The 57,671-nt window shown below is 53.0% G+C and carries 51 protein-coding genes (2 of these 51 running past the window's edge); 24 read left to right on the top strand and 27 right to left on the bottom strand.

The features are described from left to right. The 11 genes from RWS31_RS08990 to RWS31_RS08940 all read left to right on the top strand — a co-directional run. Positions 1–1,205: the 3' portion of a VanW family protein gene (locus tag RWS31_RS08990; RefSeq protein ID WP_314597672.1), read on the top strand. 19 nt of this gene lie to the left of the window's left edge; only the last 1,205 of its 1,224 coding nucleotides appear in the window; its start codon lies off the left edge, out of view; it ends in the stop codon at positions 1,203–1,205. Positions 1,206–1,280: 75 nt separating this feature from the next. After that, the gene (locus tag RWS31_RS08985) at positions 1,281–1,853 is read left to right on the top strand and encodes a UbiX family flavin prenyltransferase (protein WP_314597669.1); all 573 of its coding nucleotides are present in this window, start codon (positions 1,281–1,283) and stop codon (positions 1,851–1,853) included. A 26-nt stretch (positions 1,854–1,879) separates the two neighbouring features. Further along, complete coding sequence (locus RWS31_RS08980) at positions 1,880–3,493, top strand: MBL fold metallo-hydrolase (protein ID WP_314597666.1); 1,614 nt, start codon at positions 1,880–1,882, stop codon at positions 3,491–3,493. Between the two features lie 211 nt (positions 3,494–3,704). Continuing rightward, entirely contained in the window at positions 3,705–4,664 is a 960-nt protein-coding gene (locus RWS31_RS08975) for an aspartate carbamoyltransferase catalytic subunit (RefSeq protein ID WP_314597665.1), read from the top strand. Further along, complete coding sequence (locus RWS31_RS08970; protein WP_314597664.1) at positions 4,648–5,958, top strand: dihydroorotase; 1,311 nt, start codon at positions 4,648–4,650, stop codon at positions 5,956–5,958. Before RWS31_RS08975 ends, RWS31_RS08970 begins: the two co-directional genes overlap by 17 nt. Beyond that, positions 5,955–7,028, top strand: a complete 1,074-nt coding sequence (gene carA / locus RWS31_RS08965) for a glutamine-hydrolyzing carbamoyl-phosphate synthase small subunit (RefSeq protein ID WP_314597663.1) — start codon at positions 5,955–5,957, stop codon at positions 7,026–7,028. Before RWS31_RS08970 ends, carA begins: the two co-directional genes overlap by 4 nt. 2 nt (positions 7,029–7,030) lie before the next feature. Next, a complete protein-coding gene (gene carB, locus RWS31_RS08960; RefSeq protein ID WP_314597661.1) occupies positions 7,031–10,261 on the top strand; it encodes a carbamoyl-phosphate synthase large subunit in 3,231 nt (1,076 codons plus the stop codon). A 59-nt stretch (positions 10,262–10,320) separates the two neighbouring features. Beyond that, a complete protein-coding gene (pyrF, locus tag RWS31_RS08955) occupies positions 10,321–11,040 on the top strand; it encodes an orotidine-5'-phosphate decarboxylase (protein ID WP_314597659.1) in 720 nt (239 codons plus the stop codon). Then, the gene (pyrE, locus tag RWS31_RS08950; RefSeq protein WP_314597657.1) at positions 11,037–11,612 is read left to right on the top strand and encodes an orotate phosphoribosyltransferase; all 576 of its coding nucleotides are present in this window, start codon (positions 11,037–11,039) and stop codon (positions 11,610–11,612) included. The genes pyrF and pyrE overlap by 4 nt, the downstream gene beginning before the upstream one ends. 72 nt (positions 11,613–11,684) lie before the next feature. After that, complete coding sequence (locus RWS31_RS08945) at positions 11,685–12,365, top strand: hypothetical protein (RefSeq protein ID WP_314597654.1); 681 nt, start codon at positions 11,685–11,687, stop codon at positions 12,363–12,365. A gap of 24 nt (positions 12,366–12,389) precedes the next feature. After that, positions 12,390–13,637, top strand: coding sequence for a methionine gamma-lyase family protein (locus RWS31_RS08940; RefSeq protein ID WP_314597652.1), 1,248 nt, complete (start codon positions 12,390–12,392; stop codon positions 13,635–13,637). A 77-nt stretch (positions 13,638–13,714) separates the two neighbouring features. On the opposite strand, the gene lexA is transcribed toward RWS31_RS08940, so the two are convergent. Further along, positions 13,715–14,329 (bottom strand): transcriptional repressor LexA, encoded by a 615-nt coding sequence (gene lexA / locus RWS31_RS08935; RefSeq protein ID WP_009645923.1) that lies wholly within the window; start codon positions 14,327–14,329, stop codon positions 13,715–13,717. Between the two features lie 333 nt (positions 14,330–14,662). Here lexA and RWS31_RS08930 point away from each other — a divergent pair, with 333 nt between their 5' ends. The 12 genes from RWS31_RS08930 (at position 14,663) to RWS31_RS08875 (ending at position 27,138) form a co-directional block, all read left to right on the top strand. Beyond that, positions 14,663–15,319, top strand: a complete 657-nt coding sequence (locus RWS31_RS08930; protein ID WP_314597650.1) for a hypothetical protein — start codon at positions 14,663–14,665, stop codon at positions 15,317–15,319. Then, positions 15,319–16,227 (top strand): YitT family protein, encoded by a 909-nt coding sequence (locus RWS31_RS08925; RefSeq protein WP_264918841.1) that lies wholly within the window; start codon positions 15,319–15,321, stop codon positions 16,225–16,227. The genes RWS31_RS08930 and RWS31_RS08925 overlap by 1 nt, the downstream gene beginning before the upstream one ends. Before the next feature lie 127 nt (positions 16,228–16,354). After that, the gene (gene secA / locus RWS31_RS08920) at positions 16,355–18,883 is read left to right on the top strand and encodes a preprotein translocase subunit SecA (RefSeq protein ID WP_314597648.1); all 2,529 of its coding nucleotides are present in this window, start codon (positions 16,355–16,357) and stop codon (positions 18,881–18,883) included. A gap of 86 nt (positions 18,884–18,969) precedes the next feature. Continuing rightward, positions 18,970–20,077 (top strand): peptide chain release factor 2 gene (gene prfB, locus RWS31_RS08915; protein WP_314597646.1). Its coding sequence is split into 2 segments (ribosomal slippage): positions 18,970–19,038 and positions 19,040–20,077, totalling 1,107 coding nucleotides; the frame shifts between segments, so codons are not numbered across the junction. A gap of 16 nt (positions 20,078–20,093) precedes the next feature. After that, positions 20,094–20,789: a DUF2993 domain-containing protein gene (locus RWS31_RS08910; protein ID WP_314597644.1), complete on the top strand. Its 696-nt coding sequence runs from the start codon at positions 20,094–20,096 to the stop codon at positions 20,787–20,789. A 5-nt stretch (positions 20,790–20,794) separates the two neighbouring features. Further along, positions 20,795–22,849, top strand: coding sequence for a DUF5693 family protein (locus RWS31_RS08905; RefSeq protein WP_314597643.1), 2,055 nt, complete (start codon positions 20,795–20,797; stop codon positions 22,847–22,849). Then, positions 22,846–23,964, top strand: coding sequence for a polysaccharide pyruvyl transferase CsaB (csaB, locus tag RWS31_RS08900; RefSeq protein ID WP_314597641.1), 1,119 nt, complete (start codon positions 22,846–22,848; stop codon positions 23,962–23,964). Before RWS31_RS08905 ends, csaB begins: the two co-directional genes overlap by 4 nt. Before the next feature lie 176 nt (positions 23,965–24,140). Then, on the top strand, positions 24,141–24,521 hold the full coding sequence (locus RWS31_RS08895; protein ID WP_006192339.1) for a universal stress protein: 381 nt from the start codon (positions 24,141–24,143) through the stop codon (positions 24,519–24,521). Positions 24,522–24,723: 202 nt separating this feature from the next. Beyond that, on the top strand, positions 24,724–24,873 hold the full coding sequence (locus tag RWS31_RS08890) for a hypothetical protein (RefSeq protein WP_314597638.1): 150 nt from the start codon (positions 24,724–24,726) through the stop codon (positions 24,871–24,873). A 667-nt stretch (positions 24,874–25,540) separates the two neighbouring features. Next, entirely contained in the window at positions 25,541–26,029 is a 489-nt protein-coding gene (locus RWS31_RS11055) for a hypothetical protein (protein ID WP_399553747.1), read from the top strand. Beyond that, entirely contained in the window at positions 25,920–26,162 is a 243-nt protein-coding gene (locus tag RWS31_RS08880) for a tyrosine-type recombinase/integrase (protein ID WP_314597635.1), read from the top strand. The genes RWS31_RS11055 and RWS31_RS08880 overlap by 110 nt, the downstream gene beginning before the upstream one ends. A 184-nt stretch (positions 26,163–26,346) precedes the next feature. Then, positions 26,347–27,138, top strand: coding sequence for a tRNA 2-thiocytidine biosynthesis TtcA family protein (locus tag RWS31_RS08875; protein WP_314597632.1), 792 nt, complete (start codon positions 26,347–26,349; stop codon positions 27,136–27,138). A gap of 23 nt (positions 27,139–27,161) precedes the next feature. Here RWS31_RS08875 and RWS31_RS08870 read toward each other — a convergent pair whose 3' ends face one another. The 18 genes from RWS31_RS08870 to cobO form a co-directional block, all read right to left on the bottom strand. Further along, positions 27,162–27,887, bottom strand: coding sequence for a 7-carboxy-7-deazaguanine synthase QueE (locus RWS31_RS08870; RefSeq protein WP_314597630.1), 726 nt, complete (start codon positions 27,885–27,887; stop codon positions 27,162–27,164). Positions 27,888–27,891: 4 nt separating this feature from the next. Beyond that, positions 27,892–28,269 carry a 6-carboxytetrahydropterin synthase QueD gene (queD, locus tag RWS31_RS08865; protein WP_314597629.1) on the bottom strand — a complete coding sequence of 126 codons (378 nt, stop codon included), beginning with the start codon at positions 28,267–28,269 and terminating at the stop codon, positions 27,892–27,894. Positions 28,270–28,325: 56 nt separating this feature from the next. Then, positions 28,326–29,597 (bottom strand): glycosyltransferase family 2 protein, encoded by a 1,272-nt coding sequence (locus RWS31_RS08860; protein WP_006192370.1) that lies wholly within the window; start codon positions 29,595–29,597, stop codon positions 28,326–28,328. A gap of 37 nt (positions 29,598–29,634) precedes the next feature. Continuing rightward, positions 29,635–30,336: a CDP-diacylglycerol--serine O-phosphatidyltransferase gene (gene pssA, locus RWS31_RS08855; RefSeq protein WP_006192369.1), complete on the bottom strand. Its 702-nt coding sequence runs from the start codon at positions 30,334–30,336 to the stop codon at positions 29,635–29,637. Next, a complete protein-coding gene (locus RWS31_RS08850) occupies positions 30,321–30,974 on the bottom strand; it encodes a phosphatidylserine decarboxylase family protein (RefSeq protein WP_314597709.1) in 654 nt (217 codons plus the stop codon). Before RWS31_RS08850 ends, pssA begins: the two co-directional genes overlap by 16 nt. 95 nt (positions 30,975–31,069) lie before the next feature. Continuing rightward, on the bottom strand, positions 31,070–31,825 hold the full coding sequence (locus RWS31_RS08845) for a WecB/TagA/CpsF family glycosyltransferase (RefSeq protein WP_314597625.1): 756 nt from the start codon (positions 31,823–31,825) through the stop codon (positions 31,070–31,072). Further along, entirely contained in the window at positions 31,806–32,771 is a 966-nt protein-coding gene (ribF, locus tag RWS31_RS08840; protein ID WP_314597623.1) for a riboflavin biosynthesis protein RibF, read from the bottom strand. Before ribF ends, RWS31_RS08845 begins: the two co-directional genes overlap by 20 nt. A 29-nt stretch (positions 32,772–32,800) precedes the next feature. Then, positions 32,801–33,682, bottom strand: coding sequence for a tRNA pseudouridine(55) synthase TruB (truB, locus tag RWS31_RS08835; RefSeq protein WP_314597621.1), 882 nt, complete (start codon positions 33,680–33,682; stop codon positions 32,801–32,803). Then, positions 33,682–34,638, bottom strand: a complete 957-nt coding sequence (locus RWS31_RS08830) for a bifunctional oligoribonuclease/PAP phosphatase NrnA (RefSeq protein WP_314597619.1) — start codon at positions 34,636–34,638, stop codon at positions 33,682–33,684. The genes truB and RWS31_RS08830 overlap by 1 nt, the downstream gene beginning before the upstream one ends. A gap of 5 nt (positions 34,639–34,643) precedes the next feature. Further along, a complete protein-coding gene (gene rbfA / locus RWS31_RS08825; protein WP_265071565.1) occupies positions 34,644–35,003 on the bottom strand; it encodes a 30S ribosome-binding factor RbfA in 360 nt (119 codons plus the stop codon). Positions 35,004–35,018: 15 nt separating this feature from the next. Next, positions 35,019–37,475 carry a translation initiation factor IF-2 gene (infB, locus tag RWS31_RS08820; protein WP_314597616.1) on the bottom strand — a complete coding sequence of 819 codons (2,457 nt, stop codon included), beginning with the start codon at positions 37,473–37,475 and terminating at the stop codon, positions 35,019–35,021. Positions 37,476–37,494: 19 nt separating this feature from the next. Next, on the bottom strand, positions 37,495–37,785 hold the full coding sequence (gene rnpM / locus RWS31_RS08815; RefSeq protein WP_265071563.1) for an RNase P modulator RnpM: 291 nt from the start codon (positions 37,783–37,785) through the stop codon (positions 37,495–37,497). 1 nt (position 37,786) lies between these two features. Further along, positions 37,787–38,929, bottom strand: a complete 1,143-nt coding sequence (gene nusA / locus RWS31_RS08810) for a transcription termination factor NusA (RefSeq protein WP_265071562.1) — start codon at positions 38,927–38,929, stop codon at positions 37,787–37,789. Positions 38,930–38,947: 18 nt separating this feature from the next. Next, the gene (gene rimP, locus RWS31_RS08805; protein ID WP_314597613.1) at positions 38,948–39,400 is read right to left on the bottom strand and encodes a ribosome maturation factor RimP; all 453 of its coding nucleotides are present in this window, start codon (positions 39,398–39,400) and stop codon (positions 38,948–38,950) included. 185 nt (positions 39,401–39,585) lie between these two features. Continuing rightward, positions 39,586–40,509: a UDP-N-acetylmuramate dehydrogenase gene (gene murB, locus RWS31_RS08800; RefSeq protein WP_314597612.1), complete on the bottom strand. Its 924-nt coding sequence runs from the start codon at positions 40,507–40,509 to the stop codon at positions 39,586–39,588. 68 nt (positions 40,510–40,577) lie between these two features. Beyond that, positions 40,578–41,060 carry a tRNA (cytidine(34)-2'-O)-methyltransferase gene (locus RWS31_RS08795; RefSeq protein WP_294175264.1) on the bottom strand — a complete coding sequence of 161 codons (483 nt, stop codon included), beginning with the start codon at positions 41,058–41,060 and terminating at the stop codon, positions 40,578–40,580. Positions 41,061–41,075: 15 nt separating this feature from the next. After that, the gene (ilvD, locus tag RWS31_RS08790) at positions 41,076–42,728 is read right to left on the bottom strand and encodes a dihydroxy-acid dehydratase (RefSeq protein WP_313972067.1); all 1,653 of its coding nucleotides are present in this window, start codon (positions 42,726–42,728) and stop codon (positions 41,076–41,078) included. A 95-nt stretch (positions 42,729–42,823) separates the two neighbouring features. Further along, entirely contained in the window at positions 42,824–43,363 is a 540-nt protein-coding gene (gene cobO / locus RWS31_RS08785; protein WP_314597610.1) for a cob(I)yrinic acid a,c-diamide adenosyltransferase, read from the bottom strand. Between the two features lie 118 nt (positions 43,364–43,481). Between cobO and RWS31_RS08780 the strand changes: the two genes are divergently transcribed. Continuing rightward, positions 43,482–45,110, top strand: a complete 1,629-nt coding sequence (locus tag RWS31_RS08780) for an SGNH/GDSL hydrolase family protein (RefSeq protein WP_314597608.1) — start codon at positions 43,482–43,484, stop codon at positions 45,108–45,110. Positions 45,111–45,227: 117 nt separating this feature from the next. Here RWS31_RS08780 and RWS31_RS08775 read toward each other — a convergent pair whose 3' ends face one another. From RWS31_RS08775 to pcrA, 8 genes are all read right to left on the bottom strand, one after another. Further along, the gene (locus tag RWS31_RS08775) at positions 45,228–47,876 is read right to left on the bottom strand and encodes a DNA translocase FtsK (protein ID WP_314597607.1); all 2,649 of its coding nucleotides are present in this window, start codon (positions 47,874–47,876) and stop codon (positions 45,228–45,230) included. A 170-nt stretch (positions 47,877–48,046) separates the two neighbouring features. Continuing rightward, a complete protein-coding gene (locus RWS31_RS08770; RefSeq protein ID WP_314597605.1) occupies positions 48,047–49,327 on the bottom strand; it encodes an amidohydrolase in 1,281 nt (426 codons plus the stop codon). Positions 49,328–49,342: 15 nt separating this feature from the next. Further along, positions 49,343–50,584 carry an adenosylhomocysteinase gene (locus tag RWS31_RS08765; RefSeq protein WP_314597603.1) on the bottom strand — a complete coding sequence of 414 codons (1,242 nt, stop codon included), beginning with the start codon at positions 50,582–50,584 and terminating at the stop codon, positions 49,343–49,345. 44 nt (positions 50,585–50,628) lie between these two features. After that, entirely contained in the window at positions 50,629–51,381 is a 753-nt protein-coding gene (gene surE, locus RWS31_RS08760) for a 5'/3'-nucleotidase SurE (protein WP_294175270.1), read from the bottom strand. A gap of 25 nt (positions 51,382–51,406) precedes the next feature. Next, a complete protein-coding gene (locus tag RWS31_RS08755; protein ID WP_314597601.1) occupies positions 51,407–52,393 on the bottom strand; it encodes an efflux RND transporter periplasmic adaptor subunit in 987 nt (328 codons plus the stop codon). A 98-nt stretch (positions 52,394–52,491) separates the two neighbouring features. Next, the gene (gene alaS, locus RWS31_RS08750) at positions 52,492–55,116 is read right to left on the bottom strand and encodes an alanine--tRNA ligase (protein WP_314597599.1); all 2,625 of its coding nucleotides are present in this window, start codon (positions 55,114–55,116) and stop codon (positions 52,492–52,494) included. Positions 55,117–55,249: 133 nt separating this feature from the next. Then, positions 55,250–57,259, bottom strand: a complete 2,010-nt coding sequence (gene ligA / locus RWS31_RS08745) for an NAD-dependent DNA ligase LigA (RefSeq protein ID WP_314597597.1) — start codon at positions 57,257–57,259, stop codon at positions 55,250–55,252. A 7-nt stretch (positions 57,260–57,266) separates the two neighbouring features. Further along, positions 57,267–57,671: the 3' portion of a DNA helicase PcrA gene (gene pcrA, locus RWS31_RS08740; protein ID WP_314597596.1), read on the bottom strand. Its footprint extends 1,863 nt past the window's final position; only the last 405 of its 2,268 coding nucleotides appear in the window; the start codon falls outside the window, past its right edge; it ends in the stop codon at positions 57,267–57,269.

Below are 57,671 nucleotides of genomic sequence, written 5' to 3'. Positions count from 1 at the left end.
ATTTCATCCTTGCAGTATCCCTGCTTGTTATATTCGCGTTGCTGGCGAGTGGCATTTTCGCGTATCATACTTCCTGCCGCGGACGCATCCTCTACGGAGTGCAGAGTGAGGGGCGCTCCTTGTTTGGCTTGACGCAGAAGGAGGCGGAGCAGTATTTTACGCAGTTGGGGAAGAAGAAACTTGCCAGTCAGACTGTTTCTTTAAGAAGCAACGGCGCTGTGTGGAAAATACAACCGCAGGAAGTGAACTTGCAGCCTGCTGCTGCTGCTGCTGCAGAGGCGGCCTATAATTCCGGGCGTGAGGGGACGTTTGTATTACAGGTGTTGACGCAGATCAAGAATGCTATTTACGGATGCAATATCCCTTTTACGGCAAGTTATGACGAATCACTCCTGCAGGCGAAATTGGAAAGGATAGCAGAAAAACTCCTCGTTCAACCAGTCAATGCGGCATGTGAAATCAGTGGCAACGGATCGATTCATCATATTCCAGGAAAATCGGGTCAGAAACTCGACATAGCCGCCTCATTGAGGACATTGGATAAGCCGTTGAAAGAAATGCAGGCGGCAAACATTGAGTTGCCTTTGGAAGAAAATCCTCCGTTTGTCCGTACGGAGGATGTCGCCAACGTCAATGCTGTACTTGGAACTTATACGACGTATTATCGTCACGGTGCGCGTGGAGACAATATTGCTATAGCGACGCAGCAGCTTAATGGCGTCTTGATTCGCAGCGGAGCAAACTTCTCTTTTAACAACATCGTGGGAACGCGTACTGTAAATGCTGGCTATAAAAATGCTGCGGTTCTGGTAAACGGAAAGTCTGTTCCAGGTGTTGGCGGTGGCGTCTGCCAGGTCAGTTCTACACTTTACAATGCGATTCTCTTGGCAGGTCTCAATCCGACAGAGAGGTTTTCGCATTTCATTCCGTCTTCGTATTGTCCTCCGGGACTTGACGCGACGGTGGCGGATGACTTGATTGATTTTCAATTCATGAATCCTCTGCCACATAATGTTTATATTTTAGCAAGTGCAGATGGCAGGAAAATTACGGTGCAAGTGCTTGGTACGCAGGCAGATCTTCAAGGGAAACACATCTCTATTGAAACGGTCGGCTCAAGCAGACGACCTTCGGTATATCGCATTTACAGCGCCAACGGGCAGGTCGTCGAGAGGGAATATCTACATACGGATTCTTATTCGTAGATTGCTGCAAGGGAATACCGATGACAGTGAGATCGCAGAATACTTCTGTCATTATTGCGATGAGGAAATATGCCTATGGAAAAGAAAAAAATCATTGTCGGAGCCACTGGGGCGAGCGGCTTGCCGCTCTTGATCGAATGCCTAAAATTCATTCGCAAGGAGGAGGGCTTTTCTTCCGTCTTACTGATGACTCGTGAGGCAGAGCTTACGCTTCAGCATGAAACGAAAATGAAAGTGTCCGATGTTGCCAAACTTGCAGATGAAACTTTTGAAATTGACGAAATCGGGGCAGGGCCTGCCAGCGGTTCTTACCCTACGGCAGGTATGCTCATCGTGCCTTGTTCAATGAAAACGCTCGCTGGCATACATGGCGGATACGCCGACAATCTCCTTCTGCGAGCTGCGGATGTGATGCTTAAGGAAAAGAGGCCGCTTGTCCTCGCGGTTCGCGAGTCGCCATTGAGTCCGATTCATTTGCGCAATATGCATGAGTTGTCGCTTTTGCCGACGGTTCATATCGTGCCGCCCATGATGGTGTTTTACAATCAACCCAAAACCATAGAAGAAATGGTGCAGCAAACAGCAGCAAGACTGCTTGCGCCGTTTGGGCTTATGGCAAAGGCATATCGTCCATGGCAAGGACTTTGAGAGATGATGCAGAGGAGTGAAGTGAAGTGAAATTGACATTTCTAGGGGCTGCTCATACAGTTACCGGCTCTTGCTATTTGCTGGAGAGCGAGGAGCGGAAAGTTTTGGTGGACTGCGGCATGTTTCAAGGCGGTCGCCGCATACGCGAGTTGAATTACAAGGAGTTTTGCTTCAATCCTGCTGAACTCGACTGCGTGATTTTGACACATGCACATATCGACCATTGCGGTCTTGTACCGAAACTCTATAAAGAGGGTTTCAAGGGGGCTGTATATGCGACGAAAGCGACCTGCGAGTTGGCACATATCATGCTGCCAGATTCCGCCCATATACAGGAGCACGATTCGGAGGTTCTGAATCGCAAGATTCAGCGCAGCGGCGATACGCTGATTCAGCCGCTCTATGCGATGGAAGATGCAGAAGCGTCGCTGAAGCATTTTGTGCCGAAGTCTTACAACGAATTGTTTCGCGTGGAGAACAACATCGAAGTGCGCTTTCGTGATGCCGGTCATATCATTGGCTCTGCCATCACGGAAATGTACGTGGAAGAGAACGGGAAGAAGACGAAGCTCGTGTTTTCCGGCGATTTAGGTCAGCCCGATCAGCCCATCATCAAAGACCCTACGATCATCGAAGGGGCGGATTATCTGCTGCTTGAGTCGACATACGGTGATCGCCTGCATCAATTCTACGATAAGGAAGCAGCCCTCCTAGAAGCCGTGCAGGACACGATGGAGCGCGGCGGCAATCTCATCATCCCGGCTTTTGCTGTCGGACGCACGCAAACCTTGCTCTATTATTTTTATAAGCTTTGGAAGGAAGGGCGCATGGAGGATGTTCCCATCATTTTGGACAGCCCCATGGCGATTGCTGCTACGCGCGTGTTCATGGAAAACATGCAGGAGTTTGATGAGACGACGGTAGAGCTGTTGGCGAAGCACGGCGGCGGCTTGCCGCAAATGCCGCATCTGCGCATCTGCGAGACTGCGGAAGAATCGCGGGCGTTGAATTCGCAGGCGAGCTCCGCCGTCATCATTTCGGCGAGCGGCATGGCAGATGCCGGGCGCATTCTCCATCATCTCAAACACAACCTTTGGCGACCGGAGTCGACGATTCTCTTTGTCGGCTACCAAGCGGAAGGCAGTTTGGGCAGACGCCTCATCGACGGCGTGAAACGCGTCAAGGTCATGGGCGAGGAAATCGCAGTCAAAGCCAATATTCAAATGCTGGAAGGGTTCTCCGCTCATGCAGATATGAATCAGATCCTTGATTGGCTCGCGCCCATACAGGAGCCGAATCCTGCGCGCGTATTTGTCGTCCATGGTGAGCCGTCGGCCTCGGAATCGCTTGCTGAACAAATCGAAAAACGCTTCAAGCTCAAGACATATATTCCGTTCTTTGGTGATTCCATCGTCATGACAGGACGTAAACATGAGATTCATGAGTCTCATCTGCCGGAAGTTTCCGTCGAAAAGGAAATGGAAGACTTCCTGCGCACGGTTGATTCCACTTATCGCCAGCAGAGACGTCGCCTGCTGCAGTATGTTGTGCGTAATCCGCAGCAGATGGAGGTTGTCGTCCGCACGGTGCAGAAGGGCTGGAACTATATGAAGAAGCTTTTTGCGACGTTCAATCTCTGATGGGTTTTCGTTGACAGCGCAGAGGACATGTGATAAGATTCAAGACGAATAAAGTGTATAGAGATGTCCTTTGAAATTGGTCCTGTGAGGCTGATAAAGGAAGCCATAAGGGTGCGGCGGCATGAACCGCATCGTTGCCATGCAAAAAAAGCTTTCTTATGCCTTGCATAAGAAAGCTTTTTGTCTTACAAGCACTTAGGGAGTGATTCGCTTGAGCAAGAATCCTGTTTCATTACGTGGTAAGAACATTTTAGGACTGGAAGATTTCTCATCGGAGGAAATCCAACTTGTTCTTGATTCTGCCAAGGGCATGAAGAATGTGATCCACAGAGATATCAAGAAACTTCCCACATTGCGAGGAAAATCAATCGTCACATTGTTCTATGAACCGAGCACGAGGACGCGCTCCTCTTTCGAGTTAGCGGGCAAGTACCTCGGCGCTGATGTCGTCAATATCACAGCGGGGACGAGCAGCATCGTCAAGGGGGAGAGTTTGCGCGATACACTGCTGACGGTTGAAGCCATGGGAGTTGACGCCATCGTCATGCGCCACAAGGCTGAAGGTGCGGCGGCCTATGCGACACAGGTTGTGTCGCCCGTGATCATCAATGCGGGCGATGGAGCGCATGCACATCCGTCACAAGGCTTGTTGGATTTGTTCACCATCTTGCAGTACAAGAATACCTTGCAAGGGCTGAAGGTCGCCATCATCGGCGACATTTCGCACAGTCGCGTGGCGCGCTCCGATCTATGGGGCATGCGCAGAATGGGGATGGAGGTTCATCTAGCTGGACCGAAGACACTGCTGCCGCGCTTTCTCAAAGAAGAACAGGGAATCTTCGTGCATGAGTGTATCGAAGATGCCATACGCGATGCTGATGTCATCAATGTGCTGCGCATTCAGCTTGAAAGGCAGAAAGCAGGTCTTTTCCCTTCCATGCGTGAGTACGCACGCATCTTCGGCTTGAATGAGGAAAGGCTAAAGCTTGCTAAAGAGGATGTGCTTGTACTTCATCCAGGTCCGATGAACAAGGGACTGGAAATATCACCGCGTGTAGCTTACAGCAGCCATTCTGCTATACAGGAGCAGGTGCAGAACGGTGTGGCAGTTCGCATGGCGCTCTTGGCTCTGGCATTGATGGGAGGGAAGCAGAATGAAGCAGATCTTTAAGGGCGGTCGCGTCGTAGATCCGAAGAATGGCCTAGATGAAACCCTGGATATTCTTGTCGAGGACGGCATTGTTCAAAAGGTGGATAAGAATGTGGTGGATGAAGAGGCCGAAATCGTCGATGTCAGCGGCAAGGTTCTCGTTCCTGGCCTCATTGATATGCACACGCATCTGCGTGAGCCGGGGCAGGAAGCGAAAGAGGATTTCCTGTCCGGCTCGAAGGCGGCTGCTGCAGGTGGCTTCACGACGGTCGCCACCATGCCGAATACAAGCCCTGTCGTAGACACCGCCGCTCTGGTGCGCAGTCTGCAGGCGCGAGCAAAAGAGGTCGGCCTCGTTCACATCGAAATCATCGGTGCGCTGACAAAGAGGCAGAAGGGCGAAGAGCTTGCAGAAGTAGGAGATATGAGCCTCGCTGGAGCTGTGGCGTTTTCCGATGACGGACACTATGTGAAGTCTGCCAAGGTCATGATGAATGGCATGGATTATCTAAAAAAGTTTGATAAGATCATCATAGATCATGATGAAGAACTCTCGCTCATCGAAGAAGGAGTCATGAACGAAGGACATCGAAGCGCGATGCTCGGCATGAAGGGGCGTCCGACCGTGGCGGAAGATATCGCTGTGGCGCGCGATGTCCTGCTTGCAGAATATGTCGATTCGCCCGTCCATGTTGCGCACATCAGTTCGGCACGTTCTGCCGAGCTTGTGCGCGAAGGGAAGCGGCGCGGCGTCAAGGTCACAGCAGAAGTTACGCCGCATCACCTCATCCTGACAGATACCTGTGTCAATCCGCTGGATTCTTCCACCAAGGTCAATCCGCCGCTGCGTGGACAGAAGGATGTCGATGCCATGCTTGAGGCGCTTCAGGACGGTACGATCGACATCATCGTTTCCGATCACTCGCCGCATGCCGAGGAGGAAAAAGATCGGGAATACATGTATGCCCCGAGTGGTTTTCCAGGTCTTGAAACGACGTTGGGGCTTTTGCTGACAGAGCTTTACCACAAGGGGAAAATGGATTTGTCCACGCTCATTGCCAAGATGACTTCAGCGCCTGCTGCATTGTTTCGCCTGAATGCAGGCAGTTTGGAAGCGGGAATGCCGGCGGACATCACGGTCATCGATCTCGAAAAAGAGTGGGTGGTGGATGCTGATAAGTTCTATACGCGCGGCACGCACTCGCCTTATGTCGGGCGCCGTCTGAAAGGCAGAGCGGTGATGACGGTGGTCGATGGCCGCATTGTGATGCGCGATGGAAATGTCCTCGCCTCAAAAAAGGAGAATGTCGGATGAAAGGGAACTTGATTTTAGAGGACGGCAGCGCCTTTTCCGGTGAATTGCTGGATGAAGCGAAAGCATTTGGCGAAGTCGTATTCAATACGGGCATGACGGGCTATCAAGAGGTTCTGACCGACCCGTCGTATTGCAGCCAGATCGTGACCTTGACGTATCCGCTGATCGGCAATTATGGCGTGGCGAAAAGCTTCATGGAATCGTGCAAATCCTTTGTTAACGGGTTCATTATAGCGGAGCTTTGTGATGTTGGCAGCAACTGGCAGTCGGAAGGAGCGCTGGCGGACTTCCTGCGCGAGCAGGGTGTGCCCTGCCTGCATGGCGTCGATACGCGCGCTGTGACGCGCCACATTCGCTCTGCTGGTGCGATGAAGGGCGTCATCGTGCCGGAAAACACAACGCAAAAAGAAATCGACAGGATGCTTTCCCGAGAAATTCAAAAGGACGTTGTGGCAACGGTGACGACGAAAGAAACGTATGTCATGGCCGCGGACAATGCGGATGCGCCGAGGGTCGTCGTCATGGATTTCGGCATAAAGCAGAACATCCTGCGCTCCCTGCATGAATTTGGCTTCCATCTCACCGTTGTGCCGGCACAAACGTCGGCCGAAGAAATACTTGCCATGAATCCAGATGGCGTATTTCTGTCCAACGGTCCCGGCGATCCCAAGGATGTACCGGACATCATCGCAGAAGTCAAAAAACTCATCGGCAAGAAACCCATCTTCGGCATTTGCCTCGGGCATCAGCTCTTTGCACTCGCCATGGGAGCCGATACATATAAATTGAAATTCGGTCATCGCGGCTCGAATCAACCCGTCAAAAACTTGGCGATGAACCGCGTGCACATCTCATCGCAGAATCATGGCTTTGCCGTCGATGAATCGTCTCTGCAGGGACTGCCGCTGGAGGTCACACATCGCGCCGTAAATGATGGGACGGTGGAGGGACTGCGCCATACAGAGCTTCCCGTATTCACGGTGCAGTATCATCCCGAGGCGTCGCCAGGACCGACGGACAACCGCTATTTGTTTGAGCAGTTTCGCGCACTTCTCAAGGAGGAAAAGTAACCATGCCAAAAAAAGATTATTTGAAAAAGGTCATGGTCATAGGGTCCGGTCCGATCATCATAGGACAGGCGGCAGAGTTTGACTATGCCGGCTCACAGGCATGCCGCTCCTTGAAAGAAGAAGGCCTTGAAGTCGTTCTCGTCAACAGTAACCCGGCAACGATCATGACGGATACGCATATTGCCGACCGCGTTTATATCGAGCCTTTGACAGTGGAGTTCTTGGAAGAAATCATCGCCAAAGAATTGCCCGACGGACTTCTTGCTACCCTTGGCGGACAAGCCGGTCTGAACCTTGCCGTCAAACTCTCCGAAAAAGGCGTGCTGGAAAAATATCATGTCGAACTCTTGGGAACAAGCCTTGAGGCGATTAAAAAGGCGGAAGACCGCGAGCTTTTCAAGGAAACGATGCAGAAACTCAAAGAGCCGATTCCAGAGAGCACGATCGTCGAGGATGTGGAATCTGCCGTCGGGTTTGCCAACGAGATCGGCTATCCGCTGATCGTGCGCCCCGCCTACACGATGGGCGGCACGGGCGGCGGCATCGCCGAAAACGAAGAAGAACTTGTCGAAACGGTCATAAAGGGACTTAAGTACAGCATGATCGGCCAGGTGCTCATCGAGCGAAGCGTTGCCGGTTGGAAAGAAATTGAGTATGAAGTCATGCGTGATGGCAATAACAACTGCATCACGGTCTGCAACATGGAGAACTTCGATCCCGTCGGTGTTCATACGGGAGACAGCATCGTCGTCGCGCCGACGCAGACACTTTCCGATCATGACTATCAAATGCTGCGCAGTGCGTCGCTCCGCATCATCCGTGAGCTGAATATCGAAGGCGGCTGCAACGCGCAGTATGCACTCGACCCGAACAGTGATCGCTACTATGTCATCGAGGTCAATCCGCGCGTCAGCCGTTCCTCGGCGTTGGCGTCGAAGGCGACGGGATACCCCATTGCGAAGGTTTCCGCCAAAATTGCCATCGGCTATTCACTAGATGAAATCACGAACGCCGTGACGCAGAAGACGAAGGCGTGCTTTGAGCCATCTATTGACTATTGTGTAGTGAAATTTCCGCGCTGGCCGTTCGACAAATTCATTTTCGCCGATCACACCCTCGGTACGCAGATGAAGGCGACGGGCGAAGTCATGTCCATCGACCGCAATTTTGAGGGCGCTATCCTGAAAGCGGCACGCTCGTTAGAAATTGGCGCAAAGCGTCTGCACCTGCCTGAGATGGACGATTGGAGCGACGAGAAGCTCAGAAAATCGTTGTCAAAAATCAATGATGAACGCATTTTCGCAATCGCCGAAGCATTCCGCAGAGGCATAGCTGATGTAGACGAAATCTATGATGTCACGAAGATCGACCGTTGGTTTCTGCGCAAGATCAAGCGCATCGCTGATGTCGAGATACGGCTCATGCAAGAGGAGATTACCCCAAAACATCTCATAGAAGCAAAAAAAATCGGACTTTCCGACGCGTCCATTGCGGAACTTTCAGGCAAGACGATGAATGAAATCCGCACGATGCGCAAGGCGATGAAACTTCTGCCTTGCTACAAGATGGTCGATACATGTGCAGCAGAGTTCGAAGCAATGACACCGTATTATTACTCGACATTCAATGCGCAGGAAGATGAAGTGCAGACGGAAACGACGAAGAGGAAGATCATCGTCCTCGGCTCGGGCCCCATCCGCATCGGACAGGGCGTCGAATTTGACTACTGCTCTGTGCATTCTGTATGGGCGCTGCGCGAGATGGGCTATGAAGCCATCATCATCAACAACAATCCGGAGACGGTCAGCACGGACTTTGACATCTCCGATCGCCTGTACTTTGAACCGTTGACGACAGAAGACGTCTTGAACATCGTCGACAAGGAGCAGCCGGAAGGCGTCATCGTGCAGTTCGGCGGGCAGACTGCCATCAACCTCGCTGCATCGCTCCAAAAGGCAGGCGTGCATATCTTTGGAACTTCCGTGGACGACATCGATCGTGCGGAGGATCGAGAGCGCTTCGAAGAAGTGCTGCGCCAGACGAACATTCCTTGCCCCAAGGGAATCAGCGTCACCGATGTGGAATCTGCTGTCGAAGGCGCTGCTGCCATCGGCTATCCCGTCATGGTTCGTCCATCCTATGTCCTTGGCGGCAGGGCGATGGAGATCGTCTACAAGGAAGAGGAGCTGCGCGACTACTTGAACCGCGCGGTCAAGGTCACGCCCGATCATCCCGTTCTCGTCGATCGCTATATGCAGGGCACGGAAGTCGAAGTAGACGGTATATGCGACGGCGTGACGGTTGTCATCCCGGGCATCATGGAGCATATCGAGCGCGCCGGCGTCCATTCGGGTGACAGCATCGCCGTCTATCCGCCGCAGACGCTTCCCGCACGTGTTCTTTACACCATCATCGACTATACGAAAAGACTGGCATTGAACCTCCATGTCAAGGGGCTGCTCAACATCCAATACGTCGTGGTCAACGATGAGGTCTATGTCATCGAAGTCAATCCGCGTTCGAGCCGAACCGTTCCTTTTTTGAGCAAGGTCACGGATGTGAAGATGGTCAATTTAGCGACGCGTGCAGCCATGGGGCACTCTTTGGAGAAGATGGGCTACTTCTCCGGTCTTGTGCCTCCCAAGCCGTATGTTGCCGTCAAAGCTCCCGTATTTTCCTTTGCAAAAATGCAGGATGTCGATATTTCCCTCGGACCTGAGATGAAATCTACAGGCGAGGTCATGGGAATCGACTATCACTACGCACGAGCACTCTACAAGGCGATTACGGGCGCAGGCATGAACATGCCGAAGAATGGCCGCATCCTCTTCACTGTTGCAGATAAGGACAAAGAGGAGTTGAAGCAGCTGGCAAAGGCTTTCTGCGAGCTGGGCTTTCAGATTGCTGCGACGGAAGGAACGGCGCGTGCCATACAATCCATCGGAATAGACTCAGATGTGGTGGGAAAAGTGCATGAGCGCAGTACGGACATCATCCAGATGATCAAGACCGGTCAGATTCAAATGGTTGTCAATACGCTTACGCAAGGCAAGGGTTCTGCGCGCGACGGCTTCAAGATTCGCCGCGCGACGGTGGAACACGGCATCGTTTGCCTGACCTCGTTGGATACGGCGTGGGAAGTGCTTCGCGTGCTCTCCTTCATGCAGCAGCGTCGTCTTGTCTATGCTTTGGCATTGCAGGATTACGTCGGTGGCGGCGACGACCTCGCGTGAGTTGTCTTGTCGGCAGCAAAGTTTTATAGTACAATGGGAGAAAGTGGGAGGGATAGGAAATGACAGATGAACGATTGATTGTAGCTTTGGATGTTCATTCCATAGATGAGGTTCATAACCTTGTCGAAACTCTGGGCGACAGTGTGGGATTCTACAAGGTTGGCATGGAGCTTTTTTACAGCATGGGAGACGAGGTGATCGCATACCTTAAGGACAAGGGCAAGAAGGTGTTCCTCGATCTCAAGCTCCATGATATTCCCAATACGGTTGCCAATGCTCTGCGCGTCTTGACGCATCTGGGCGTCGATATGATCAACGTCCACGCTACGGGCGGAATGGTCATGATGGAGAAAGCGCTCGAAGCGGTCAAGGATGAGGCAGAAAAGCTTGGCATCAAAAGGCCCAAGCTTGTCGCCGTGACGATTTTGAGCAGCATCAGCTTGAAGGATTGGAGCAGGATGTGGCCGGATATGGATCTCGACGATCAAGCGGTTCATATGGCAAAACTCGTGCAGGAAGCAGGTCTTGATGGCGTCGTTTCATCGCCAATGGAAGCGGAAACCATTCGACAGGCATGCGGCGAGGACTTTTTGATTGTCACGCCTGGAGTGCGTCCCGCAGGCACAGCCATCAACGATCAAAGCCGCATCACGACGCCGGCAATTGCCCTGAGCAGCGGCGCCACGCACCTCGTTGTCGGACGTCCGATTCGTTCGGCGCTCAATCCCAAACATGCTGCGGAAAACATCCTGAAGGAAATGGGGAGCGTGAAGTCATGACGGAAGCTGAAGTCAAGGACTTGCTGACAAAGACCAACGCCATCATGCACGGGCATTTTCTCCTAACCTCGGGATTGCACAGTCCGCATTATGTGGAGAAGTTCAATGTACTGCAGCATCCGAAATATACGGAACTTCTGTGCAGAGCGATGGCGGAAAAATTTAAGGATCAGGATATTGATACGGTTGTAGGTCCTGTGACGGGTGGTATTCTCCTGGCGCACGAAACGGGAAAAGCGCTTGGCACGAGAGCTATTTTCACGGAACGTGAGAATGGAAAAATGACGTTTCGCCGTGGTTTCTCGCTGAAAAAAGGGGAGCGTGTCTTGATTGTAGAAGACATCGTCACGACGGGCGGTTCCATCAAAGAAGTCATCGATGTGGTGCGCGAATTTGAGGGGATTCCCGTGGCTGTAGCCATGCTTGTGGATCGCAGCAACGGCAAGGTGCAATTCGACGGAGTGCCGTGTACGGCGCTTCTGCACATGGATGTCGAAGCGTACGCGCCTGAGGAATGCCCGCTCTGCAAAGAGGGGACGCCTTTGACGAAGCGCGGCAGGACTGGAAAATAACTGTGACGGAAGAAGACAGGAGCGCGGCGGCGCCTCCTGTCTTCTTCACGTATTTTGATCTGGGAGACTGTTTTGAAAGAAGAAACTATTCAACAAGTTGAAACGGATGTTTGTGATTGGGCATATCTGAAACGACTTCCTCCAATGCTTGAAGGTTTTTCTTATCGAAGGGATATGCATGTCGAGGAGGACATATATGCGTTGTTTTCCTATGAGAACAACGCTATGCATCGTGCCGCTTCGGCATATTATCATGAAGAAACGAAGGAATATAAGCTGAGCGTGCAGATTGGTCTGACGAATTTTTGCCGCATCGAGTTTATCGCTCCGAATATTGCTGCTTTTGAAAAACGCCTTGATGAGCATTTGAGAAAGCTGCTTGTGGAACTGGTTACATTCGACCCGAAGACCATCAGCAGCATTGTATGCAAGAAAAAAATTATGGAATGGGAATACGGAAGGAGTCTTCCCGCTGAATTGGAGGGCTTCGAGCTGTTCATTGCGCCGGAAAAGCCGTTGAAAATCACAAATGGCTCGTATATCATCTTGGATTATTCTGACTTTTCCATTGCGAGCAACTTCGTCATTTATTACAATATTTTTCGCGATGAATTTTTCGGTGAGGGAAGGGTGCATGGCATTCCTGAAATCAATTACCTTTTTGATTCACACGACCTTGCAGGACTCGCCACAAAGCTGGAACATCATCTTGCTTCACGCCTGAAAGATATTCGAGAAAAGGCAACGGAATAACAAGGATAGGAGGAATTCCCTTTCATGTCATTTTCAGAAGAACTTCTTACATTGAAAGAACGCGTCTTGGACGAACTTGCGCCTTCTTTTCGAAGAATCGAGCAAATGAGCGAAGAAAACACCTTAAAAGTTCTTACTGCAATGCGCGAATGCAAGGTGTCCGATATACACTTCAATACATCATCGGGATATGCCTATGATGATATTGGCAGGAGCAAACTTGAAGAACTTTATGCAAAGGTCTTTGCCGCAGAAAGCGCTTTGGTGCGCACGCAGTTTGTTTCCGGTACGCATGCACTGGCTACCGTTCTCTTCGGCATTTTGCGTCCTGGCGATAAACTTGTATCACTGACAGGGACGCCTTACGATACCATGCAGACGGTCATCGGCCATACGGCGTCCAGTTCAGGCTCTTTGAAAGAGTACGGCATCCTTTACGATGAACTCCCCTTGAACGAAGGGCGCGTGGATGTGGAAAGAATTGCCGATGTGCTCGATGAACGAACTAAGATGGTCCTGATCCAGCGCTCACGCGGCTACAGCAGACGCCCTACATTGCTCATCGAAGATATTCGAGAAATTTGCCATCAAGTCCATCGTCTAAAACCCGACTGCATCTGCTTCGTTGACAACTGCTACGGCGAGTTCGTGGAATCCCTTGAGCCGACGCAAGCAGGCGCCGACATCATGGCCGGCTCCCTGATCAAGAATCCGGGCGGAGGACTTGCGCCCACAGGCGGTTATATCGTTGGCCGCGAGGATCTCGTAGAGCTTGCTTCCTATCGCCTGACAGCTCCAGGCATGGGGGCAGAATTGGGGGCATCTCTCGTCAACAACCGTCTGTTCTTCCAAGGTCTGTTTCTTGCTCCTCATGTGGTATCTCAGGCACTCAAAGGTGCGTTATTTGCTGCAGGTATTTTTGAAAACCTTGGTTATACGACATATCCGAGAATCAGCGACGAGAGGGGAGACATCATCCAAGCAATCGAACTTGGCACAGCAGAAAAACTCGTGGCGTTCTGCAGCGGCGTCCAAAAGTACTCGCCAGTTGATTCCTTCGTAAAACCCGAGCCATGGGATATGCCGGGATATACGGATCAAATCATCATGGCGGCAGGAACCTTCGTTCAAGGTGCGTCTATCGAATTCAGCGCCGATGGACCTCTGAGATCGCCGTACAATGTCTATCTGCAAGGCGGTCTGACCTTTGAGCAAGTCATGTTCGGCATTCTAGGAGCCGCCGAAGAAATCAGACAGCTTTCTGCAGAATAACGAAAACGCCAGCTAGGAATATTTTCCCTAGCTGGCGTTTGGAGATGATACAGCCGTGTTGAATCGTCAATGGTTCCCTAGAAACGGCGATATGTACCGATCACTTTTCCGAGAATCCTGACATTTTTTTCGTAGAATGGTTCCATTTCGTCATTCTCCGGCTGGAGGCGTATGCAGTCCTTTTCCTTGAAAAATCGCTTGACGGTAGCGCTGCCATCATCAACCAAGGCGACGACGATGTCATTGTTGTCTGCTGTTTCCTGCTGCTTGACAAAGACAAAATCGCCGTCGTGAATCCCCGCATTGATCATGCTGCGTCCTTTCACGCGCAAAACAAAGACCTTGCTGTGCGTGCCGATGAGTCCCTGAGGAAACGAGAATACATCCTCTATGTTTTCCTCTGCCAAAATCGGGATGCCAGCAGTCACAACGCCGACGAGGGGAACGGAGACATTTCGCTCCCATGGCTTATCCTCAAGGATGTCGATGGCTCTGGGCTTTGCGGGATCTCGCTTTATTAACCCCGATTCTTCCATTTTTGCGAGATAACCATGAACCGTGGAACTGGATTTCAATCCTACAGCATCGCCGATTTCACGCACAGATGGCGGATAACCTTTTTTCGCCAGGAAGTCTTTGATATAAGAAAAAATCGTTTGCTGCCACTCTGCCGAAGTATGACGTCGTTTCATTTCAATCACCTAGATGTAAATAAAGAAAATCAATCCGTTGCTTCCATTATAACAGACATGTCATATTTATGCTATAAAACAATATGTGGTAGAATGTTCATGGAACATTCAGGATACTTCTTTCGGCGTTGTTTTATTGAAAACGTTCTACTGCAGGTGCTTCTGTTCGCCCTTTTTAAGGGTCCGATTTCATTTTACAACTAACCTTATCACATTAGTCTCAGTTTGAGGTATTTCCTCTTTTGACAACTGTGCGCTCGTGTTATAGAATCCAAGGGAGTACTTTCGCGAATCTTGATGCAATACGATATTCAGTATGAGGATGGTGAAAAAATGCGGTTCTATCATGGTTTATGGGTGGTGTTCTTTCTCGGACTTTTTCTTGTCTTGCCGATGGCGGCAGAGGCGCAGGGCGCTTTGATGCCTGAGGACTTCACCGTCAAGGGTATAGCGCTCGGCGACTCGGAAGAGAAGATGCTCGCGGCTTTCGGCAAGCCAGATTTTGACAAGGAGCGCATGGTCTGGGACATCCACATGCGCTATTATACATTCCCCGATGGCTACGAAGTCGGTATTTCTGCCGATACGGGCAAGGTAGCGGATATACTCGTCAAGAGCAAGGACTATACGGCGCGTGCAGGCGTGCATTACGGTGCGACTGCGTACAAGATTCGCGCGACGTTCGGCGAGAAGGAGCGCACGTTTCTTGACGGCAGCGTCTGCTATGTCTACGAGAATCCGCAAGATCAGCGCCAGCGGCTCATTCTCAGCGTTGATGCGACGAACGGTAGCCTGCGCTCGTGGCGCTTGACGAGCCTGCCGCTGACGGAGGAAGAGGCGGACGCTCTGACGGATGAGGAGAGGAGCGAATGGGAGAACACGGATCTCCATGCGCTTTCCATGGAAGGCAGGGATATTGACATGAGTGCACTGGCAAAAGACGAGACGCCGACGCCTCGCTGGGAAGGCCGCGAAAGGGAGGCATCTTGATGCTCCATCTCAGGAGTTTGACATTGAAGGGGCGTGTTTTCCGCTATCTCGGCATCCTGCTCGGCTGTCTCATCAGCAGTTCGTCGATCAACCTCTTCGTCGTGCCCGCGCACCTCTTGTCGGGCGGCATCGCGGGCATTGCGATGATTTTCTACTATCTCTTCTCGCTTCCCATCGGCGTGCAGATGTTTCTCTACAATCTGCCGCTTCTCGCGGCGGCGTACAAGACGCTCGGGCGCGAGTACACGCTCGACATCGCCTTTGGCACGATCCTCTTTTCTTTCTGCGTCGATGCAACGCGCTTCCTGAATGCCTATGCGCCCGTGCCCGACACGATGCTCGCGGCGATCTTCGGCGGCGTGCTGAACGGCATCGGCTATGGGATCATCTTCCGCATGAACGGCAGTTCGGGCGGCTTCGACATCGTCGCCGCCATCGTGAAGAAGTATTACTCTTTGAACATGGGCAGCGTGATCTTTGCCTTCAACTGCGTCATCATGCTCTTGGCCGCCGCGCTCTTCGGCGTCATGCCCGCGCTCTACACGCTCATCTGCATGTTCATGAATTCTGCCGTGACGGATCGGGTCGTCGCGGGCTTCAACAGCCGCAAGGTCGTGCTCATCATCTCCGACCATGTGCAGCCGATTTCGGAGGCGATCATCTGCGAGGTTGGGCGCGGCGTGACGTTTCTGCATGGGCAGGGCGCGTTTACGCGCAAGGAGCGCAACGTGCTCTTCCTCGTCTGCTCGCTCACGCAGATCAGCAAGGTCAAGCTCATCGCGAATCTCATCGACAAGAACGCCTTCATGATCGTTCTTTCGGCGAACGAGGTCATGGGCAGGGGCTTCACGATGCCCGGAATGCATCTGAAGGCGATGCTCAAGGAACGAAGCAAGAGGATTTTTTGACTTATGGGCGATTGTCTGCTAGAATCATTAGGATAGATGTTCAATACTTTCGGAGGGACGCCGCAGGGCGCTCTCTATCATCAGTCTGCGCCGCGAGGGCGGCTGCGGGAACGAGGAGTGATACGGATTGCTCGGATTCATCAAGCGATTCCTGGGAGATAACAACGATAAGGAAATCAAGCGGATGCGCGGCATCGTCGACGTCATCAACGGTCACGAAAAGGCGCTCGAAAGCCTCAGTGACGATGCGCTTGCAGGCCATACGGGAAAGTTCAAGGAACGTCTCGCAAACGGCGAGAGCCTTGACGATATGCTTCCCGAGGCGTTCGCCGTCGTGCGCGAGGCGTCGAGGCGCGTCCTTGGCATGCGTCATTTCGACGTGCAGATGATCGGCGGCATCTGCCTGCACGAGGGCAAGATTGCGGAGATGCGTACGGGCGAGGGCAAGACGCTCGTCGCGACGCTGCCCGTCTATCTCAATGCGCTCGAAGGCAAGGGCGTGCACATGGTCACGGTCAACGACTATCTCGCACGGCGCGACAGCGAGTGGATGGGGCGTGTCTATCGCTTCCTCGGTCTCTCTGTCGGCCTCATTGCGCACGACATGGACTTCCCCGAGCGAAAGCTCGCCTATGCGTCCGACGTCACCTTCGGCACGAACAACGAGTTTGGCTTCGACTACCTGCGCGACAACATGGTCATCCATCCGCAGCAGATGGTGCAGCGCGACCTCCACTATGCCATCGTCGATGAGGTCGACTCTATTCTCGTCGACGAGGCGAGAACGCCGCTCATCATCTCAGGTCCAGGGCAGAAGTCGACGGACATGTACGCTGTCATGGCACGCGCCGTCGCTCAGCTCAAGGAGGGCGAGGACTACAAGCTCGACGAGAAGCAGAAGACCGTCGCACCGTCCGATGAAGCCGTCTTGAAGGTGGAGCGCATCGTCGGCATCAAGAACCTCTACGCGCCTGAGAATCTGGAGCTTTCGCACTGCTTCACGGCAGCTCTGCGCGCCAAAGCTCTGATGAAGCGCGACCGCGACTACGTCGTGCGCGACGATGAGATCATCATCGTCGATGAGTTCACGGGTCGTCTCATGGTTGGCCGCCGCTATTCGGACGGACTGCATCAGGCGATCGAGGCGAAGGAAGGTGTGAAGATTCAGCGCGAGAGCCAGACGCTCGCGTCGATTACCTTCCAGAACTACTTCCGCATGTACGACAAGCTCGGCGGCATGACGGGCACGGCAAAGACCGAAGAGGACGAGTTCCTCAAGATCTACAAGCTGCCCGTCGTCGTCGTGCCGACGAACCGTCCCGTGCAGCGCGTCGACGAGCCGGACGCCATCTACAAGACGAAGCGTGCGAAATACCGTGCCGTTGGACAAGCGGTCGAAGAGATTCACAAGACGGGACAGCCGATCCTCATCGGCACGACGTCCATTACGCAGTCGGAAGAGCTCAGCGCCATCTTGAAGAAGCACGGCGTCGAGCACAACGTCCTGAATGCTAAATACCACGAGAAGGAAGCGGAGATCATCAAGGACGCCGGACAGAAGGGTGCCGTGACGATCGCGACGAACATGGCGGGACGCGGCACGGACATCCAGCTCGGCGATGGCGTGCAGGAGCTCGGCGGCCTCTACATTCTCGGCACGGAGCGCCACGAATCGCGGCGCATCGACAACCAGCTGCGCGGTCGCGCGGGTCGCCAGGGCGACCCCGGCCGGTCGAAGTTCTACTTGTCGCTGGAAGATGACCTTCTGCGTCTCTTCGCGTCGGACAATATCGCCTCCATTATGGATCGGCTCGGCATGGACGAGAACGATCCGATTGAGCACAAACTCATCACGCGTTCGATCGAGCGTGCACAAAAGAAGGTCGAAGCCAGGAACTTCGACATCCGCAAGCACGTCCTCGAATACGACGATGTCATGAACCAGCAGCGCGAGGTCATCTATGCGGAGCGACGCAAGATTCTGCGCGGCGAAGATCTCAAGGAAAACATCTTCTTCATGCTCGACAAGATCATCGAGAGCGAGATGGATCAGTACGCGAACGCGAAGCTATATCCTGAGGAGTGGACGCTCGACGGACTCATCGAGGACGCGGAGAAGATCTACGCGCCCGAGGGCAAGCTCAAGAAGGAAGAGCTTGAGGCGATGAGCCGCGATGAGCTGGAAGAGACGCTTAAGACGACGGCGCGCGATGCCTATGCGGCGCGTGAGCAGCTCTTCGGCGAGGAGAACATGCGCGAGCTTGAGAAGGTCGTCATGCTGCGCGTCGTCGACAATCATTGGATGGAGCATCTCGATCGCATGGACATGTTGCGTGAGGGCATCAATTTGCGCGCCTACGGGCAGAGGAATCCGCTCGTCGAGTACAAGATCGAGGCGCTCGACATGTTCGAGGCAATGGAAGCTGCGATTCAAACGGACATCGCAAAGCTCATGTACCGCGTGAGCATCGTGACGCAGGAGCAGCAGCAGCTCCAAGACCGCCTGCAGACGGCGCGCGCCTCGCACGGCGAGGAATCCAGTGCCGCCGAGACGAAGAAGAAGCCGCAGCGCAACAAGAGTGACATCGGGCGCAACGATCCATGCCCGTGCGGCAGCGGCAAGAAGTACAAGAATTGCTGCGGCAGGAACAAGTGAGACAGAACTTTCCCGCTTGCGGGAGAGCAGCGATAAGGAATAGATTTCCCGCGAGAGAAAGTGCTACTACGTAAGGATGTGACAAGATGCTCGAAGATTGGAAGCCGGAGATTTTGGCGATGCAAGCGAAGCTCAAGGAAATGGGGGATTCACTTTGACGTCGCCAGAAAGGAAGAGAAGATAGCCGAACTCGAATACAAGATGGGTGAGCCGACCTTCTGGGACAATGCGGAAAAAGCGCAGAAGATCAATCAGGAACTTGCCGCAATCAAGGGAAGCGTCGACAAGTACAAGGAGATCGTCTCCAAGACAGACGATGCACAGGCGCTTCTTGAAATGGCGCTGGAAGAAAATGATACGAGCCTTGAGCCTGAGGTGCAGGCGGAGTTTGATACCATTAAGACTGCCGTGCGCGAACTGGAGCTCGAAGTCCTCTTGTCTGGCCCTTATGATGCGAACAATGCGATTCTCACGCTGCACGCGGGCGCGGGCGGTACGGAGGCGCAGGATTGGACGCAGATGCTTCTGCGCATGTACGGCAGGTGGGCGGAGCGCCACGGCTTTTCCGTCGTCACGGCAGATCTGCTGCCCGGCGATGAGGCGGGCGTCAAGAGTGCGACGCTCTTCATCAACGGGCACAACGCCTACGGGTATTTGAAGTCGGAAAAGGGCGTACATCGCCTCGTGCGCATCTCGCCCTTCGATTCCAATGCGCGTCGTCATACGTCGTTCTCTGCCTGCGACATCATGCCCGAGATCGACGATGCCGTCGAGGTCGCGATCAATATGGCGGACGTGCGCGTCGACACCTACCGTGCTTCGGGTGCGGGCGGTCAGCACATCAATAAGACGTCGTCCGCCGTGCGCATGACGCACATGCCGACGGGCATTGTCGTGCAGTGCCAGAACGAGCGCTCGCAGCTGCAGAACCGCGAACAGTGCCTGAAGATGCTGCGCGCCAAGCTCTTTGAATTGGAGCAGGAGAAGAAGGAAGCCGAGATCCAGAAGCTCGAAGGCGATCAGCAGAAGATCGAGTGGGGCAGCCAGATCCGTTCCTACGTATTTCAGCCCTACACGATGGTCAAGGACATGCGCACAGGCATGGAGACGGGCAACGTGCAGGCAGTCATGGACGGCGATCTCGACGCCTTCATCGAGGCCTTCCTCGCAGCGAAGGCGAATCATGAAATTTGAGATTTAGGGTGATGTTTTGCGCAAACTTTTGATGCTTTTTGCAGGCGCTGCGGCAATCCTTCTCGTCTTTGGCGAAACTTTGCTGCCCACATGGGCGCGGCATACAGCAGAGACGATGCTCAGGGATCGCGGGGCAGAGAGCGCCGAGGTGACGCTTGAGAGCACGCCCGGCATCCTGTTCCTCTTGGGACAGATCGACACTCTCAAGCTTGATGCGAAGGGGCTTCGCATCGGCGATTTGCGCATGGATCGCGTGCAGCTGACAGGAAGCGGCGTGCATTTTTCGTCGCGGGAGCTTTTCCTCGATCACCGCGTGCATCTCATTTCTGCCGAAGATTTGAAATTCACGGGCACCGTTTCCGAGGACGCTCTGCGCAATCTTTTGGCAAAGCGCATCGACAAGCTTGACAACATCAAGGTGACGATTGACGAAGATGGCGTGCACGCGACAGCGGACGTGAAGATCTTCGGGCGTATGGCGGATGTCGTGCTCGAAGGGAAGATCGTCGAGGACGCGCAGGCGCTGTACTTTCACATGACGCGGCTCGACATCAGGAACGCCTTGATCGGCAAGGCAAATCTCGGCGACATTTTCGGCGACATTCAGATCGCGAAGCTCGATGCACTGCCCTTGAAGACGCGAATCGAGAGCGTCGAGCATAGGAAGGGTGCTATCGTCGTGCGCCTCTCTGCCAGAGGGAATGAGGAGTAGGATACATGAAGCAATTTCAATACAACAAGGTGCTCATCGTCTTCATCTTCGTCGGTCTTATCGCGGCGCTCCTCATCGACGTCGCACGCTGGCGTGCTGAGGAGGTCAACAAGCAGGTCGATCTCGCCATTGACTACGAAGATCTCGTGCAGCTTGCCGAGCAGGAGGGGAAACCTGTCCCTGAAGTGTTGCAGGCGGCGAAGGAAGCGGGCATCACGTCGCTCGCCGTCTACGAGACGACCTTCAAGAAGCTCAACGCAAATGGAAAGGCGACGGCGCTCGCGGGAAGTGAACTTGTAGCCAATTACCATGCGGGGATCTTGACCGATCCCGCGTGGCGCACCCTCATCGAGAACGGTACGATCAAGGGATCTGACGTCTGTGTCGTCGGGCATGATGCGCGTACCTACAAGGAGGTCAAGGAGGACTTGCTGCGCCGCCTGGGTGCTGCTCGTGTGAACGCCGTCACAATCAACGGTGTGGAAATCCTCGTCGTCAAGGCGAATTACGAAACCTTCCTCAAGATGGATCTCGGTATGCCGACGGACGAGATGCAGGCGGTCAATGACGCCGGCTTCTTCGTGCTCGCACGTCCGACGAATTATCTGGGTTGCACGCCCGACGATGTCGATGCCGTGTTCCACCGTCTGGAAGACTACCGCATCTCGGAAGTCGTATTCTCTGGCTCGCAGATGCTCGGTGCTCCGAAGTCGCTGCAGGCGACGATCGATCACTTCAAGGAGCGCAATCTCGTCCTCGGACTCATCGAGGATACGACGCAGCTGCAGTTCTATAAGCAGGATGGACTTTCCGAGATCTCCAAGGGCGTCGGCTACGACCATGTCGCGCGTCTTTACACCATCCCGAAGGACGAGCAGCCGAAACTCAAGATCGAGACGGCGGTCGAGCGTTGGGCGAATACGGATATGGAGCGCAACATTCGCATCAACCTCCTGCGCATCTACGAGAAACCTGCGCCCGGCATGACGCTCTTCGAGACGAATATGCACTATATCAAGGCGACGGCAGAAGCCGTAGAATCGCATGGCTTCGCGCTTGGTCCTGCAGGGACGTTTGAAAACTGGTATGCGCCGCGTCCTCTGCGTGCCGTGCTGATGCTCGGCGTAGCGGCTGCTGTCGTGCTCTACCTCTCACTGATCACGCACCGTCTGCAGCCGAGGACGCTCTACGCGCTCTTTGCTCTGTTGGCGTTCGTCTTTGCTGCGCCGATCCTCATGGGCAGCGGCGCGAAGATGCGGATTCTCGCGGCGTTTTTGAGCGCGAACCTCTTTCCGGCTCTCGCCGTGATATGGCAGCTCGACCGCATTCGCGGCATGGAGCCCGATGCGAAAGCACCGCTCTGGCGTATCATCGGAACGGCTGCCGTCGCCCTTTTTGTGACGGGGGCGCTCTCCTATGTCGGAGCTGCATATCTGTCGGGGGCGCTCGCTGATGTCGAGTACTTCCTTGAGTTTAACATCTTCCGCGGCATCAAGCTGACGTTTGTCCTGCCCATCGTCCTCGTCGCCATCGCATTTTTGACGCGTTACGATGTCTTTGATGGCAGAATGGCGGAGGGACAGGGCGCTCTCACGCAGCTTCGTCAGATTCTCGATATGCCCGTGAAACTCAAATCCCTTCTCATTTTCGTGCTCGTGGCTCTTGCCGCCGTCGTATTCGTCGCACGTTCCGGTCATACGTCGGGCATGCCCGTCTCGGGGCTTGAGCTGAAGTTCCGTGCAATCCTGGAGCAGGCGTTCTATGCGCGGCCGCGCTCGAAGGAGCTGATGATCGGCCATCCGGCCTTCATGCTCGCCGTCCTCGCGTGGTGCCGCAAGTGGCCGACAATGCTGCTCTTTGCGCTCGTGCTCGTAGCGACGATTGGTCAGGGATCGATGGTCGAGACGTTTGCGCACATGCGCACGCCCGTTTACATGTCCTTTGTGCGCGGCATCGGCGGCATCGTCCTCGGCTGCGGCATCGGCGCAGCTCTCATGGTGCTCGTGCACCTCGCGCAAATGATACTATCTTCGGCAAAGGAGCGTTTCTCAAAGGAATGAGCAACATCGTAGTATCCGGATATTACGGCTCGAAAAACGCCGGTGACGAAGCCATGCTCGCCGCGATGATCGAGGTTCTATCCGAACTGGACCCGCAAACGAATATCACGGTGATCTCAGCGAATCCTCCGGATACGAAGCGCCGCCACGGTGTTGAGGCTGTTTCATGGCTCTCGTTTTCCGATATATGGAAGGCTTTGCGCGCTTCCGACCTCCTCGTGTCGGGCGGCGGCAGTCTGCTGCAGAATGTCACGAGTCGCCGCAGTCTCTATTACTACATGGCGATCATTGTCCTTGCCTTTCTCGCTCGAAGGCCCGTCATGCTCTATGCGCAGGGTATTGGTCCGATCGAGGGCTTCTGGGCGCGCACGATGATGCAGCTCATCGGCAACGGCGTGCGCCTCATCACCGTGCGCGACCACGGCTCTTTGGCAGAGCTTGAGGCCATGGGCATTCATCGTCCTAAAATCGTCGAAACTGCCGATCCGGTGCTCGCCATCAATCCCGTTGCGAAGGATATGGGATGGCAGGTCTTGCAGTGGAACGGCGTGACGGATGACAAGCCGCTCGTCGGCATATCCGTGCGCGAGTGGAAGGGCTGGCAGCGCTACAAGGAAGCCTTCGCCGAGGCGGCCGACCGCATCGCCGTCGAGCTTGGTGCGAATCTCGTCTTTCTGCCCATGCAGTATCCCGAGGATGTCAAGACGGCGGAGACGATTGCTGCGATGATGAAGCAGGAAGCCATCGTTCTCGACGGCGAGTTTTCGACAGCGGAGCTTCTTTCACTCGTCGGCAATATGGATCTGCTCATCGCGATTCGCCTTCATGCCTTGATTTTTGCGGGCGTCATGGGCGTGCCGCTCGTCGGCGTATCGTACGATCCGAAGATCAATCGTTTCCTTGACTCCATTGGTGAGACACCCGCCGCGAAACTTGAGACCATCACGGCAGATGAACTCATGGCGGAAGTGCGGCGCAAGTGGCAGAGGCGCGATACGCTTTGTGAGAAAAATGTTGCTCTCTTGAAAGAGCTGAGGAGACGCGCATTTCAAAATGCTGAGCTTGCCGTGGGAATCCTGCGAAAAGGTGCGCCTTCTCTGGAAAAGAAGAATTGAGCGAAGTGTAGGAGGAGAGCTGTCGTTGGAGACATCACGTATTCCAGCGACGGCTTTCTTTACGGTGCAAGAAAATATCGAAAATTTTTCAGAAAAATACCAAAAGAGAAAAGGAATTTTCGCTTTGATATAGAAGTAGACAACAGAGGAAAAAAGTTCGCTTGGAGGTGTTTTATATGGGCAGCATCAACAAAATTCTCGTGCCGGTCGATGGTTCTGTCAACGGCTGCAAGGCTGTGGATGAGGCGATCGCCTTTGCGGAGAAGTGCAATGCAAGTCTCGATTTCGTCTATGTGGCGAGCAACATCAACAAGGATATTCCGAGCCATCTCGTCTTCGACCGCATCTGGGAGAAGATTCCCGAGAATATGAAGGCGACGCGGCATGTCGAGACGGGCAACGTGCCGAAAGCGATCCTGAAGATTGCCGACTCGGAAAAGAGCGACATGATCATCATGGGTAGCCGCGGTCTCGGTCTCTTCAAGGGCGCTTTGATCGGCAGTGTCAGCCAGAAGGTCGTCGAAGAGTCCAAGGTTCCCGTCATGGTGGTAAAGTAAACGGCGGACAATAAGCGGAAAAAGCAGCCTCCGCAAAGGAGGCTGCTTTTATCTTGTCTGCGATGATGGGGGGAAGTTTTAGAATACTAAGTAGTATAAAATCAGATTTTCTACACCGTGCATTTACTTCCGATAAGTATAAATTATCGGAAGTAAATAATTATTTTGTTTATGTTTGTATTTTAGAGCCAGCAACAACGCTATGTTATCGGTACAAATCGACGATATCGCAATAGGGGTTGACGTAAACTATATAATTCCTGACAGCTACGATGATGCGGTCTTCCTCGCCGTTCGCGACTATGCCCGCACGCACCATGCCCAGCTCATCCGCAACGCCTACAGCAACTAAAAGTCACCGATTTCGGTGACATTAACCGCCTCGATCCAACACGGTTAATCCCCTCGAATCCGACGGGTTTAGCTTGCATATAGACAACCGAATATGCTATACTAAGGGTGGCTGGAATGTGGTGGTGATACCATTCCGACATGCAAAAAGCCCTCCAAGATAGCGACTTGGAGGGCTTTTCTATTCCCATACTGCGAGCAGGGCTTAGCGCTCAGGCTTGTTGCCTTCACAATCTCTCGTCAAACCATTTGCACAGATAGTAGCTGACTATCCCTGCCGCAACGGAGATAAGGAATGTGGTGGTGATATTTTCCATTCGTCCATGCACCCCCTTTCCATTGCCATGTCTAGGGGAGGCAACGCGTCAAGTATAGCATACTTCATCGCAAAGAAGAAGCCTATGGATAGACGTAAAAAGCAGCGGAAAATAAAGGCATCCGACAATCCCCCTTATCATATCACGGTATTGCCGCTTTACTTTTCACCCGATTTATGGCACTTTACTTGACTTTATTTGTCAAGTAAAAGCGTAAATTTCTGCGAAAAGTAAAGTAACAGTTGAAATATTCGACCATTCCATGCACATGCACGATATGATCTGCCGACAAATAGAAGCCGTTCATCATGCGAGCACAACATCGAATGACAGAAAGGAAAGAAATATCCAATGGCATACATCCGAAAACGCGGTGCCAAGTGGTATTACACCATCGAGATCAGCAGCGAGACCCGCAAGCGCAAGGAAGTCCCTGGCGGCGCTACACGCCAAGAAGCCGAGGCAGCCTATGCTCGTGCTCTTGTCTCGCTCGAAGTCAACAGCGGCTACGTCGAACCGACGAAGAAGATGGTCGTGGAGTTTTTCGCGGAGTGGCTCTCCGACGATGTGAGTATCAAGACGCACAAGAATACTGCCCGCTCCTATCGCTCCATCTTTGAGAATCACATTCGCCCTGCCATCGGTGATCGCAAGCTTCGCTCCATCCGTCCGCAGATGCTCCAACAGCTCCTGAACGACGTCAAACATCTGTCACACCAAACAGGGGTGGATGCTTACGCCCGATGCCATGCGTTATTTCAACCAGTGGTGCGGCGAAACCTTCGGCGCGGGCTACACCTTTCATTCCATGCGCCACACGCACGCCACCCTTCTGCTTGAGGCGGGCGAGGACTTGGAACTTGTTTCCAAGCGTCTAGGTCACGGCTCTATCAACACAACGGCGCAGACTTATTTCCATGTGCTCGATACACGCAAGCAGAAAATAAGAATCCTGCTTGACCAAGTCTTGTAAAAAAAGATGTCACTCTTCTGCTCTGAGTGACGTCCTTTCCCGTCTGTTATTTGCCGCCATTTTTACGAGTGGCAGCAAAATAGCGGCAAATCCGTTGCAAACCCGTGATTTTACTGGATATTCCGTATGATTTTTATGCTTATCGAAAGTAAATAAACTTTTAGAAAAGATGGGAGCACTTACCGTGAACAATATTCCGCAACTTTATTTCAGTAAACTCATGCGAGCCGTTGTCGAGTTTCAGCTGATCGAAGACGGCGATCGCATCCTGATTGGGATTTCAGGCGGCAAGGACAGCATATTTCTTGCATATGTGTTAGCCATCCTGCAGAAACGTATGAAGAAGAAATTTTCTCTTTGCGCCTTGACGATCGATCCGCAATTCACGGAAGATTTTCCTGTTGCGCGCATCGCTTCATTTTGCGAGGAGATCTCCATTCCCTTTGAAGCCGTTTCGGTGAATATAGCTGGCACCATCGAGGAGACGCCGGGAAAAAATCCTTGTTTTACCTGCGCATTTTTTCGGCGCGGCGCAATCAATCGCTATGCGCAGGAGCATGGATGCAACAAGGTGGCTTATGCGCATCACAACGATGATGCGGTGGAAACATTGCTCATGGGAATCTTGTATTCGGGCCAAATTCATACGTTTACGCCCAAAACGTATCTTGATCGCTCCGGCATCACAGTCATTCGTCCACTCGTCTATTTCCGTGAATCGGAAATTCGTGATGCGATTGCTGTTCACGGGTTCAGTCCCATCCCCTCTCCATGTCCGCTCGATGGAACGACGATGCGTCAGGAGGTCAAAGAGCTGATTTCTTCATGGGAGAAAAAGGATCCGCAAATTTACCATCATTTAGCCGCTTCCATGCGTGAAAATGCCGTCGGAGAATTGTGGCCGCGCATACAGACGCGAGATGAAATGTTGGAAACGTACCGTACATACAAGAAAAATCCTGTACCTGAAAAATGAGTACAGGTGGAAAAATCTCGCGGTCAGAGCAACCCCATCATGCGATGAGCTTGCGGGATGACGCGGACGTTTACCAGATGTTCGGCGGCTTCCGCTTGCAGATGCAGAAGTTTTTTTGCCGTTGGCGCATGCACGCCGCCAAACGGTGTTGCAGGCTGTATTATGAAGAGGATCTGCGGTGCGATGTGCGCGACGAGATGCACCGCCTCTTGAAACTCCTCTTCTTCCGTATTTTCTGCGACGACGATCTTTACATAGGCGTCATAATTGTGCAGCAGCCGCAGAAAGCGACGATGCTCTTCCCATAGAGGATTTCCTGTGACGCTAGGCAATTTGATATCCATGCTGATGTAGGAAATTATGTCGAGAATGCTCGCCATCTCTTCATAGAGCGTGCCGTTCGTTTCGAGGAAGAGCGGCACATTTACCTCGGAAGCAAGCGCACGGATGAAGGCGGCATGAAGAAGCGGCTCCCCTCCTGTCAGACTGATGGAATGATGACGCACTGGCACTACGAAGGAGCGGATTCTTGCCGCAACTTCCTGAACGGACAATGGATTGGGCAATTCTTCATACTCACCGCATCCCGGAATCGCTTCCACTCGACAGGAAGCGGCAGGCTGAAATGCAGTATCACAGAAGCTGCATTTGATATTGCAGCCCGCAAAGCGCAGAAATACTTGACGGGCGCCGATGTACTTTCCTTCTCCCTGTATGGAGGAAAATATTTCGAGGATGTTCTCTTCCATACGTTTAGTCCTCGGTATATGTCACGCAAGCGCGTGGCGACTCCCAGACACAGACGGCAGAAAGATGCACGGAGTCGTTGCAAAATATTTCACGTTGCTTTAGCTCTTGGTAGATATATCGAGCGATATTCTCTGCCGTTGGATTGATTTCTGAAAAAGGTGCGAGCTCATTCAAGAAGCGGTGATCGAGTGAATTGACGACTTCTTGGAGCATTGCTTTCGCCGCCTTGAAGTCTATGAGCATCCCCAATTCATCCAATCTGCTGCCGGAAATCTTCAGTTCTACCTTCCAGTTGTGTCCGTGCAGGCGGTCACATTTTCCTGGATAATTCACGATGCGATGTGCAGCTTCAAATTCTTCTTCGACCTTGATTTCAAACATAAAAATCGCTCCTTGGAAAACAGGCTGCCGCAGAGATTGCGGCAGCCTGTCAATGCTTATTGATTGGATACATCTCGTCCCATCGTCGTATTCTTTACGTTACCGACGATGTCGTCGTAACTCATGGCTCGCGTATGCTGCGTATGACTCCATTCATGTTCGTTTCTATGGATGAAACCGAGGAAGATGATGGGTACCCACGAATAGATGAATACGGGGTAAAGCAGCATGTAGAACCAAGCCTTCCATTTGACTTGAATCTTAAGAAGGATGATCATGGGCAAGATGTATTGACCGAGCATGATCGCTGTCATGAGCTGGGAAGGAATGATATTGTAGATGTTCGTGTAGAACGGCGGAAATGCTGATTGTATGTAGCTGATAACGATGAAGAAGGTGGAGATCATCAAGAAGTGTGGCTGCAGGAGGTAGAGACAACCATCCAAGATGCGTATGTCACGACGCTTGATTCCCTCTCGCAACATCTTCGGAATGTAGCGATGCGCCACGTCGAATTGTCCTTGTGCCCAACGTTTGCGCTGTCGCCATGACTGCATGAATGTCAGCGGCTTTTCATCGTACACAATGGCATCGTGCGCCCATGTCGTCTTGATTCCTTCCGCCAAGGACTTCATCGTAAATTCCATGTCTTCCGTCAGGCATGTGGCACGCCAACCGTAGCGCTCAAGGACGTCCGTTGTAATGCACATGCCCGTACCGCCGAGCACAGCGGAAAGCCCGATGTTCGTCTTTGCCAAATGACTGATATGGTCGATGACCCAGAAAGCGATGGCGAATGTCCCCGCCACCCATGTATCGTAAGGGTTTTTGGCATCAAGGTATCCTTGAATGATGCGATCGCCCTTGCAAAGTCGGTTGTTCATTTCCATAAGGAAGCGTGGGTGTACGAGATTGTCCGCATCAAAAACGACGACGGCATCGTACTTCTTTTCCATTTTGAAGAGACGCTCGAACATCCATTCCATGGCAAAGCCTTTGCTCTTTTTCGTCGGATGCGTCCTTTCACAGACGATGCTGCCATAACCGCGTGCAATTTCTGCCGTGTTGTCGTCACAGTTGTCGGCGATGACAAAGACATCGTAAAGTGTCTTTGGATAATCCAACGATTGTAGATTTTGCAGCAGCTGCCCTATGACAGCGCTTTCGTTGTGCGCGGCAATAATGACGGCGAAGGTTTTTTTTGGCGTTAGGATCTTGTTTTCTTTTCTGCGCCACATGCCGCAGAAACCGATGAAAAAGTAGTACAGTGTGAACAAGAGTATGATGACCTGCAAAGGAACCATCACGATGTCAAACACATGATTCATAAAAGTCTTTCCCCTTTATTTCGCGACAAATGATGTCTTATTTCCGAAAAAGCAGCGACAAGCTGAAATTGAAAAGACCAAAGACAGAGTATGTGCTGAAAACGGCAAAGAGAACAGCACTCACGATTGCTTCGCGTCCAAGGAAAAGGATCGCGGCAAAAAAGAGTACGGCGAAGATTTTTGAGGCAAGAAAGATCTTTTCTCCCTTCCCCTTGAAGTCCGGATAGTGCACCTCACTGATCATCAAGTAGGCAACAACGATCATCACGAGAGGAAATGCAGGCTCAAGGGATGACGTCTCCATGCCAATGGAACGAAAAAACCAGATGGCCGTTGCAACGAGACAGCCTCCCGCTGGAATTGCAAGCCCCATGAAGAAACCGTGCACGACGGCGACATTCACATTGAAACGAGCCAAGCGCCAAGCGCCGCAAAGGGCGAAGGCAATGGCAACCGCCCAGCCAAAGTAATCGAGATCCTTGAGACAGTAGGTATAGGCGAGAAAAGCTGGCGCGACGCCGAAAGAAACGAGGTCACACAGAGAGTCCATCTCCTTGCCAATCTCACTGCTCACGCCGAAGAAGCGTGCCGCCCTTCCATCCAAGCCGTCGGCGACAAGTGCAAGCAGGATGAATACGGTGCTCCAAGTATAATTGGCGTTGTATGTGGAAAGAATCGAACAAAAACCTAGTACAAGATTGGCTGAAGTCAATATATTGGGAATCAAGCTTTTATACATGTCTCACTGAGCCTCCCGATCACGGTTTCGCCGCCGACCACTTTGTCGCCCTTCTTTACAAAGATCTCCACTTCCTCGGGCACGACGAGTTCCGTACACGAACCGAAGCGGATCAATCCGTACAGTTCTCCCTTTTCCAGTACATCGTCCAGCGTGACCCAAGAAACGATACGTCGCGCCAAGATGCCGGCAATCTGCGTGACCGTTACGCGCAGACGCGGATTTTCTATGCCGATCATATGACGTTCATTTTCAAATCCCACGGAATCTTTGTAAGCTGGTTTGAATCGACCGCAAACATATTTTTGAATCTTGATTTCGCCCTCAATGGGACTGCGATTCACATGAACGTCAAATACCGAGAGGAAAATGACGACCTTTTTACACCGCTGCTTGAGAAAATCATCGTCATCAAGCGAGACGACCTCCTGTACGGTTCCATCTGCCGGGGAAACGATGGAAAGGGGATCTGAGGGAATCTCCCTCTTCGGATTGCGGAAAAAGTAAGCAAAGTAAAAAGCAAGAACGACAAGCGGTATTGCAAGATACGGATGCACTGCCAATCCGAGAATCCCTCCGAGAACGAGGGCACTGAGGATGAAGACATATCCCTCGCGAACAACCGGGAATATCGACATAGGCATTACCTCCATACAATATCTATGCAACACAAGAATCTGCAGATACTCAGCATCTCTGCAGATTCAGCATATCAGAAAACTTCTTTTACTAATTATAGACGAGCGCCCTTTCTTTGTCCACTCTTTTTGTATGCCATGACCTTGAATACGAAGCGCGGCAATGCCATGAGCCGCCCCGCTCTCTTCGGCTGCATAACCCCGCGAAAAAGCCATTCGAGCTTCGCTTTCTGCATCCAGTGCGGCGCACGCTTCATGACGCCTGCCATAACGTCGAAAGTGCCGCCGACACCCATGGATACAGGAACGGCAAGTTCGTGCAAATGTGCGGCAAGCCACTTCTCCTGCTTCGGAACGCCCAATGCGACGAGCAGTATGTCAGGCTTCGCCTCCTGAATCTCACGCAAAATTTGAGGCTCGTCATCTGAGGAGAAAAAGCCGTTCCGAACACCGACAACTTCAATGCCCGGATAGAGTTTTTCCGCTTTCGTCTTTGCCTTTTCTGCAACGCCCGGAGCAGCGCCGAAGAAAAACAGACGATACCCCTTCTGAGGAGCTTTGCGCATGAGTTCTTGGGCAAGATCGTAGCCTGCGACACGTTCCGGCATGAGATGCCCGAGATGGTGTGCAGCCCAAACCGTTCCTGCACCGTCGGGTACGACGAGGGCAGCATCGTTCAAGATGTTTTTTAGCTCGCGATCATACGTTGCTCGCATGAGCATTTCTGCATTCGCCGTAGCGATGAGGACGGAATTTCTTTCTTCGATAAAGGTTTGAATCCTTTTGACTGCCTCGCCCATCGTTAGTGAATCGACATGTACGCCTAAAATATCAACCTTTTTTTTCGACATACGGCATACCTCCCACATGAACGGGCATATCCCAAAAATGCTGCGCCTGTTCGATGTCGCGATGAATTTGTGCCACGAGCGCGTCCACACCGGAAAATTTCTTTTCGTCACGGAGTTTTCCCAAGAAGTCCACGCAGATTTTCTGGCCATAAAGATTGCCGTTAAATTGCATAAGGTGAACTTCCAAACGACGCTCCACTTCTTCAAATGTAGGATTTGAGCCGATATTGGCGACGCCCGGATAAACAGCATCGTCGAAATGCACGCGGACAGCATAGACGCCGTTCGGCAAAAGCGCATAAGAATCATCCAAGGCAATATTGGCGGTCGGGAAGCCTAGCTTGCGCCCGCGCTGCTCTCCGTAAGTAACAATGCCTGTATAGTCAAGCGGCCACTTTAAATATTGATTGACGAGATCAATATTTCCCTCTGCAATCAAGGAGCGGATTCGAGTGCTGCTCACCATCTTCCCATCACGCAGCACGGAATTTCCAATACGGGATACGAAGCCAAATTCTTCCCCCCGCTGCTGCAAGAATGCAGAATCACCTGTTCCTTGGAAGCCGAAGGTGTAATTCGCGCCCACGACGACATAAGCAGGGGAGAAATTCTCCTGCAGCAGTTTGAGGAAACCTGTAGCTGATATAGCTGCGAAATTCTTCGTAAAAGGAACATTCATGAGGATGTCCACACCGAGTTTTTCTATGATTGCTTCTTTTGACGCTGTATTGCGAATCATCTTTGGAGCGCGCTCGGGGAAAATGACAGAGAGAGGATGCTCTTGGAAAGTAAACGCCATACTGACGCCATGGATGTCGGCTGCAAGCTCCCTCGCTCTTTGCAATATACTTTGATGTCCGATATGGACGCCGTCAAAAGTTCCCAGTGCAATGACGATTCCTTGGTAGGAATCGGATAGATGTTTGATTTTTGAAAATCGCAGCATGGATCAAACTCCCTGTAATCAAAACGCCTTCAATCCGACATCTCTCGAAAGACCTTGAGCGGATAAAGCTCTCGCTTGGCAGCTTCATAGCGTCCCATGCCAAGGAAGCGGTTTCTCCCATAGACACGCAGGATGCTTTCCTTGGCATCGAAATCTATGTTGCCCGTCGAGAGTCCGTTGACGAAAGCCGTGATGCGATGTTCCGGCATGTCAAAGCGCGGCAGATGCTCGACGGCCTTCTCCGCAGGAAGGAGCGCCGCTTCACCTGAATGTGCAAGTTCTTCCAAGGAAAAGGCGTCATGCAGATGAAAATTGCCGACGCGCGTGCGCAGCAGGAATCCCATCGTCGCGGGAATCTTTATGCTTTCGCCAAAATCGCAGCAAAAACTGCGCACGTAAGTGCCTTTTGAGCAGTCCATATCGAGAACGATGCGTGAAGCATGGAATGCAACAAGGCGCAAAGCATGAATCGTCACTTGCCGCAAGGGCATCTCTACGGTCTGATTTTCGCGTGCGAGCTGATACGCCCTTTTCCCTTGCAACTTAATTGCTGAATAAACGGGGGGACGCTGTTGGATAACGCCGATAAAACCTTGCAAAGAGGCAAGTAGTTCCTCTCGTTTCGGCAAGGTGAAGTCTTTCATGCGCTCAATGATTTTGCCGCTGTCATCGCCCGTGTCTGTAGAAAAGCCAAGCAACAATTCCAGCCGGTAAGATTTATCGGTTGAAGACATGTACTCGACAAGCCGCGCGGCGTTGCCAAGAGCGATGGGCAGGACGCCTGCGGCGCCCGGATCAAGGGTTCCCGCATGTCCCACACGCTTCGTATGGAAGATTTTGCGAACCTGTCCTACGACATCATGCGAGGACATGCCAGGAGGCTTCAGGACATTGAGAAAGCCTGCTGCCATCACGTTTCCATCGCTTTCTCAAGCGCTTCGAGAATTGTCCTTTTCGCTTCGATAAAATTCATTTTGAGCGTACAACCGGCCGCTCTCTCGTGTCCGCCACCGGAAAATGCCGCAGCTACCTTGCTGACGTTCGTTTTCTTGGAACGCATGCTGACGCGGAAAACACCGTCCTCTTTCCACTTCAAGAGAACGGAAACATCCGTGCCCTCGATGACGCGCAAAGAGTCGATCAATCCTTCTGTGGAATCAAGCGACTCGGCTGCAGTGCGATCGAGAAAGATGCCTGCAAGTTTGCCGCCGAAAAGAAGCTCCGCCCCTTCGAGCGCCTTTGCCATGCCGATTACGCGGACAAACGGCTTTGCTTCAACGGCTTCCGATATGATGCCCGGTTCTGCACCGCGTTCCAAAAGGTCGGCTGCTGCACGCATGGTGAAGGGCGTCGTATTGGGAAAGCGGAAGAATCCCGTATCCGTCGCCAATCCCGTATAGACTGCCATAGCGATGTCCTTCGTGATTTTTGCATTCATTTCCTGCAGCAACTGATAGATGATTTCTGCCGTTGCCGCGCTGTCCGCGTCGAGATAGACCGCCGGACAAGCAAGAGCATTCGTGACATGATGATCGATATTGAGAATCCGCGTCGGAGAAAAGGCCTCGGTCACATCGCCTGTGCGATCAATGCTCGTATCGAGAATGAGCAGCAGGTCGATTGGCTCTTTTTCGCCAGTTTCAGCAACTGTCGGCTTTTCGATGATATCACAGGCATTGAGAAAGGCGAAATTCCTAGGGATGTCGTCATCGATGACGACGCGCACCTGCTTTCCCAGATCGCGCAAATAGTGCATGACACCCAAGGACGATCCGATGGCGTCTCCATCGGGATTGACATGCGCCGTAATGACGATGTTCTGCGCTTCCTGAAGCAATGTGCCGGCTTCTTTTAATGAAATCCGCATAGTTCTCACTCTTCCGTCTTGTCGTTCCTGTTCAATCCCATCAACAGTTCTTGAATATGCGAGCTGTAGGCAAGAGAATCGTCGAGCGCAAAGGAAATCTCCGGCGTAAAGCGCAGTCGTATGCGTTTGCCGATTTCTCGCCGAATGAAGCCCAGGGAGCTTTTGAGTCCCTGCAAGGTATCTTTCAAAGCCTCATCTTTTCCCATGATGCTCACAAAAATCTTCGCTTCTCGAAGGTCTCCCGTCATCTCCACTTTCGTCACAGTGACAAAGCCAATGCGCGGATCTTTCAACTCCTGCAGGATGATCTGACTGATTTCCTGCTTCATCAGTTCCTGCACCTTTTCTATGCGAAGCTGGCTCAATTCTTCTCACATCCTTCAAGCATCGTTTTCAGCGGGGGCATCCTTCTTCGTCTGCTCCTGTTGATCGCGTCTCTTGGCAGCTTCTTTGTTCACTTCCGTGATAGATGTCTCAATCTCTTCCATCGTATACGCCTCGATGATGTCGCCTTCCTGGAAATCGCGGTAATCCTTGATCGTAATGCCGCATTCGTAGCCGGCCGCCACTTCTTTCACATCATCTTTAAAGCGGCGCAAAGAATCGAGATCGCCGTCAAACGCTACGATGTTGTCGCGAAGGATGCGGATCTTCGAGGAATTTGTGATCTTTCCTTCGAGGACATAGGAGCCTGCAACGAGCGCCTTGGAGAATTTCATAACCTGGCGGATTTCCACCTTGCCCTGCACGACTTCCTTATACTTCGGTGCGAGCATGCCGGACATGGCGTCCTTGACATCGTTCAACGCATCGTAAATGACGCGATATGTACGGATATCGATGCTTTCCGCATCCGCCACACGACGGGCGTTGGCGTCAGGGCGCACGTTGAATGCGATGATGAGCGCGTTGGAGGCAGTGGCGAGCATGACATCAGACTCATTGACGGCACCGACGCCGGAATGAACGATATTGACGCGCACTTCGTCGTTCTTATTGAGGGAGAGCAAGGAGTTCGCCAATGCTTCCACAGAACCCTGCACGTCGGCCTTGATGACGATGTTGAGATCCTTGATGTTGCCGTCCTGAATCTGCTGAAAGAGGTCATCCAAGGAGACTTTCTTGCTTCGGATGAGCTCGGTGCGCTTCTTTTCAATGCGCTTGCTTGCGATGGAGCGTGCGAGCTTCTCGTCAAGCGATGCGAGCACGTCTCCCGCTTCAGGAACATCGGAAAGACCGAGTACTTCTACGGGGACGGACGGCCCCGCCTTCTTCACGTTCTCCCCGCGATCATTGATCATCGCACGCACCTTGCCGAAGGTCGTGCCAGCGATGATGGAATCGCCGATTCGCAGCGTACCGTTCTGCACGAGGACGGTCGCGACCGGGCCACGCCCCTTGTCAAGCTGCGCCTCAATGATGACGCCGCGCGCATCACGATTCGGATTTGCCTTGAGTTCCTTGACCTCAGCGACAAGGAGAACCATTTCAAGAAGATCGTTTATACCTTGTTTCTGCTTTGCGGAAACAGGCACCATGATGGTATCGCCGCCCCAGTCCTCAGGAATGAGCTCGTGCTCGGACAGCTCCTGCTTCACATGCTCGGGATTCGCTCCGGGCTTGTCGATCTTGTTGATCGCGACGATGATGGGCACGCCCGCCGACTTGGCATGGTTGATGGCCTCGACGGTCTGCGGCATGACGCCGTCGTCTGCGGCGACGACGAGGATCGCGATGTCCGTAACCTGTGCGCCGCGCGCGCGCATGGCAGTGAACGCCTCATGGCCGGGCGTATCGAGGAAGACAATCTTCTTCCCTTGGCACATGACCTGATACGCACCAATATGCTGTGTGATGCCGCCCGCCTCGTGCGTCGAGACGGATGTCTTGCGAATGGCATCGAGGAGCGACGTCTTGCCGTGGTCGACATGTCCCATGACGGTTACGACCGGCGGACGAACGACGAGCGACTTGGGATCATCCTCGATCTCGGGAATCTCCGTTGGATCCGTCTCGGGCGGCAATTCCTCACAGGTGACGCCGAATTCGATGGCGACGAGCGCCGCCGTCTCATAGTCGATTTCCTGGTTGATCGTCGCCATGATGCCCATGAGCATGAGCTTCTTGATGACTTCGGTCGCCGTATAGCTCATCTTGCTCGCAAGATCCTTGACGGCAATGCTCTCACCGACCTTGATGTGTGTCGGATGGGCGATCTCCACTTTGGGAGCTTGCTGCTTCTGGCGTTGGTTGTTGCGGCCGCGATTGTTCTTGTTGCCAAACTTGCCGCGATTGTTGGCGCCGCCGCGATTATTCCAACCGCCCGCATTATTCGCATTGCCGGCACCTGCGGCATTGCCGCTGCGATTTCGATTGCTGCCCTGTACATTGTTGTTGCGCTGGTTGGTATTGCCGCCGCGCTTGTCCTGCGAAGGTCGCTTCGCTGCGTTGGCGCCGTTTGAGGAGGCCGCTCCTTGTCCGCGTTTCTGTTGAGGTGCGCTGCCTTGACGCGGGCGGTTCGTCGCTGCAGCAGGAGCAGAGCCGTTGCTGCTGCGACTCTGTCTGCGGTCATTCGCGTTCTTTTGCGGTTGGCCTTGGACTTGCTGTCTCGGCTTATTTTGAGACGCTTTTCTTGCTGCATCCGCCACAGGCGCCTTCGGTGCGTCAGAGACGGTCTTCTTCGGTGCAAAAGCGCGTGCAACTACCGCCCGCTCCTCTTCGCCAACGCTGCTCATATGGTTTGCCACACGGAATTTATTGCGCGTCAAAATGTCAAGGACAACCTTGCTTTCCGTATGGAACTCTTTTGCTAATTCATAAACTCTATACTTCGACATCGATCCACCCCCGCTGATATCAGCTTTCTTTAGACGCCGCTTCATCTTGGAAAATTTCTTTTCTCAGCGTCTCGTATATGGCGGCTTCCATCTTGCTCTTGAAAGCCCGCTCAAAGCCATGCTCCTTTTCCGCACGGCGGAAACATTCTTCGTTTCGGCAAATATATGCTCCCCGTCCAGGGCTTTTGCCTGTCATATCTACGGAATATACATTTTCCGGGCTTCGGACGACACGAATCATATCCTTTTTCGGATGAACCGTACGACAGCCCAAGCACATGCGTTCCGGAATCTTTTTCTGACCTTTCATGTTAGTCGCCCTCAGCCGTAAAGGATTCCTCGCCTGTCACTTCAATGACGCTCATGGACTCATCGAGCGTCTCTGCCGCAGCCTGCTCTTCATTTTTGATATCGATTTTCCAGCCTGTCAGTTTGGCCGCCAAGCGGACGTTCTGTCCTTCCTTGCCGATGGCAAGAGAAAGCTGATAGCCGGGCACCACGACACGCGACTCCTTCGCCTCTTCATTGATTGCCACGGAAATGACTTTTGCAGGGCTCAAGGCGTTCGCGATGAACTTTGCAGGCTCGGGATTCCACTTGACAATATCAATTTTTTCATTTCTCAGCTCATCGACGATCGCCTGCACGCGCATCCCTTTGTGACCGACGCTGGAGCCTACGGGATCGACATTCTCATCCTTGGAATAGACGGCGATCTTTGAGCGCATGCCCGGTTCTCGCGCCACGGACTTGATTTCCACGACACCTTCTTGAATCTCGGGAACTTCAAGCTCGAAAAGCCTCTTCAAAAGCCCTGGATGCGTTCTCGATACGAGCACCCGCGGCCCTTTGACCGTCTTGCAGACCTCGATGATATATGCCTTGATGCGATCGCCGTGGTGGTACTCTTCCCCCGGGATCTGCTCTGTCGCTGTGAGGACAGCTTCCGTTTTGCCGAGGTCGATGAATACATTCTTTGCTTCTACGCGCTGCACACGACCCGTGACGATATCGCCGTCACGATTGGAAAATTCCTCATAGACGATGCCGCGTTCCGCTTCGCGTATATGCTGCACGACGACCTGCTTCGCCGTCTGTGCTGCGATGCGCCCGAACGTTGCAGGAGTCACCTCCAGTTCGATCTTGTCATCAACCTCATAATTGGGATTGATGGCGCGCGCATCTGCAAGAGAAATCTGTCGGGCGTCGTCCTCAACCTCTTCAACGACGGTTTTCGTTGCATAAACATGGTATTTTCCTGTCATGCGATCCAAGGCGACGCGCACTTGTTCGGCAGTCTTGAAGTCTTTCAGGTAAGCAGAACTCAGAGCCGCTTCGATTGCGGCGAAAAGCACCTCGGCTTCCAAGCCCCGCTCCTTTCCCAAAGCATGTACGGCTTCCAAAAAGTCCCCGTCGTTATCCTTCTTCTTTACCTTCTCTTTCCTGCTGGCCAAAGCTCTTCCTCCCAATGCTTAAAAATCTATGTGCAAACGCACCTGTGCTATTTTTTCCAAAGACAATTCTTTTTCCCCATCCAGCACGATGGCATTCTTTCCCGGGTCGTATCCTGTAAGCGTTCCCACCCACGTCTTTTTGCTGTCGACAGGCGCATAGAATGTCACATCTACTGCTTTCCCCTGCTCGCGTTCAAAGTCGCGCGCTTTTTTCAAGACGCGGTCGAGTCCTGGAGATGATACTTCGAGGATATACGCCTCCGTCAGCAAATCTTTTTCATCAAGAATCTGCTCAAGCGTTTCGCTGACCCTCTGACAGTCGTCAATCTCAATGCCGCCTTCTTTATCGAGGTAGACGCGCAAATACCAGTCGCGCTCCTTGACATACTCGACATCGACAACTTCCAAATTGGAATCCTGAACGATCTCTTGTACGATAGCCTCAACGGCCTCTTCTATGTGTTTTGCCACAAAAGCCCTCCTCTTTTGCCGCGCATATTGCAGCCCGTTGTGTTAAACGGGCTCTTGTGCATAAGATTAAAGAGTGGGCGAACGCCCACTCTTCATACAAACGACTTAAATTGACTCTTGTCATTTTACCATCAATCGAAAGAAATGTAAACAGTGAAATCTATGCAAACCGGATTTACGTTACGTTACGCTTCCCCCAAGATACGAACTTCGGGAAACAGCTTGACGTGATGCTTTTCAAAGACACGGTCTTGTACTTGCCGGATAAGCTCCAGCACATCCTTCGCCGTAGCATCTCCTGCGTTCACGACGAATCCTGCATGTTTATCAGAAACCTGCGCTCCGCCAACAGTGAAGCCCTTGAGTCCTGTCTGTTCAATCAAAGTTCCTGCATAGTGTCCTTCGGGGCGCTTGAACGTGCTGCCGGCACTTGGCATCTCCAATGGCTGTTTGCTTTCCCTGCGCTCGGTGAAGCCGGCGATCTTTTCTTTGATTTCCGCTGCATTGCCTGGCGCAAGAGTCAGGTCAACCTCACAGATTGCACAGCCGTTCTCTTGAAATATACTGTGACGATAGCCGAAATCCAATTCATTTGCCGCAAACTGCACGATCTCCCCTTTTGGAGAAATCGCGCGAACAGCAGAAACGATGTTCTTCATTTCTCCGTCGTAAGCCCCGGCATTCATAAATACGGCTCCACCTATGCTTCCTGGTATACCACAGGCAAATTCCATGCCGGAAAGACTGTTTTCAGCCGCAAATCCTGATACATCACGGAGAAGCGCACCTGCTCCTGCCGTAAGTGTATTCTTCTTCTTCCGAATGGTAGAAATCGGAGAATTAAACTTGATGACGACACCGCGAATCCCCTTGTCCAATACGAGCACGTTTGATCCATTGCCAAGAATCACAAAGGGAATGTCATGTCTTTTCAAACATTGGAAAACGAACGCTACATCTTCCATGGATGCAGGCAAGATCAAGCAGTCCGCCGGCCCGCCGATTCGAAATGTCGTATGATCCTTCATCGGTTCATTTAAGAGGATATGCTCTGGTGCCATTCGACTGCGAATCTCGTCAACAAATTTCTGATTGCTTTGCAAATCCATTCAGCCCCATCTCAAAATCGTTTTCTTCTCGTAACTGTAAACAAGATACTTTTCCCATCACGCTTTCCTCAACTTTCATGCCAATGCCCAGAAGAGTCAAGTCCTGGAAAGCCGATCTGGCGCATGGCTTCATAGGCCACGATGGCAGCGGCGCTCGAAAGATTCAAGGAACGTGCTCCGGGACGCATGGGAATGCGAATGCAGTCTTCCCAGTGCTCTTCAAGCAGAGTTTCAGGAATTCCCGCAGTTTCCTTGCCGAAAACAAGTAGGTCATCTTCCGCATAAGATACGGCGTCGTAAGATCGAGGCGCTTTTTTTGAGCAGTAATAAAATTGTCGGCCGGCAAAAAGACGCAGAACCTCGGAGAAATTTTCGTGATAATGCACCTTCACCAAGTGCCAATAGTCGAGTCCCGCACGCTTCAGATACTTGTCCTCGACCGAGAATCCCAAAGGTTTGACGAGATGCAGTTCTATACCGCTGACAGCGCAGAGACGCGCGATATTTCCCGTGTTGCCGGGGATCTCCGGCTCAATCAAAACGATATGCAAGAATGCCTCCCGTGCTTACTGCAGAACAGCGCCCGTGCTCGCCGATGTCGTGAGTTTGGCGTAGCGAGCGAGGTATCCTGTCTTAATCTTCGGCTCCGGCTTCTTCCATGCTGCCTTGCGCCGTGCAAGCTCGTCATCACTGACTTCCAAGCGCAGCGAGCGATTGGGGATGTCAATCGAGATGATGTCCCCGTCTTCAATAAGCGCGATGGGACCTCCCGCCATGGCTTCAGGAGAGATATGCCCGATGCAGGCTCCCTGACTCGCCCCGCTGAAACGTCCATCCGTGATGAGTGCCACCTTCAGCCCCATGCCTGTGATGACGGCCGTCGGATTCAACATCTCCTGCATGCCAGGGCCACCCTTAGGGCCTTCGTAGCGGATGACGACGACATCACCGTCGTGAATCTCTCCAGCCATGATGGCGTTGACGCCGGCCTCCTCCGAGGAAAAACACTTCGCCGTTCCCTTATAGACGAGCATATCTTCAGCCACAGCTGACGCTTTGACAACGGCGTAGTCCGGTGCCAGATTTCCCTGCAAAATTGCAAGGCCTCCCTGCTTGCGGTAAGGGTCGTCGACCGTGCGGATGACATCGGGGCGCACGATCTTCGCATTCTTGATGCGCTCTGCCACCGTGCCCGTGACGGTCAAAGCGTCGAGATGAATGAGTCCCTTGCGCGAAAGCTCCTTCATGACGGCGGGCAAGCCCCCCGCCTCATTGAGATCCTGCATGTGATGCTTCCCTGCTGGACTGAGCTTCGTCAGATATGGCGTGCGGCGGCTGATTTCGTCGAAGAGCGGCGCAGGAAGCTCTATACCAGCCTCATGGGCAATGGCAGTCAGGTGAAGCACGGTGTTCGAAGAGCCTCCCACGCCCATATCCACCGTGATGGCATTTTCAAAGGCTTCGCGCGTCATGATGTCACGCGGCTTCACATCGTTTTTGATGAGTTCCATGATGACGGCACCCGCACGTTTCGCCAAAAGTCTGCGCGCTCCCGTATAAGCCGCAGGAATCGTGCCGTTGCCCGGCAGCCCCATGCCGAGGACTTCCGTCAAACTGTTCATCGTGTTTGCCGTAAAAAGTCCAGCACAGGAACCGCAGCTCGGACATGCCTGCTCTTCGAGCTCTTCCATGACGCTTTCATCGATGAGTCCTGCGGCAAATTTGCCTGCCGCTTCAAAAGACTGGCTGACGCTGACATCCTGTCCGTGGAAGCGCCCCGCGAGCATCGGTCCGCCGCTGACGACGATCGCCGGAATATTCAAGCGTGCCGCCGCCATCAACATGCCGGGCACGACTTTGTCGCAATTTGGAATGAGAACGAGTCCGTCAAAGCCCGATGCCATTGCCACGGACTCGATGGAGTCGGCGATAAGTTCGCGGCTGGCAAGCGAATACTTCATTCCCGTATGCCCCATGGCAATGCCATCGCAAACACCGATGGCAGGAAATTCTAACGGCGTACCGCCAGCGGCCGCCACACCGAGCTTCGCCGCAGCCGCAATCTCACGCAAGTGGATATGCCCAGGAATCACCTCATTAAATGAGTTGCAAATGCCAATCAGCGGCTTCTGCAAATCCTCAGGACCGTAGCCCATCGCATGGAACAAGGATCGATGCGCACAGCGCGTCGCCCCTTTTTTTACAACATCACTTCTCATAAGTATCCCGCCTATCTATAAAAATACAATTCTTCACGAAACATACCCTAGATTTTATCGCAATTTGCCTTTACATTCAAGAAGTTTATCGAGACTTAGAACTCAATTCCTTTTTGCGCACGTATGCCCTTTTGAAACGGATGCTTTATGAGCCTCATTTCCGTCACGAGATCAGCGCAGTCGATGATGGCAGGCAAGGCGTTCCTCCCCGTCAATACAAGATGAAGATCCGTGGGTTTTTGCGATAAAAGATCCAATACCTCCTGCTCTTCGAGCAAACCGAAGTTCAAGGCATAATTGATTTCATCGAGGATGATCATGTCCCATTGTCCACTCGTCATTTCTGTCAAGGCTTCCTGCAGTGCCGTCCGCGCTTTTTCCCTGTGTACCGCCATTTCTTCTGAAGAAGCGTTCCTTGTAAATCCTATGCCCGTCGGACGGATTTCTATGCGCCCGTCGATTTCGGCAAGAGCCTTGAGCGCGGAAAGTTCGCCATACTTCCAGCTTCCCTTGATAAATTGCAGAATCAGAATGCGAAAGCCGTCGCCCCAAGCGCGCACAGCAAGACCGATTGCCGCCGTCGTCTTCCCTTTTCCCTCACCCGTGTGCACGAGAACAAGTCCTTTTCTTTTCATCACAGATCTCCTTTAACGCATAAGTTTTTTCTCGTCTGTCTATTCCACAAAGTAAAAACATGGTATACTAATACTTTAGTTATTATTATAACCTTTATTTTCTTTTTGTGGTGCTGTTATGAAAAAATTTCTTTTGTTTACCTTCGTCATCTTATTCTTTACCTTTCTCTGTATTTTTTTGACGGAGAAAACCGATGTGCTCGGCCTGCGCAACATACCGTTCGACCCAATTTTTGAAAACAAGGGCGACCATGTCGTGATTTCATGGAAAAGGCTTCCCTATCCATGCTTCTACCGAATCGAAGCGCTTTCCAAGACGACGGGACTTGTTGAAGGCGAGCCGGAATATCATGCCTTTGAGTCTGAGTTGACTTTCAAGGCTTCCTACGAGATGCCCGCGACGCCGATTCCCATGTATTACCGCATCACGGCATTCGGGATGTTCGGGCAGCTCACACCTCCTTCCAATGTTGTTGAAAATCCAAATTTCAAAGAGCCGCTGCGGCCGCGTCCCATCTTCGAATACACGAAAGATCATCCGGCAAGCCGCAAGCCTTTCCTCATCTGGCACAGCATTCCCGGAGCCGTCTGCTACGAGTTAGAAATTCTCTCGGACAAGCCCGATGCCGAAGGCGGTACAGTAATGTCGCGCAAGAATCATCTTTACAGTACGAGACAGATATTTACAAATGGCTATCAGGTCGATCTTACACCTTTTGTAAATGGCGAGACGGGCATCTTGTATTGGCGTGTGCGCGCGCTTGGCTTCCACCATGAAACGATTGGCGAATTCTCCGAGGCTGAGCCGATTTATATCAAGGCCGATGAACCACTGCCAACAAAACCCTTGATCAACAACTTCGATCAAATGCCGAATGCGACAGAACCTGTTTATCCCGTTTATCAATGGATACCTCTGAACGGCTGTGAGAATTATGAAGTTGAGCTTATGGTCACTCCTCCTGCATCCGACGAAAACAACAATACGCAGCCTGCCAAAAATCGTCAATGGGCGCAAAAGGTTGAAGGTGCCTTCAGCTGTTACGATGAATACCCGCGTCCCTATGCCGGAGAATATTATTGGCGCGTGCGTGCGATTGACGCAAATGGCAATACAATCGGCACATATTCGGACGTGGAGAAATTTACCGTAAAAGAAAAAAACAGTCGCATTTTTGCCGCCGCTTTCGGCGACAGCATTACGCATGGCGGCGGAGCTTTATCATTTTCTCCCATTGACCTTGAGTACAGTTTTACAACCTACCTTGATTTTCCCACTGTCAACATTGGGCGAAGCGGCGATACGGCGCATACGTCGATGCTCCGTTTTGAGAAAGACGTTCTATATTTCCATCCCTACAACCTTTTGATACTCACAGGATCGAACAGTCTGCGAGCCGAAGAAATCAGCGCCGAACAAATCATCTCCGATCTCGACGCTATCAAAAAGAAGTGTGAGGCGAACGACATTCGACCGATCTTCCTCACGCTCATGCCCATCAACCCGAAGAATATCCGCAGCGCATTCCATGCGGATACCGATCCTCTGTGGCAGCAAAAACTTGCACGAGTCAATGCTTATATCCGCAGCCAGAAGTATTACGTCGATCTGGAACCTTACTTTTATGATGTGAATCATACTGTCATGGCGCCGGAGCTTTCCGTAGACGGCCTTCATCCCGATATTCGCGGCAAGATGCTCATGGCGGAAATTATCAACCGTCAGCGAGATTTACTGCGACAATAAGGAACGCCCCATGGTCACGCGACGACCATGGGGCGTTCTTAATGAAATTGCTCGGATATGTGAATACGGGCGACTGAATTTATGAGTGCTTCCTTTGTTGTCGACAAGAAAAGCGCTCTAACTGATTTTTCTCAAAGCCGCTTCGGCTTCCTCCGAGGATACAAGGATTTCACGCGGCTTGCTGCCGAGACTCGGTCCGATGATCTTCATCTCTTCCATCGTGTCAATCAGGCGGGCGGCGCGTGTATAACCGATGCGGAAACGCCTCTGTATGCTTGATGTCGATGCCTGCCCGGAACTCATGACAAGTTCGATTGCATCGCCGAGAAGTTCATCGGTCTTTTCCTTCGCTGCATCCTTCTTACCGTCATCGGTTTCCATGGCGGCATTTTCCGTGTACTCAATAATCTCTTGATTTTCCTCCATCTGCTGCCCTTGTCCTCGGATGAAGTCGAGAAGCCTCTCCACTTCTTCATCGCTGACGAAAGCACCCTGCACGCGCTGCGGTTTTGCCGATCCGACGGGATAAAAGAGCATATCGCCCTTTCCAAGCAGCTTTTCAGCGCCGCTCATATCCAAAATCGTACGCGAGTCAATCTGCGAGGACACGGCAAACGATATGCGTGACGGAATATTCGCCTTGATGATGCCCGTGATGACGTCGACGGACGGGCGCTGCGTTGCGAGCACGAGATGGATGCCCGCTGCGCGCGCCTTCTGTGCAAGGCGGCAGATGGCATCTTCCACGTCGTGCGGTGCGACCATCATGAGGTCGGCAAGCTCATCGATGATGATGACGATGGCGGGCATTTTCTCTTCGGGTTTCGCCGCATTGAAGCGTTCCATATCGCGTACGCCGGTCTCTGCAAATTTGGCATAGCGCTTTTCCATCTCCTGTACCGACCAGTTCAGGACGGAGGCCGCTTTTTTTGCGTCTGTGACAACGGGAACCATCAGATGTGGTATGCCATTGTAGTTGGAAAGCTCAACCATCTTGGGATCTATGAGGATGAACTTCACTTCCTCCGGCTTCGCTTTGAAGAGGATGCTCGTGATGAGCGTGTTGATGCAGACCGACTTGCCTGATCCCGTAGCGCCGGCAACAAGAAGATGCGGCATCTTGGCGAGGTCGGCAAAGATTCCTTGTCCTGCAATATCGACGCCCAAGCCGACCGTGAGTTTCGACTTGGCCGTCGCAAAGGCGGGCTTTTCCAAGACTTCACGCAGACGGATTCCCTCAAGCTCTTTGTTGGGCACCTCGATGCCGATGGCAGCTTTTCCTGGTATAGGCTCTATGCGCACGGAAAACGCCGCAAGACTCAGAGCCAGATCATCTGCCAGATTCGTGATCTTGCTGACCTTGACGCCGGGCGCCGGCTCAAGCTCGTAGCGTGTAACGGCAGGTCCGTGGCACGCATTGATGATCTTCGCCTTGACCTTGAAGTTTTCCAAGGTCTGCGCCAGAGTCTGCGCGTTTTCGGCAATTTCCCGCTCCAGCGCGAAGTTCTTCTTCTTGACTTCAGCTGCGAGTATTTCTTCCACTTTTGGCAGCTCATACGGCCTTTGCGTCGGCTGCGCTGCTTCTTCACGCGGCTTTTCCTCTGAGACGGCAGCCGGTATGGTCGAAGGCGACGGGGTTGTCACTGATGGCGCTGCAAAGGTTTCCTGCGGCAAGGTCGCCGTCATGGACTGTGTGGAAACTGCCGGCTGCATCATGGCGAGGCGCTTGTCCTGCACCTCCACTGCCATGGGTACGTCTTTTGGCAAAGGAACGACATCAAAGTCATCGGGGATTTCCGGCGGTGGCTCTGCGATGATTTCCTCTTGCTCTTCCGTTTCATTCGAGGCATATTCAATGGAAAAAGACGGCAGCTCTTCTGCTGTCTTTTCTTTTTCTGCTCCATCTTCCTGCTCTGTTTCTGCCAATACCTCGTTCTGATCGTATGTCTCGCCGAAAGCAAAAGATGCCGTCCCTTCCCCTGCGGCAGGAGGCTCAAGAGCCGTCAGAAAATCCCTCTCCTCCTGCGTTTGCGGCGTGACAGATGCTTCCTGTGCGGCAAAGGATGGAAAAGATGTCGGCTGTACATCTTCGCCCGGAGCGACATTTTTTGCTTCTGCTGCAAACGCCTGTTCAAAGGCTTCGTCTTTGTCTTGATTGTAAAACGAGCTTTTGATTCTTCCGCGCACATGTTCTTCAAAGATATTTTCTGCCTGTGTTACCTTCTGCTGGGCGACGGAGAGCGTATCCTTCGCTTTGACGATTCCTGCTTTCGCCTGCCGTTTCGTGCGCAGCATCCCAAGGGCAAGCGACCATGTCGTAGAGAGCAGGACGGCGACAACTGTACCCGTGCACAAGAGGATGATGGCTCCCGTCGCACCGAAAAACTTGCGGATGAAGAAGAGCAGGCCGCCGCCTAGAAGGCCGCCCGCATTCGGCAGATATTCGGGCAGGATTTCCGCCCCTACAGGTACGAGGAAATGATGGAGGATAGCAAGCAAAGAAACGAAGAGTCCTATGAGGCCGAAAAAGTGCGTGGAATAAACAATACCCCGATGCTTCGTCACATACTGCGTGCCTATGAGCAGTATGACGCCGGAGGCGACCCAAGCGCCCAAACCGAAAAGATATCGGAGGAATTTAGCGAAATAAAGACCGATGAAACCAACGTTCCAATCAAGCAGTCCCCCGATGGATATGAGGCCTGTGGCAAGAAGAAGAAGACCGATGATCTCATAGCGTCTGCCCTTAGGTGCAGTTGTCGTCATCGGCTCTTTTTTGTTTTTCGTGCGGGATTTCCTCTTGCTGTTCCCTCTATCGCTATTGGAACCTTTCTTTTTCAAAACGACATCACCTATCTAAAATCACAGCAGCCCGTGAAGGGCTGCTGTAAAAATCAAAACGACCTGCCTACAGAGGATATGCTTCTGCAGATAAATCAGTGTGCAAGAAGATGCTCGACGCGGCGCTTCGTTTCAAACAGGATGCGCTCTTCATCAAGCGTCAGGAGCTCGCGTTTCTCCATGAGAATGCGGCCGTCGACGATGACCGTATCGACCGAAGAGACATTGGCAGAATAGACGAGCAGAGATACGGGATCGTAACGCGGCACCCATGCGGGACTCGTCATATCGAAGAGGACGATGTCCGCTTTATAGCCCTCTTGCAAGAGTCCTACATCAGAAAGGCCGACAGCCTTTGCTCCGTACGCCGTCCCCATGCGCAGTGCTTCTCCTGCGGGCACAGCCTCGGGATCATAGCTCGCCACCTTGTGCAGCATGGCGGCAAGGTTTACTTCCTCAAGCATGTCGAGGTTGTTATTGCTCGACGCGCCGTCCGTACCGAGAGCAACGCAGACGCCTTCCGCAAGAAGGCGCGGCACGGGAGCGATGCCGCTCGCAAGCTTCATATTGCTGCCGGGATTGTGCGCGACACGGATGCCGTACTTCTTGATGATGGAGATATCTTCGTCATCAAGATGCACGCAATGCGCCGCCAATGTGCCGTTGTCGAAAAGACCTGTGGAGGCGACGTGTGCAAAGGGACGCTTACCGTATTGCTTGAGGCATTCCTCCACCTCCCCTTTCGTTTCTGACATGTGGATGTGGATTTCCGCTCCAAGCGACTTTGCTGCCTCTGCGACCTTGTGCAGATAATCGGGCGGGCACGTATAGAGCGCGTGTGGCCCGAACATCACGGTGATGCGCCCATCGGCTTTTTGATGCCAATTTTTGAAGAGCGTCACATTTTCTGCAAGCTTTTCGTCTGCATCGGGCACAACACCGATCAGGCCGCGCGAAAGAACGGCGCGAAGCCCTGATTCCTCTACGACTTCGGCGACCTTTTCCATATCAGGCCCGTACATGTCGGCGAAGGTCGTCGTGCCTCCCTGTATCATCTCGACGGCGGCAAGCATCGCGCCCCAATAGATATCTTCGTTGTGCATCTTCGCCTCGATCGGCCAGATCTTTTGCTGCAGCCAATCCATGAGCTTCATATCGTCCGCATAGCTTCGAAGAAGCGTCATCGAGGCATGCGTATGGGCATTGACAAAGCCCGGAACAGCGAGCCTGTCCGTTGCGTCAATCGTGCGCTCCGGCTGCCACGAAGCGGGGATTTCTCCGACTGCAGCAATCTTATTTCCCTCGATTGCGATATTTCCTTCCCGCACTGTGCCGTCCGGATGAAGAACATGCGCATTGGAAATCAATATTTTCATATCGTGCACCTCTGCTCAGGCAAGTCCGAGATAAGCCTTCTGCTCGTCCGTCAGATGGTCAATGGCTACGCCCGAAGCCTTGAGCTTGAGTTCGGCAATCTTCGTATTGATTTCGTCTGGCATCAGGTAGACCTTATTTTCAAGTTCTGCATGATGATTGAGAATATGAAGCGCTGAGAAGAACTGTACGCCGAAGGAGAGATCCATGATCTCCGCCGGATGTCCGTCGCCTGCTGCGAGGTTCACGAGGCGGCCTTCGGCGAGAAGATATAGCTTCCTGCCGTCCTTCTGCTTGAATTCCTCGATATTCTTGCGCACGGTACGACGCGATACGGAGATTTCCTCAAGCTCGGGGATGTTGATTTCCACATCGAAGTGACCAGAGTTCGCCATCATAGCGCCGTCTTTCATGACCTCATAGTGATGCTTGCGAATGACATCCTTATCGCCCGTCAAGGTCAGGAAGATGTCGCCAATGCGCGCCGCCTCGTCCATAGGCATGACACGGAAGCCATCGAACACAGCTTCGATCGCCTTGATGGGATCGACCTCCGTGATGACGACATTCGCCCCGAGACCCTGAGCGCGCATGGCGCCGCCTTTGCCGCACCAACCGTAACCGGCAATGACAACGGTTTTGCCCGTGATGCAGAGGTTCGTCGTGCGCATGATGCCGTCCCACGTTGACTGCCCCGTTCCATAGCGGTTGTCAAACAGATACTTGCAGTAGGCGTCGTTCGCCGCAATCATCGGGAACTCAAGTTTGCCCGCACGGGCAAGAGAATGCAGACGATGTACGCCCGTCGTCGTTTCCTCCGAGCCGCCGAGGATGTTCGGCAGAAGTTCGCGGCGCTTCGTATGCAGGATATTCACGAGGTCGCCTCCGTCATCGATGATGATGTCAGGCTTAAGGTCAAGAGCCTTGTCGATGTACTCCTCATACTCTTCGTCCGTGCAGCCGTGCGTCGCAAAGACATGAAGCCCATCTTCGACGAGCGCTGCCGCGATGTCATCCTGCGTGGACAACGGATTGCTGCCCGTAATGGCAACCTCTGCGCCGGCGTTCTTCATGATTAGAGCCAAGTACGCTGTCTTTGCTTCAAGATGCAGCGTGATGACGATCTTCTTGCCTGCAAAGGGCTTCGTCACGGAAAATTCTTTGTTGACGGCTTCCATGACAGGCATGAAGTTCTTGACCCAGTTGATTTTGTCATGACCCGACGGCGCAAGTTTGATGTCTTTGATCATTGATTCCATATGCGTTGCTCCTCCTAAAAATCGTTTCCTGCAAAGCGGCAATTTCAGCGCAGCAGTTTCTCCAAATAGAGGTAATCCGTCAGATCGGTCTGAAGCGGCGTGACGGAGATGTAGCCGCGCTCTGCGGCAGCGATGTCCGTTGCGTCGCTGTTTCCTTCGTCGAGAATCTCCCCGCCGAGAAAATAGCATTCCTTCCCGTCCACATCTTCCATCCTTTGAAAGGCATTGATGTAATCGCGGCGGCCAAGCTGCGTGAACACGAACTGCGGACCATTTTCGCCGAACTTTTTGGGAAAATTTACATTGTAGAAGTTCACTTTTCCCTCTTCGTAAAAGAGAGAAAAAAGATTCTCCTCCATAAGTCTGGCAGCTGTATCATACGAGATTTCGGACTTCATGTCGAGGGATACGGCTGTCGCCGTGATTCCATGCAGATACGCTTCCATCGCAGCGTTGGCTGTGCCGGAATAAAGCACATCCGTGCCCAGATTCGCTCCGTGATTGATGCCGGAGATTACATACTCCGGATATATATCGGAAGAAATCGCTTCAAGGTAAAGTTTCACGCAGTCCGCCGGCGTACCCTCGATCCGATATGCCGCCACGCCGTATCGCTCTTCCAAAGGGCGATACCGATCGAGACGGATGCACTTCTTGACCGTGATTGCATGGGACATGCCGCTTTGCTCAAAGGCCGGGGCAGCTACAACGACCGTATGGTGCGGCGAGAGCACGCGCACGAGCGCCTCTATTCCGGCAGCTTCTATACCGTCGTCATTCGTCAATAGTATACGCAATACATCCGTCCTCTCTATCGTTCATTCAAGGCGACAAGCGCACAGAGACCTTCATTCCAGGCTGTATTCCTTCTCCCGCCTCTTCGGGAACAGAAATGCGCACACGGACTTTGCCAGATACCGTCTCATCCCCCTCGTCTGCATCAGGTTCCTCTATATCCTGCACCGTACCCTGTATGTCGCGTCCGCCCAAGCGATAAGAAGCGAATTGCCCTAGGCGCACCTTCGTTTTCTGATCATCGTTCAAAACGGCTTCAATCCACAAATCCTTGGCATTGCCGATGTTTGCAAAGGTTTGCCCCGTGCTGACCTTGCTTTCAGCAGCGATGTCTTCGGCTAGATAGAGCGTTCCGGAAGCGGGCGCAATGATATCTGTTCCCGCTTTATCCTGCTGCGCCTTTGCCAAGGCGATTTCCGCCTGCTTCAAAAACAGTTCTGCTTGTTTGATCTGTTCCGGCGAAGCGGGCTGCAGGACGGTGCGATAGCTTGATGAAGGTGCACGAGCCTGACTGGAAGCAATAGCGGCATTGTAGGCGGCCTCGGCTTCATCGCGCTTCACGGCGCTGATAGCGCCCATCGCATAGAGCTCGTTCATTCGCTCCATGCGTGCGCGTGCCGCTTCTGTATCGACCGCAGCGCTCGGCGCCTCATTCACGACGGGCTGCGTGACAGCGATTCCTTTCTGCAAATTCTCCAAGCTTTGTTTCGCTAACGTGACATTTTGCTGCAACTGGGCGATATCCTCGTCCGTGACATTGACCTTGATGTGCGCGAGGACGTCCCCTGCCTCCACATGAGCGCCGTCGGCGACCAGAATTTCCGCTATCGTGCCATCTGCCTTTGCTTTTGCGGGCACGAGCGCACTTTTCACCTGGGCGTCTTCGAGCGTCACAACATTATGCGAGCGCTGGTAGAGCCAGATGCCGCCGATCGTGAGGGCAGCGAGCATCAATAGGCCAAGCAGACTGAACTGCAAAAATCGTATTGCCTTTTTCGTAACATCTATTTCCACGAAGATCACCTCTGCGCCATGGGAATCCCTCCAAGGAAAGTTTCCCGTCGGAACTGCGAACAGCGTGTGCAGGCACGAGACTTGACCATACAGTCGTGTTAAGCAAGCTGTTCCGCCAGAACCTTTTCAGCTTCCTGCAAAGCTTCTGGCATCTTAGCAGGCTCTTTGCCACCTGCCTGCGCCATCTCTTTTCGTCCGCCGCCGCCGCCGCCAACGATTTTAGCTGCCGCCTTGACCATGTTGCCCGCATGAGTGCCCTTTGCCACAGCTGTGTCACTCGCCTTCGCCACGAGGCTGACTTTCCCTTCGTGCGCGGCGGCAAGCACGACCACGCCGCTTTCCAGACGATCGAGCAGCATGTCGGCAATCTTTCGCAGATCGTCGATATTATCGGCTTCAACGATGCCCGAAGCAAAGGAAAGATCTTTTATCTGCTTCTTCTGCGCGAGCAGCATATCGACATCTCCCATGGCGCGTTCTTTCGTGAAAGAAGCGATTTCCTGCTTGAGTTTCTTGTTCTCTGCCAATGCGCTCTCAATATGGGAAACAAGTTCATCATCGCGACATTTGAACGCGTGTGCGGCTGCGGCGAGAGTCTCCGCCTTCTCATTCATGTAGTCGATGGCCGCCTTGCCTGTCAAAGCCTCGATGCGGCGCACGCCAGAAGCGATGCCCGTCTCGCTGATGATCTTGAACATGCCGATCTCGCCGATGTTCTTTACATGCGAGCCGCCGCAGAGCTCTATGCTGAAATCCGGCACAGAGACGACGCGCACGACATCGCCGTACTTCTCACCGAAAAGCGCCATAGCGCCGAGTTTCTTCGCCTTGTCGATTTCCATCTGCGCGATTTCCACAGGCTTTGCCATGAGAATCTGCTCATTGACCAGGCGTTCCACTTCCTGCAACTGCAGCGCCGTCACAGGCTCGAAATTGGAGAAGTCGAAGCGCAGGCGCTCGGGCATGACCAAGGAGCCAGCCTGATTGACCTGATCGCCGACGACGCGCTTCAACGCAGCCTGCAGGAGATGCGTTGCCGTATGGTTGCGCGCTGACGACAGCTTCTTCATACAATCAATCTGGATGGAAACATGGTCGCCAACCTTCAACATGCCCTCTTCAACATAACCGATATGATAAACCGTGCCGTCGGGAAGTTTCTTGGCGTTGGCAACCTGCACGCGGCCAAATTCCGTCTCCAAAAGTCCGGCATCGCCGACCTGACCGCCTCCTTCTGCATAGAAAGGCGTCGACTGCAAGATGATGCCCGCCTCCTCGCCGTCGGCAAGCTCATCGACGAGACCGCCGTCCTTCCAGATGGCGACGACGGTCGATTCCTTCGCATTCTCATCGACACAGAGATGTGACGTATCGATGCCCGAGAGGTCGGGTACGGCGACGCGCTGATTTTCCTGCCGCGCGGCACGGGCACGTTCGCGCTGCTTCTCCATCGCTTTCTCGAAGGAATCTTTGTCAAGTTCCATTTCGTTTTCATGCAAGATCTCGTCGGTGACTTCCCATGGGAAACCGTACGTATCGTAGAGTTTGAAGCCGATTTCACCAGGAAGCACCTTTTTGCCTTCTCGCTTCAAGTCCTCGATGTGACCGTTCAAGAGTTCCATGCCCTGTGCGAGCGTCGCCGCGAAGCGATCCTCCTCAATGCTGATAACTTTCTTGATGTATTCTTTCTTCTCAGCAAGCTCTTCAAAGTCCGCTGCACCCTTGTAGATTTCGGCAACGGCATCAATCGCGCCTTCCAAGAACTTGTCATGAATGCCGAGGATGCGCCCATGGCGCACAGCACGACGCAGGATGCGGCGCAGAACATAGCCGCGTCCCTCGTTTGAAGGCAGGATGCCGTCCATGATCATGATTGCCATGCTGCGCGCATGGTCAGCGATGACCTTGAGCGAGACGTCCTTCTCCGCATTTTCGCCATAAACGACACCGGATACTTTCGAGGCGTATTCGATGATGGGAAAGAGCAAATCCGTCTCGAAGTTCGTCTTCTTATTCTGCAGCACGGAAGCCAATCGCTCAAGACCGCATCCCGTATCAATATTCTTGTGCTCAAGCGGATTGTACTGACCGTCTTCCGTGCGGTCGAACTGCGTAAAGACGAGATTCCAGATTTCGAGGTAGCGGTCACAATCACAGCCGACAGCACAGTCTGGGCTGCCGCAGCCGCGCTCTTCACCAAGGTCGATGTAGATTTCCGAATCAGGACCGCAAGGGCCGGGGCCGATCTCCCAGAAGTTGTCATCGAGTTTCACGATATGATCCTGCGGGAAGCCAGGCTGCTCGCGCCAGATGGCGGCTGCTTCATCGTCCTTCGGATAAACCGTGACCCAAAGCTTTTCCTTCGGCAAATCCAAGACATCCGTCAAGAACTCCCACGCCCAAGGAATCGCCTCTTTTTTGAAATAGTCTCCAAAAGAGAAGTTGCCGAGCATTTCAAAATACGTCTGATGACGTGCCGTGCGCCCGACGTTCTCAATATCTCCCGTACGTACACAGCGCTGGCTCGTCGTGATGCGCGTGCGCGGAGGTTTCATCTTGCCCGTAAAGAACGGTTTGAACGGTGCCATGCCCGCGCCGATCATCAAGAGCGTTGGATCGTTTGCAGGGATGAGCGAAGCGCTCGGCAACCGCAGATGCCCCTTTTTCTCCGCAAAGAACTGCAAATACGCTTCGCGCAATTCATTTCCTGTCATGTATTTCAAAAGAACCTACCCCCATCAGAGATTACGTCAAGCTTGAACAAATTCCGCTTGGGATTCATTCGCTCGACCTCGTACTAACAAACAATTATAGCATAGCCTGACACGATTGTTCCAGTGTTTTCAATATGCGATGTCAAATATGGTCAATCAGCTGCAGGAGCTCCTCCTCCGTCAAGATTCGGACGCCCAGCTGCTCCGCCTTTTGCAGCTTGCTGCCAGCATTTTCTCCCGCGACGAGGCAGTCCGTCTTCTTGGACACGGAACTTGTCACGCGTCCGCCGTGCTGCTCGATCAGCTCCGTGATTTCCCTGCGCCCGAAATGACGCAGCGTACCCGTGACGACGAAGCTCATATCGGCCAGTTCGTCGCCCTGCGCTGCACGCTCTTGTACTGCCGTCGCGACACCGATCTGCTGCAGTTCGCGGCAAATCTTTGCATTGCCTTCGTTTTGGAAATACGAGCGAATGGCAGCGGCGCTCGTTTCGCCCATATCACGCACCGCGAGAATCGCTTCATCGGACGCATTTTCCAAAGCCTCCAAGGTCTTGAAATGCTGCATGAGAGCGGCCGCTGCCGCCTTGCCGATGCCGGGGATGCCGAGTCCCGTCAAAAGACGCTGAGGTTCATTCTTCTTTGCCTCTTCGATGGCTGCAAGCAGTTTATCCGTGTTTTTTTCCTTGCCGACAACGCCTTGGGCAATCAGCTCTTCCCGATGCTCCTTCAAGCGGAAGATGTCGACGATCGTGTGAAGGAAACCTTTTTCAATCAAGGCGGCGATGTTCTTTTCGCCCAAGCCCTTGATGTCCATAGCGTCGCGGCTCACAAAGTTCAGGATGTGGCTCTCCACCTGCGCCGGACATGCCTGATTGATGCACTTGACGTCGGCGGAATCCGCCTCTCTCGCAGCCTTTGCACCGCATACGGGGCAGCGATCGCCGATCTTGAACGGCTCTGTTCCCTCGGGACGCTTTTCTTTTACGACCGCCTTGATCTTCGGAATGATCTCTCCCGACTTGTAGACGACGACGGTATCGCCTACGCGCACATCGAGATCGTCGATGAAATCCTGATTGTGCAGCGTCGCGCGCTCGACCGTCGTACCGCAAAGGCGGATGGGATCGAACGTCGCCGTCGGTGTGATGCGCCCCGTCCGGCCGACAGAAAGCGTGATGCTGCGCACGACGCTTTCCTTTTCCTCGGGCGGGTATTTATAGGCGATCGCCCAGCGCGGCGCCTTGGAAGTAGCGCCGAGGCTCTCCCTTTGCGAAAAATCATTGAGTTTGACGACAGCGCCGTCGATGTCGTAGGGCAGATCGCCGCGCGAGGCGCCAATCTGCTCGATGGCATCCCAGACCTCCTCTGCCGTACGGCAGACGTGATAGGCATGAATGACCTTGATGCCCTGCCGTTTCATGAAGTCGTAGGCTTCGACATGCGTTTGGAATTCCTTGCCGCGCACCGCCTGCAGGTTGAACACGAAGAGGGACAGTCCCCTCTCTCTCGTGATGCGGCTGTCGAGTTGGCGCAGAGTGCCCGCCGCACAGTTGCGCGGATTGGCAAAAAGCTTCAGCCCGAGAAGCTGACGCCTCTCGTTGACTGCCTCAAATGCCGCCTTCGTCATGTAGACCTCGCCGCGCACCTCGAAGTAAGGCAGCGGCTCCTTGAGTTTCTGCACGACGTCTTTGATGACCTTGGCATTTTCCGTGACGTCCTCACCCTGCACTATGCCGTCGCCGCGCGTGATGGCACGGCTCAGCGTCCCGTTTTCATAGCGCAGGGCAAGCGAAAGTCCGTCGATTTTTTCTTCGACGACGAACACAGGATTTTCCATGCGCGCCTCTATGTCGCGCACGAAAGCTTCTATTTCCTCGCGAGAGAACACATCCTGCAGCGAAAGCATCGGCACGTCGTGGCGCACGAGCGTGCCTGCCGTGCGCTTCGCCGTGCCGCCGACCTTCTGCGTCGGTGAGTTTTCCGTGATAAGCTCGGGGTACTCCCTTTCCAGCGCCTTGAGCCGCAGCATGAGCTGATCGTATTCATAATCGCTGATTTCGGGATTGTCGTCGTTATAGTAGCGCACATTGTGGTGACGTATCGTGCGCCGCAGCTGTGCAAGCTTTTTTTTGACTTCTTGAATATCCATACGAACCTCAGACTTTCTCGATGGGAGCATACTTCTGCATGAGTCCCTTGATGCCGATTTGCGGGAAGGCGATCTTCAGCTCGACTTCTTCGCCTTCCCCCTTGACCGAGACGACTGTACCGACACCCCACTTGCCATGACGAGCCTTGTCGCCCGCACGCCATGCCACTTCCATGCTCGGGCGAATTGCGGCGGACGTGGCAGGACGCACCTCGCGAGGGGAAGAAGGCACAGGCGAAGGCGATGCAGAAGGAGCTGTCGTACGCTGCAAGCTTTGCAGAATCTCGAAGGCGGACTGCGGCCTCCCCATGCCCCGCGACTCTAAAAACGCGCTCCGCCCGAAAGCCTGTGCCTTTTCCAAATACGTTTCGGGAATCTCCGCGAGGAATCTTGACGGCGGATAGACATTCCC

Origin of the sequence: uncultured Selenomonas sp. (genome assembly GCF_963528755.1) — a bacterium.
In the GTDB taxonomy this organism is placed as follows: Bacteria; Bacillota; Negativicutes; order Selenomonadales; family Selenomonadaceae; genus Selenomonas.
The sequence above is the reverse complement of the archived record's forward strand: the minus strand, read 5'-3'. Positions and strand labels throughout refer to the sequence as shown.

Bases quoted from the DNA above. Each gene is read 5' to 3' on its own strand.
- RWS31_RS11055 (WP_399553747.1), top strand. From the start codon at position 25,541: ATGGCATACATCCGAAAACGCGGTGCCAAGTGGTATTACACCATCGAG.
- carB (WP_314597661.1), top strand. From the start codon at position 7,031: ATGCCAAAAAAAGATTATTTGAAAAAGGTCATGGTCATAGGGTCCGGT.
- RWS31_RS08890 (WP_314597638.1), top strand. From the start codon at position 24,724: ATGTTATCGGTACAAATCGACGATATCGCAATAGGGGTTGACGTAAAC.
- RWS31_RS08775 (WP_314597607.1), bottom strand. From the start codon at position 47,876: ATGACGACAACTGCACCTAAGGGCAGACGCTATGAGATCATCGGTCTT.
- RWS31_RS08780 (WP_314597608.1), top strand. From the start codon at position 43,482: ATGAAAAAATTTCTTTTGTTTACCTTCGTCATCTTATTCTTTACCTTT.
- RWS31_RS08770 (WP_314597605.1), bottom strand. From the start codon at position 49,327: ATGAAAATATTGATTTCCAATGCGCATGTTCTTCATCCGGACGGCACA.
- ligA (WP_314597597.1), bottom strand. From the start codon at position 57,259: ATGGATATTCAAGAAGTCAAAAAAAAGCTTGCACAGCTGCGGCGCACG.
- lexA (WP_009645923.1), bottom strand. From the start codon at position 14,329: ATGAAACGACGTCATACTTCGGCAGAGTGGCAGCAAACGATTTTTTCT.
- RWS31_RS08870 (WP_314597630.1), bottom strand. From the start codon at position 27,887: ATGGAAGAGAACATCCTCGAAATATTTTCCTCCATACAGGGAGAAGGA.
- truB (WP_314597621.1), bottom strand. From the start codon at position 33,682: ATGGCAGCAGGCTTTCTCAATGTCCTGAAGCCTCCTGGCATGTCCTCG.
- RWS31_RS08765 (WP_314597603.1), bottom strand. From the start codon at position 50,584: ATGGAATCAATGATCAAAGACATCAAACTTGCGCCGTCGGGTCATGAC.
- RWS31_RS08905 (WP_314597643.1), top strand. From the start codon at position 20,795: ATGAAGCAATTTCAATACAACAAGGTGCTCATCGTCTTCATCTTCGTC.
- carA (WP_314597663.1), top strand. From the start codon at position 5,955: ATGAAAGGGAACTTGATTTTAGAGGACGGCAGCGCCTTTTCCGGTGAA.
- ribF (WP_314597623.1), bottom strand. From the start codon at position 32,771: ATGCTGCGATTTTCAAAAATCAAACATCTATCCGATTCCTACCAAGGA.
- RWS31_RS08930 (WP_314597650.1), top strand. From the start codon at position 14,663: ATGCGGTTCTATCATGGTTTATGGGTGGTGTTCTTTCTCGGACTTTTT.
- RWS31_RS08940 (WP_314597652.1), top strand. From the start codon at position 12,390: ATGTCATTTTCAGAAGAACTTCTTACATTGAAAGAACGCGTCTTGGAC.
- cobO (WP_314597610.1), bottom strand. From the start codon at position 43,363: ATGAAAAGAAAAGGACTTGTTCTCGTGCACACGGGTGAGGGAAAAGGG.
- RWS31_RS08850 (WP_314597709.1), bottom strand. From the start codon at position 30,974: ATGTCGATATTCCCGGTTGTTCGCGAGGGATATGTCTTCATCCTCAGT.
- RWS31_RS08830 (WP_314597619.1), bottom strand. From the start codon at position 34,638: ATGCGGATTTCATTAAAAGAAGCCGGCACATTGCTTCAGGAAGCGCAG.
- csaB (WP_314597641.1), top strand. From the start codon at position 22,846: ATGAGCAACATCGTAGTATCCGGATATTACGGCTCGAAAAACGCCGGT.
- RWS31_RS08970 (WP_314597664.1), top strand. From the start codon at position 4,648: ATGAAGCAGATCTTTAAGGGCGGTCGCGTCGTAGATCCGAAGAATGGC.
- murB (WP_314597612.1), bottom strand. From the start codon at position 40,509: ATGGATTTGCAAAGCAATCAGAAATTTGTTGACGAGATTCGCAGTCGA.
- RWS31_RS08860 (WP_006192370.1), bottom strand. From the start codon at position 29,597: ATGAATCATGTGTTTGACATCGTGATGGTTCCTTTGCAGGTCATCATA.
- RWS31_RS08880 (WP_314597635.1), top strand. From the start codon at position 25,920: ATGCTTACGCCCGATGCCATGCGTTATTTCAACCAGTGGTGCGGCGAA.
- infB (WP_314597616.1), bottom strand. From the start codon at position 37,475: ATGTCGAAGTATAGAGTTTATGAATTAGCAAAAGAGTTCCATACGGAA.
- RWS31_RS08985 (WP_314597669.1), top strand. From the start codon at position 1,281: ATGGAAAAGAAAAAAATCATTGTCGGAGCCACTGGGGCGAGCGGCTTG.
- RWS31_RS08925 (WP_264918841.1), top strand. From the start codon at position 15,319: ATGCTCCATCTCAGGAGTTTGACATTGAAGGGGCGTGTTTTCCGCTAT.
- queD (WP_314597629.1), bottom strand. From the start codon at position 28,269: ATGTTTGAAATCAAGGTCGAAGAAGAATTTGAAGCTGCACATCGCATC.
- ilvD (WP_313972067.1), bottom strand. From the start codon at position 42,728: ATGAGAAGTGATGTTGTAAAAAAAGGGGCGACGCGCTGTGCGCATCGA.
- pyrE (WP_314597657.1), top strand. From the start codon at position 11,037: ATGACGGAAGCTGAAGTCAAGGACTTGCTGACAAAGACCAACGCCATC.
- RWS31_RS08895 (WP_006192339.1), top strand. From the start codon at position 24,141: ATGGGCAGCATCAACAAAATTCTCGTGCCGGTCGATGGTTCTGTCAAC.
- pyrF (WP_314597659.1), top strand. From the start codon at position 10,321: ATGACAGATGAACGATTGATTGTAGCTTTGGATGTTCATTCCATAGAT.
- RWS31_RS08845 (WP_314597625.1), bottom strand. From the start codon at position 31,825: ATGTCGAAAAAAAAGGTTGATATTTTAGGCGTACATGTCGATTCACTA.
- pssA (WP_006192369.1), bottom strand. From the start codon at position 30,336: ATGTATAAAAGCTTGATTCCCAATATATTGACTTCAGCCAATCTTGTA.
- rnpM (WP_265071563.1), bottom strand. From the start codon at position 37,785: ATGAAAGGTCAGAAAAAGATTCCGGAACGCATGTGCTTGGGCTGTCGT.